Genomic DNA, 57,671 nt, shown 5'->3' on the forward strand with positions numbered 1-57,671 from the left:
GTCAACTTCATCAAACCGAACCGCCGGAGTTCCTGGCTGCTGCTTTCTTCTTACTTCCCGTTTTAGCGGGAGGCGAACTATAGCAAAGTACACCTCAATTAGGCAAGGGAAATTTGAAAATGATTTACATCATTAGATAAACGCTGCGCCGCCACAAACGCACGTTATGCGTGCCTGATGGGGGGCAACCTATTAATAGTGATTAAGAAAAATAGACAGAACTCATCCAATTCATAGTGTCGTGCGAATAGCAATCGCAGACTTGAAGATTAACCACACAAGTCAAACACACGTCATCAAATCCATATACCATGAGTATATAAAGATATATGCGATTCTGCTAACGGTTCTAGTCCGTTTATTTACATTGCTCTATCGCACCATACGTTGTTTTAACTGCTGTTGATGTTTCCTCTCAAAAAGGGTGGTTTATGTCTCTTGCAATCCCGAGTAAGCCCGCTAACAAACGAAGTGAGGCAAGCATCACACCGCCTTCTGTGCAACATGAATTAGAACGTAGTCTCTTAGCGGATAAGGCGTATACCTCCCCCAAATATCTCTATGATGCCGTGGGTTCAGTACTGTTCGATGCAATTTGTGAAATACCAGAATACTATCCAACCCGCACCGAGGCTGGCATCTTTCAGCAATATATGAGTGAAATCGCCCATGCAATTGGCCCTCACAGCACGCTTATTGATCTGGGTGCGGGAAACTGCCGCAAAGCAGCACGGCTGTTTCCGTTGCTACATCCCAATCAATATGTCCCTATCGATATTTCGATTAAGTATCTTGAAGATGCGGTGCAGCGTTTACAGCAGCGATTCCCCTATATAGAAATGACAGCGTTAGGTCTAGATTTTTCGCAGCCGTGGACCTTACCGAATGAGATCTGTAGTGATAAGCGTTTATTTTTCTATCCGGGCTCGTCCATTGGAAATTTTGAACCTAGCCAGGCAAAGACGTTTCTGCATCACTTACGTTCCGAATGCCACAGCGATGGCGGTCTTTTAATCGGTATTGACCTGATTAAAGACCATACCACGCTGGTTCATGCCTACGACGACGCATTAGGCGTGACCGCCGCCTTCAACCTCAACTTACTACGCCACATCAACCAGATACTTGGAGCGGACTTTAACGTACACCAATGGCGTCATCATGCCTTATTCAACACCACGCATTCGCGGATAGAAATGCATCTGGAAGCAAGAACGGCACACACTGTGACGTGGGACAACGCACACAGACATTTTCTGGCAGGTGAGAAGATACATACTGAAAATAGCTACAAATACAGTCTGGAGTCCTTTTTATCTCTGCTCGAGTCAGCTGGCTTCGGGCAGGCACAATATTGGACTGATAGCGAAAATTGGTTTGCTGTGGTTTACGCGAAGGCCTTGTAACGATAACTTGCCGAACAGGATTCAGACTATGCACACCTATCATTTAGCGGAACGTTGGAAGCAGGTCCGGCAGCGCACCATGAGCATCGCCGCCCTTGTCAGTGCGGAAGACGCGTGTGTGCAATCGATGGCGGATGCCAGTCCACTGAAATGGCACCTCGCTCACACCACATGGTTTTTTGAAACCTTTGTTCTCGAGCCCTTTGATAACGAATTTATTCCTTACCACCCTCAATTCAAGGTTCTTTTCAATTCTTACTACAATGACGTTGGTGAAAAACATCCCCGTGCACAGCGGGGATTGCTGACTCGTCCGACTTTGGCTGACATTCTAGACTACCGGCATGCAACGGATCTGCGCGTACAACGCCTATTCACTACGGCTTATACGGAAAAGTTTATTGAAAGAATAGAATTAGGACTACAACACGAACAACAACATCAAGAACTGATGCTAACGGATATCAAGCATCTGTTTTCATGCAATCCCTTACAACCGGCCTTACTGTCCGATTCTCTTACGGTCGAACAAATTGAATTCCGAGACCACTGCCTGAGTAACACGCCACTGGAGTGGCACCGTTTTGATGCGCACTTAGTTGAAATCGGGCACCACGGTAAGGGATTTTGTTTTGATAATGAGAAACCACGCCACAGGCAGTTTATCGAACCCTTTTCGCTGACCTCTCGCCTGATCAATAACGGTGAATATCTGCTCTTCATTCAAGACGGCGGTTATCAGAATCCAACATGGTGGCTGGCGGAGGGGTGGGATTGGTTGCGCCAGCATCAAATCGCGCATCCGCTTTACTGGCATCCAGATCCACAGTGGCAAGAATTCAGTCTTTATGGTTTACAGCCATTAGATATGCACCACAGCGTGAGCCACTTATCGTACTTTGAAGCAGCCGCGTATGCGAGTTGGGCTGGTGCGCGTCTACCCACCGAAGCCGAGTGGGAATGCACCGCACGGCATGATGATCAATTGCATCAGTTATTTGATAGTTGCTGGCAATGGACCAGCAGCAGTTACGCTGCCTATCCGGGGTTTGAAGTTCCGGCCGGTGCGATTGGTGAATACAACGGGAAGTTCATGGTGAACCAGTACGTACTACGCGGCTCCTCCATTTTCACACCGCCACATCACAGCAGAATCACTTACCGGAATTTTTTCCCAAGCCATGCGCGTTGGCAACGAACGGGCATACGACTTGCCCGTTCTGTCAACGACTCAGAGGATTAACGCCGTAGAATCACGCGCTACGTTTTGCAGCAATTGCGTTACCAGCACGACTCACTGCCTTGCGTCCGAGATGCTGCGAGATAAACTGACCTGCGTCGACGACGGCATTGAGGTCAATGCCGGTATGAATACCTAAGCCTTGCATCAGAAACAATACGTCTTCCGTGGAGACATTCCCCGTCGCTCCTTTGGCATAAGGACAACCACCAAGACCAGCAACGCTGGAATGGAAGATCGAAATGCCCACTTCCAGACTCGCGTAAATATTTGCCAGAGCCTGACCATAGGTGTCATGGAAGTGACCAGACAACCCGCCGATCGCAAATTCTTGCGCTGCGCTCTGCATCACCTGTTGCACCTGCCGTGCGGTACCAACACCGATAGTGTCAGCGATATCAATCTCGTCGCAGCCAAGATCGCGCATACGGCGAACGACATCGGTTACGCTACTTACCGGTACGTCCCCCTGATAAGGACAACCGAATGAACAACTGATGCTACCACGCAGGCGTAACTTATGTTGTTTAGCAGCGGCAGCCACGTCACGGAAACGTTCAATCGATTCTTCTATCGAGCAATTGATATTTTTATGTGCAAATGCTTCCGACGCGGAGCTGAATATCACGACTTCATCTGCACCTGCTGCCAGCGCTGCTTCAAAGCCTTTCATATTCGGCGTCAATACTGAATACACCACACCGGCTTTACGCTGAATGCCGGCCATCACTTCTGCAGACGTCGCCATCTGCGGCACCCACTTTGGCGACACAAACGATGCAGCCTCAATATTCTGAAAACCTGCTGCGGTCAGTTGATCCACCAACGCAATTTTGATCTCAGCTGGAATGCTTTCTTTTTCGTTTTGCAAACCATCACGTGGTCCGACTTCGACGATTTTGACTTGTTGTGGTAACGACATATTAATATCCCCTTGATGCATCGACGATGCCGCGAATTGGCAAACCCTGTTCGAGGGTCTGCATTTTTTCTGCAATTTGCGCGACGCTTTCTTTAAACAGACTCATGGCCGCCATGTGTGGCGTGATTTGTATGCGAGACTCTTGCCAGAACGGATGTTCGGCTGGCAAAGGTTCTTGTTGAAATACATCCAGTGTCGCGCCAGCGATGTGACCACTTTGTACCAGACGCAGTAAATCATCCTCATTCACGTGTGCACCTCGTGCCACATTAATGAGATACGCACCTTGCGGTAATTTCTGTAGATTGTCCTGATTCAGTAACCCACGCGTTTCGGCTGTCAAGGGCAAAATACAGACGAGCACTTTGGTCGCCCGCAAAAATCCATCCAGCCCCTCAGCACCGGCATAACTGGTGACGCCATCAATGTGCTTTGGTGTACGACTCCAACCCAGTACCGGAAAATCAAACTGTTTTACCGCATCAACGATACGCTGTCCCAGCACTCCGAGACCAAGCACACCCACCGTGAATTCGTTTTTTTCAAATGGCATCAGAAATTGCCATTGCCCTTGGTCGCGCTGCGCTTCGTATTGATCGAAGCGACGAAAATAACGTAGCAGGGCATGACACACATATTCAGCCATCTGCACACCCATCCCCGCGTCATCCAGACGAACGACAGATACACCCTGAGGGAGTGCATCACCGAGTTGGAGAATCGCATCGGCACCGGCACCTAATAAAAAAATTGCCTTTAAACTCGTGCGACCTGCCAGCATCTCTGCGGGTGGTTTCCAGACGATCGCATAGTCCGCAGCGTCATGGTCGCCTGGTGTCCAGGTACGCACAACATCGTGCATAAAAGCGTTACGCAAGGTGTGCAACCATTCCTGCTCGTGCTGACTATCGGCGTAAAAAAGAATACTGGCCATGTAATGAGTGGTTAAACTGGTTTGTGTGCAAGGTGCGACTGGCGAATGATCTCCAGATACTGCTTCACAACCGTATCCATCCCCATCTCCAGACTTTCCACAATCACAGCGTGGCCGATAGAGACTTCCAAAATGCCTGGGATCGTCAGAAATTGCCCGAGGTTAGTGAGATTTAAGTCATGCCCTGCATTCACCCCTAAACCCGCACTCTGCGCGAGAGCGGCTGCATCGGCAAAGCCCTTGAGAATTTCGTCACCAACAGGTGTGCCTATAAATTCAGCATAAGGTTCGGTGTAGAGTTCAACGCGGTCTGCACCTAATTCTTTCGCCAGAGGAATATCCGTATTATCGAAATCGACAAATAAACTGGTGCGAATGTTTAAGGCTTTGAATTCGTCAATAACGCTACGTAACATCGCGCCATCTTTCTTAAAATCCCAGCCATGATCCGACGTCAATTGATCCGGCGCATCCGGCACCAGCGTGCACTGTGCTGGACGATTACGTTTAACGACGTCAATAAATTCTCTCGACGGATAGCCTTCAACGTTTAATTCTGCACCACGTTGTTGGCATAAAGCACCCAGGCTCTCTACATCCGAGTAACGTGCATGTCGCTGATCCTGGCGTGGATGCAACGTGATCCCTGCAGCCCCCAGATCCAGAAAACGGGCTGCAAACGCATCAACGTCAGGATAGTTGCGTCCGCGCGAATTGCGGAGCAAAGCGATTTTGTTAATATTAATAGAAAGCAAGGTCATTTTGATTCCTTAAAGCACCTATTTTCAGGTGCAATTACTGCGCAAACGCCAATAACTGAGCGCCTTCGGTAACTTGATCACCGACTGCATACAAGACTTCATCAATCACACCATCATGTGGTGCAGAGATGGTGTGTTCCATCTTCATCGCTTCCATAATTAGCAACGCATCACCTTTTTTCACTTCTTGCGCTTTATTGACCAGCACTGCAACGATTTTGCCTGGCATTGGTGCCGTCAGGCGGCCGCCTTCGGCTTCACTCTCACCAGCATGGGCGAGGGCGTCGAGGTAATGTAAATCAGTATGTGCGTCTTGATTGAAGACATGGAAGTGTTCGCCGTCACGTACGACTGTACCAGTCACGGTTTGATCGCCAATCACCAACACAAAATCATGCCCAATTGTTGAGACTAATTTGACTTCAGCAACAACATCGGCGCCACTGATTCTCCAACCGTCCGCCAGATAAGTCACGACAACATCATGCGTGGCTGCTTCTTCAACAAATTGTAATCCACGTTGCATATTGCTGTTCATACGCCAACCGTGACTACTTTGCCATGGATCGCTACCCACTATTTTTTCAGACGTCAACAACGCAACAACCGCCAATGCTAAACGATGGATACCTGCTGGCTTCATCGCAGGAAATAGCTCAGATTGATTGCGCTCGATCAGACCCGTATCCAGATCTGCACTAGAAAATGCGGTACTGTTGATCAGACGTGATAAGAAGGCGATATTCGAATTTAAACCGACGATCTGATATTGCGACAACGCTTGCGCCATGCGTGCTAACGCTTCCTGACGGTCTTTGCCCCAAACGATCATCTTCGCGATCATTGGATCGTAAAACGGTGAAATCGTATCACCTTCACGTACGCCGCTATCGATACGGAACGCCGCCGGATCAGCATTACCTCCCAGTTCAAAATTGACCGCCGCTGGTGTACGTGCATGACGCAGGGTGCCGATCGAAGGCAGAAAGCCTTTTTCTGGATTTTCTGCATACACACGCGCTTCAATGGCGTGGCCATGAATACGCAATTCGGATTGTTGCAACGGCAACGGTTCACCAGCAGCAACACGCAATTGCCATTCAACCAAATCGGTACCCGTGATCATTTCTGTCACAGGATGTTCAACCTGCAAACGGGTATTCATTTCCATGAAATAGAAAGAGCCGTCTTGGTTAGCGATAAACTCGACGGTACCAGCGCCGACATAGCCCACTGCTTTTGCAGCGGCAACGGCCGCGTCACCCATCGCAGCACGACGCTCTGCAGTCATCCCCGGCGCAGGTGCTTCTTCGAGTACTTTTTGATGACGCCGTTGAACGGAGCAATCGCGTTCAAACAAATAAACGCAGTTACCATGGGTATCGGCAAACACCTGGATTTCGATGTGACGTGGACGTTGCAGATATTTTTCTGCCAGTACTTTATCGTCACCAAACGAATTGATCGCTTCGCGTTTGCATGAGGCCAGCGCATCTTTAAAGTCAGCAGATTTTTCAATCACCCGCATCCCTTTACCACCGCCGCCAGCACTGGCTTTCAACAATACCGGATAACCGATACGATCCGCTTCCGTATGCAAAAAATCGGCGTCCTGATTGTCGCCATGGTAGCCAGGTACCAGCGGTACGTTGGCTTTTTCCATTAAGGATTTAGCGGCAGATTTACTGCCCATGGCTTCAATCGCGGAGGCTGGTGGGCCAATAAAGGCGATCCCATTTTTTGCGCAGGCTTTCGCAAATTCACTATTTTCTGATAAAAAACCATAACCCGGATGAATCGCCTGCGCACCCATTGCTAATGCGACTTCGATGATTTTATCGGCGCGCAGATAACTTTCTTTTGCTGCTGCAGGTCCGATCAACACGGCCTCATCACAGACCGCCACGTGTTTCGCGTTGGCGTCGGCTTCGGAATACACAGCAACCGTTTTGATACCCATGCGACGTGCAGTAGCGGCAACCCGGCAGGCGATTTCGCCACGATTGGCGATCAGGATTTTGGTGAACATGTCTCTTCGCTCTTGGTGAATTTTTAGAATAAGTGAATTTTTTGCTTTGCTTTTTATTTCGTTAGCTGCAGCTACCCGCTTTAGCTTCTACTTTGCCACGGGTTTTCAGGCCAAGTTTTTCTAACAATACGCGGTCATCTTGCGCTTCAGGATTTTGTGTCGTCAGTAATTTATCGCCGTAGAAAATCGAATTAGCACCCGCCAAGAAACACATCGCTTGCACTGCTTCACCCATCTGGCGACGGCCAGCGGATAAACGCACACGTGCTTTCGGCATCGTGATACGCGCCACAGCAATCGTACGGACAAATTCTAATGGGTCGAGTGGATCCAGACCGTGCAATGGCGTACCTTCAACTTGCACCAGATGGTTCACGGGGACAGATTCTGGGTACGGATTTAAATTCGCTAATTGCGCAATTAAGCCAGCGCGTTGACGGCGTGATTCACCCATACCAACGATACCGCCACAGCATACTTTGAGACCAGCACTACGTACGTGACCCAAGGTATCGAGACGATCCTGATAATCGCGTGTTGAAATCACATTACTGTAAAACTCTGGCGCCGTATCGAGATTGTGGTTGTAGTAATCGAGACCCGCGTCAGCCAGACGTTGTGCTTGTTCTTCTTTGAGCATACCCAAGGTCGCGCAGGTTTCTAAGCCCATCGCTTTGACTTCGCGCACCATGGTTTCGACTTTTTCCATATCGCGGTCTTTTGGTGAACGCCATGCTGCGCCCATACAGAAACGTGTCGCGCCGTTTTCACGCGCAGCTTTGGCAGCGTCAAGCACTTCACGGACGTCCAGCATTTTTTTCGCTTCGACACCAGTGTCATAGCGTGCTGCTTGCGGACAATAACCGCAGTCTTCTTCGCAGCCGCCAGTTTTAATCGATAACAAGGTCGCCAACTCAACGTCGCCATCAGGGAAGTTAGCACGATGGGCACTTTGTGCCTTGAACATCAGGTCGTTAAATGGTAGATCAAACAATGCCAGCACGTCTTCAACTGGCCACGTTTCTGCTTCTATCTTTTTTACTGGTGCCTGAAACTGTACGGCTTGCGGGATGTCATTGGCTTGCATAAGTCTTCCTTCACTTCAAAATTACGTCTTAATTACTTGAGGATATCGACATTAAGGTATGTCGCTGCAGTCTTCATGTTGTCTGTTGTATTACCGTTAAGGCGTGGTATGTGTCCTAGCATTGGGGCCGCGATACGCTGTTGTATGGCGTCAATGTTATCTTGCAGATACAGCATCTGTGTATCGACTGTATTAGCAATCCAAGCTGCGACGTGCAAGCCGCGAGCGCGTATTGCTTGTGCTGTCAGCAGCGCATGATTGATGCAACCGAGTCGCAATCCCACCACCAGAATCACGGGAAGATTCAGCTGTTGTGCTAAATCTGCAGTGTCTACCTGATCGTTCAGTGGGACACAAAAGCCACCGACACCTTCAACAATAACTGCCTCAGCGGCGCTAGTCAGTTGTTGATAACTCGCCAAAATATGCGGCAAGGATATAGTTACGTTCTCCTGCTTAGCAACGATATGCGGGGCAGCCGGTGTTTGCATTAGATACGGGCAGACCAACGAAGGTGAAGCCTGCACACTCGATGCTGCCATCAGACTATCCACATCCTCGTTATGCCATTGCCCATCGCGTAGTTCTGCGCCAGACGCAATCGGCTTCATGCCAATCGTACTGAGTCCGCGTTGTCCGAACGCTTGTAACAGCGCACTGCTGCTGAAGGTTTTACCTATTTCGGTATCTGTACCAGTGATAAAAAAATCATGGGAGCGAGACGTGTTCATTATGCTACCTCGGCAAAACATTGCGCCACATAACTCATCTGATCAAGGCGATTAATTGCCTGCGTCAACTGATGCACTTGTAACTCAGTATGGGCCGCAGACAAGGTCACCCGCAGACGTGCTGTCCCCAGCGGCACTGTTGGTGGCCGAATCGCGCCTACCCAATATCCCTGCTCTAATAAATTGCCCGCAATATTGAGCATCGCGGCATTTTCCCCGATGACGACAGGCTGCACTGCCGTCACTGAAGGCATCAATTGCCACAGTTGCAGATTCAGGCCATGGCTGAACATGCGGATGAGTTTATTCAGATGCGCGCGGCGTTCCTGACCTTCAGCACCGGAAATAATATCGATACTGGTCAGCAACGCATGGGCCAGCGCAGGCGCGGCGGCGGTGGTGTAGATGTACGCGCGTGCTTTCTGGATTAACCACTCAATGACGGTTTCGTGTGCAGCGACAAACGCACCACCAACACCTGCAGCTTTGCCAAGTGTGCCCATGTACACCAAGTTCGGCGACTTCATATTAAAGTGCTCCAGGACGCCACGTCCGTGTTCACCCAACACTCCAAAGCCATGTGCATCATCGACAATCAGCCATGCATCGTATTTTTCGCACAAAGCAAGTAATGGTGGCAGATCGGCGATATTGCCATCCATACTAAACACGCTGTCAGTCACGACAACACGTTTTTTATGACTACAAACCTTAAGCATCTGCTCCAGCGCCGCATAATCTTTATGCGGAAATACCTGGGTGGCTGCACGTGATAAACGTACGCCGTCAATCAAGGATGCATGATTTAATTCTTCTGAAAAAACGGCGGCATCTTTACCTGCCAAGGCGGTGATGATGGCCTGATTTGCCATATAGCCGGTACAGAAATACAAAGCACGAGCCTGCTCCACATTGGGTGCCATAAACTCTGCCAGACGTTCTTCCAACGCCATGTGCGCGCGGCTATGACCGCTGATCAAGTGCGATGCACCACTACCAGCACCATACAAACTCGCGCCTTTTTGTAAGGCCTGAACGACCAAAGGATGGGTCGCCAGACCAAGATAGTCATTACTACAAAATGCCAGCAAATCCTTACCGTCCGCCTGCAAACTTGCACCTTGCACGCTATCAACCGTGCGACGACGACGGATCAGATGTTGTTGTTCCAGCTCAGCTAATTCATCCTGCAGGGACTGCAACAAAGGCATTCTGGCCGCTGCTACATGCAGGTTACTACTATTGCCGCTCATGCCATTACCTCTTCAAACACGTTCATGGTTTTCTGTGCCAGCGACGTAATTTCTTCTTCGTTCAGAATATACGGCGGCATCAGATACACACTGCGACCAATCGGACGCATTAATAATTCTTGTTCCAAAGCTGCGCTGAAAAAACGTCGCGAGAAGGTACTTGCCTTGGCTGGGTCATCGACCACCGCATCAAAGGCAAAGATCATTCCTTGCTGGCGTACGTGCTTCACACGCGTATCCTCTTTTAATCCGGCAAATGCACTGGCGATCATCTGTGACTTCTGGCGATTCGCCGCAATCACATTATCATCTTCAAAAATCGCTAAGGTCGCCAATGCAGCGCGACACGCCAGCGGATTGCCGGTATATGAGTGAGAGTGCAAAAATCCACGACGCACATCGGCGTCATAAAATGCCTGGTAGACAGCATCGGTCGTCATCACGAGGCTCAATGGCAAATAGCCACCGCTGATTCCTTTCGACAGACACAAAAAATCTGGCCAGATCTGTGCAGACTCACATGCAAAGAACGTCCCAGTACGACCACAACCCACCGCGATTTCATCCGCGATCAGATGGACCTGATACTGGTCACACAATTCACGCAAACGACGCAGATAAATCGGATCATGCATCGCCATACCAGTGGCACATTGCACCAATGGTTCAATAATCACTGCCGCTACCTTGCCTTCACGCTCTTGCAATACGCGCTCCAGATCGGCTGCTGCGCGCAAGGCCACATCGGCCGCTGTTTCACCATCCCGTGCGAGACGGGCATCAGGTGAAGCGACGACGTGCGCACGTTGCAACATCGGGCCATAGGCTTCGCGGAACAAGCTGACATCCGTCACTGCTAAGGCACCAACGGTTTCACCGTGATAGCTGCCCTGAATACAGATAAATTCTTGCTTATCAGTCTGACCACCATTACGCCACGCGTGAAAACTCATTTTTAATGCGATTTCAACGGCAGAGGCACCATCCGATGCGTAAAAGCTGTGGCCTAAAGCGTTACCCGTCAGTGCCGAGAGCTTTTCAGACAATTCAATCACTGGCGCGTGGGTAAATCCCGCGAGCATCGCATGTTCGAGTTTATCTAACTGATCTTTCAGTGCAGCATTAATGCGCGGATTGGCGTGACCGAACAAGTTCACCCACCAGGAGCTGATCGCATCCAGATAGCGCTTTCCATCCATGTCATACAGCCAGATACCGCGTCCATGGCTGACCGGAATCAGCGGTACGGTTTCATGATGCTGCATCTGGGTGCACGGGTGCCAGACGTGCTGCAAGCTGCGTGCGACCCAGTTATTTTGTGTTTCCAAAATGACTCCAGACTACAAGGCAAACCAGCTTCATGCATAAAAAACAATAGTGAAGACTGGTCTGGTTAAAGAAGACGCGTATTTTATGCGACTTTTCCTGTGACATCGGATTTCATGGCCGATTACATCATTAATTCAGGGTTTTCTCTTGATGAAGGTGCAGACTATGAACAAATTGATAAATCATTACTGCAAAGCATCACACTACCCAAGATGGCTTGCGCTTCTCTAAAAAAGAACGTACCCCTTCACGACCTTCATCGGAGGCGCGGATATGCGCAATGCCCTCTACCGTCGCAGCAACCAACTCCGGTGTCACCTCACGGCTAGCAACATCTTGTACCAGTTTTTTTGCTTGTCTCACTGCGTTTGGACTGTTGGTTACCAAGGCCTTAACGATCTCTGCGACTTTGCTATCGAGCGCGTCAGCAGCAACGACCTCATGGACAAAACCAATCCGCTGCGCTTCTGATGCAGAAAACCGTTCTGCCGTAATAAAGTAGCGACGCGCTGCACTCTCACCCATGGCTTTAATCACATACGGTGAGATCGTGGCTGGGATCAAACCCAATTTAACTTCACTCAGACAATAATTCGCGCTATCGACACTGATAGCGATATCACACGCCGCCACCAGACCCATGCCACCGGCGTAACAATCACCTTGCACTTTAGCCACCACGGGCTTACTGCAGTGATAAATCGCGGCTAACATCGCTGCGAGCTGGCCCGCATCCACCAGATTTTCGGCATGCGTGTAATCGGCCATTTTTTTCATCCAGTTCAGGTCGGCACCGGCACAAAACGCCAGACCATTCGCCGCTAACACCACCGCCCGTACCCTTGGTTCTGTATCGAGTTGACGAAATACCTGAGTGATTTCTGCAATGGTAGCTTCGTTGAAGGCATTGCGCACATCGGGACGGTTCAGAGTGACGGTAGCAACCGACTGTTGAATAGCGATACTGAGCGTTTCCATACTGCACTTCCTTACAATGAGTTAGTCATCATTTTTGTCTTCAGATGACACGTTTTATCACTTGGCATTTCCATTCGTAGCAAGAAAGTAGCTACGAGGCCTTATCTGTTTGAGCACTGATGGTCGGTTTCTTCCAGACCACCCTATCATCTACGGCATAAGGAGCACATTCTTGTTGAGCGCGCTTTTTACACAGCGCGAGTGCTTTTTCAAGCGCATCAGTTGTTCCACCGAAATAAGCGCCAAACTCGCCCGAGGCATCGACAACAAAAGCACGTGGAATATCGCTCTCAAGAAACTTCACATACTTGTCGCGCAATTCTGCGTTCTTCACCGGTACGCTTGCCAGTTCATTAATCTTCGCAAAACCGGTTTCCTCGGTATTGCCTGGTGTCTGCGGAATAAGAACACCTTGTCGCTGCAAAAAGTTATCAACAATCGGACGCCATGTCGAAAATGCCCGCGAGAAAAAGTAATGCCCGTTATCACCAAATGCAGGCATTGCCTGATATTCGGCAAGTTGACTCACGGACGATTGCTTCTGATATTCAGCAAACCATTGTTTAGGATAGGTAGGACCAAAATATTTATCGTTCTCTGTATAAATCCATAAGCTTGGAACTCGCGCCGTTTTACCGTACACCCCGAACATCCCTTTGAGTAAATCAGGACGACATGGCTCATAGGGTTGCGTGTCTGGATTTCCCCCACCACCACCTGCAAAATTAATCGCAGCAATCAATCCTGGAGGATTTTTAGCTGCGACCGTCATCGCTGTAGCGCCACCATAAGATTGCCCGAGTACGACGATGCGTGTTGGGTCGACATAGCTTTGCTGTTTTGCATACGCGATGACGGTGAGCGTTGCGGTCGCTGCAGCTTCATAGGCGGGTACATACATTTTTCCAGAACAAGTGCCTGAATATTCCGGATCAGGGTCGATCCCAGAATCGCCATAGCCGATACGAGTCGGCACCCACACAGCAAAGCCGCGGTTGACAAAATATCTTGATACTTGCAAAAAACGCTCGCGACCTGGCTTGGAGCGGTCTTTATAACTACGCCCATGCAGCAACACCACAATCGGGAATGGTCCGTCGCCGTTCGGCTTGAATTGCGTCACAACCATATCCTTACTGACTTCCTGATTGAATATGGTCTTCACGGTCGTAGGGATTTTAATGACCGACTCGTTTAACGTCGCAGAGAGTTGGTCCTCAGCATAAACAAGTTTCGAACCCATACCCAATAATAAGCTTAGCAGCGCGGTGTATTTCATATCGCTTACATCCTGAACACACCAAATTTCACGTCAGGAATTGGTGCATTCAACGCTGAAGATAAACCAAGTCCAAGCACCATGCGCGTGTCAGCCGGATCAATCACACCATCATCCCACAAGCGTGCGGAAGCGTAATACGGATGCCCCTGATGTTCGTATTGTTCTTTAATGGGTTGTTTAAATGCCGCTTCTTCTTCCGCACTCCAGCTGCCGCCTTTGCCTTCAATACCGTCACGTTTTACGGTTGCCAATACGCTGGCTGCTTGCTCGCCACCCATCACCGAGATACGAGCATTTGGCCACATCCACATAAAGCGTGGCGAATACGCACGACCACACATGCCGTAGTTACCCGCACCGAAGCTACCACCAATAATGACCGTCAACTTAGGGACGTTGGCCGTGGCAACGGCCGTTACCATCTTGGCGCCATTACGGGCAATGCCTTCGTTTTCGTATTTACGACCGACCATAAAGCCAGTGATATTCTGCAAAAATATCAGCGGAATTTTGCGTTGGCAGCACAGCTCAATAAAGTGCGCACCTTTTAATGCTGACTCTGAAAACAGAATGCCATTATTGGCGATAATACCGACTGGCATGCCGTAAATATGGGCAAAGCCACAGACCAACGTCGTACCGTAGCGCGCTTTGAATTCATCAAAATGACTCCCGTCAACCACGCGGGCGATCACTTCACGCACATCAAACGGTTTGCGCGTATCGACTGGAATTACACCATACAATTCGCTTGCCGGAAATTTTGGTTCTTCCACGTCTTTCATCACCACGGTTTGTGGTTTCTGACGGTTCAGATTGGATACGATGGTTCTTGCCAGAGACAACGCATGTGTGTCGTTCTGTGCGAGATGATCAACCACACCAGATAAACGGGTATGCACATCACCACCACCCAAATCTTCTGCTGTGACCACTTCGCCCGTTGCCGCTTTCACTAACGGTGGGCCACCCAAGAAAATCGTTCCCTGATTTTTAACGATAATCGATTCATCACTCATTGCAGGCACATACGCACCACCGGCAGTACAAGACCCCATGACGACCGCAATTTGTGGAATACCTTTTGCAGACATGTTTGCCTGGTTATAAAAGATACGGCCAAAGTGATCCCGATCTGGGAACACGTCATCCTGATTTGGTAAGTTTGCACCGCCACTGTCGACCAAATAAATACACGGCAAATTATTTTGCTCGGCGATTTCTTGTGCGCGTAAATGCTTTTTAACAGTCATCGGATAATACGTACCACCTTTGACTGTCGCATCATTACAAACGATCACACATTCCTGACCAGCAACACGGCCAATACCCGTAATGACACCCGCAGATGGTGCGGCATTGTCATACATGTCATACGCAGCCAGCTGTGAAAATTCCATGAACGGCGTACCCGCATCCAACAACATCTGTACCCGATCACGCGGCAACAGCTTCCCACGCGCGAGATGTTTTTTTCGTGCATCGTCTCCGCCACCCAGCGCGATCTTTTCAATCTTCGCTTTGAGGTCATCCACCACCAACTGCATCGCAGCGGCATTGGCTTTGAAATCTTCGGAGCGAGGATTCAGTTTGGAATCTAAAGTTGTCATATGATATTTATCCAAAAATCTGTTTTGTTATTGCTGACTGTTTTTCTCACCGTCTTACTCACTGATATCGCCGTTCACATAGACCCATTGACCGTCATAGCGAACAAAGCGACTGACTTCATGTAATTTGTGTGCCCTGCCGCCGATCTTGTACCGTGCCACAAACTCAACGGTTGCCGTGTCACCATCCGCGCTATGTGCCTTCACTTCCAGACCCAGCCATTTGGTGGGGTCATCGTGGGCAATACACTCCTGCGGGCAAGTTCTTTCATCCCATGTTGCGCGCAGATACGCTTCATCGTTGCGGGTGTAAGCGGTATAGCGTGAACGCATCAGTGCTTCTGCCGTTGGTGCCACCGCTGTACCGCTCATATAGGGGGCACAGCAGTCCTTCAAGGGTTTTCCTGAACCACAAGGGCAGGCATCACTATCATGCTGCATGCCCTTTTTTTTGCTGTCATTACTGCCTTTGCTACTTTTGCTTTGCATACTTACTTTTTACTTTCTTTCACTGCGACTGGTGCACCGGCAGCTTTCCATGCACCAAAACCACCTTCGATATGTGCCACGTTCTCGAGACCCATATCCTGTACGGTTTTAGTGGTGAGTGCGCTACGCCAGCCGGCGGCACAAAATAAAATAAATTCTTTAGACTCACCAAACACCGGTTTGAAATACGGCGAATCAGGATCCACCCAAAATTCGATCATTCCACGTGGCGCATGAAATGCACCAGGGACAATCCCTTCGCGTTCTAATTCACGGATATCGCGCACATCAACAAACTGCACCTGTGGGTCAGACAGTTTGGCCTGTGCTTGCGCCACACTGTAGGTTTTGATTTGTGCCGTCGCTTCATCAACTAATTGCTTGTAGCCTTTTTTCATTTTGTGCTCCTGTCAGTGAATCAATAAATCAAAATCCGCCAGTGGCTAACCACTTTTCGACTTGTGGCAGACGATCATTACCCCAGAAGGATTCACCATCCACAATAATCCACGGTGCGCCAAATACACCTTGCGCGACGGCATTGTCACCCGCTTGTTTCAGGCGTTCTTTGCGGTCGGCATCGTTACAGGCAGCAGCGACTTGTGATCCATCTAATCCCAAACCATCCACAAAACTAGCCAACCACGTCAAATCATTGATCGCCGCTGGGCCGGAGAAATAAGCTTTGGTCACACCGCGCACATAATCACCGACGTGTTCAGGTGCAGTGTCTTGTATCCACAGGCAAACACGGGCGGTATTGTGTGTGCCAATCGGAAACACCTCAGGCAAAACAAAGGGTACACCTGCATAACGCGCTGAACGTTCAAAATCATGTTTATAGTAGTTCGTCATGATCGGTGGCCGCATGGTCAGCGGTCCTGAACCTGTCGTTTTAAACACAGCGCCAAGCAAGATCGGTTTCCACTCAACAGTACGGCCATATTTTGCGGCAAGCGCCTCAATGGATTGACTTGCGATATATCCATACGGTGAAACAAAATCAAACCAAAATTCAATTGCCTTGCTCATTGCTGTCTCCTGATATTGACTACTTTTATAATGAACTTGCACCGACCATGAACCTTCACTGAACTACCCTACTTACCATGCTGATTTATCCTGCGGCGAGCGCACGACCAATCAGAATTTTCTGAATTTCAGACGTTCCTTCGTAGATCTGACAGACGCGAACATCGCGATAAATGCGCTCGACAGGGAAATCACTCACGTAGCCATAACCACCATGAATCTGGATCGCATCGGAGCAGACTTTTTCCGCCATTTCGGAGGCAAATAATTTCGCCATGGCCGCTTCTTTAAGACACGGTTTTCCTGCGTCTTTCATGCTGGCTGCATGCCAGATCAACTGACGCGCAGCTTCAATTTGCGTTGCCATATCTGCCAACTTAAATTGCACTGCCTGATGTTCATAAATCGATTTACCAAAGCTGCTGCGGTCTTTTGCATAAGCGAGCGCCGCTTCAAAAGCAGCACGTGCCATACCAACCGATTGCGAAGCAATCCCAATACGCCCGCCCTCTAAACCGGACAAGGCAATCTTGTATCCCATGCCTTCTTCACCGATCAGATTCTCGGCAGGAATGCGACAGTTTTCAAATAAAATCTGTGCGGTATCAGACGAGTGCTGACCCATTTTATGTTCGAGTCCGGCGACGATGTAACCCGGTGTTTTGGTGGAGACCCAGAATGCACTAATCCCTTTTTTACCAGCGGCTTTATCAGTCACCGCCATCACAATCGCGACGTCAGCATGCTTACCGCTGGTAATAAATTGTTTAACGCCGTTCAAGACGTAATCGTTGCCTTCGCGACGTGCGGTTGTTTTCAGGTCTGAGGCATCGCTACCAGCATGCGGCTCGGTGAGGCAAAATGCACCCAACATTTCGCCGCGCGCCAATGGGGTCAGCCATTGTTTTTTCTGTGACTCATTGGCGTACATCATGGCAATACTGCATACTGGACAATTGTTGACCGATACCACCGTAGAAGTACCACCATCACCCGCTGCAATTTCTTCTAACACCAGCGCCAGCGACAGATAATCCATACCCGCACCGCCATATTCCTCAGGTACAGCAACACCATATGCACCCATTTGCGCCAGCTCTTTCAATTCTTCGGCCGGAAAATGATGTTCTTTATCCCAACGCGCTGCGTTCGGTACTAAACGTTCTTGGGCAAAGCTGCGCATTGCATCGCGTATCATTTCGTGTTCTGGTGTGAGTAACATAGGTGTCTCTTTTCAATCTCTTGTCTATATTTCAGTGCTTACCAGCTAAGGCTGGAACCATCTTCGGCATTAAAAAAACTGCCGTTATTTTCTGTTTTGAGGCCGTCGAGCAGATGACGAATACGCTGTGCACTATCGCTTATTTCCAAATCAGCACCTGCACCACCCATCTCGGTTTTAACCCAACCTGGATGTAAAGCAACACAGATAGCTTTGCTGGTGTTGAGTGACACATCTTTTAATACCGAATTGAGTGCTGCTTTACTGGCACGGTATAACCAACCATGCGTTGTCGAGCGATGGGCAATCGCGCCCATCTGTGACGAAATCACCGCCAGCTTTCCGTTGGCATTTTCTACTAACGGAAGAACGATAGGCAAAATACGCATCGCCGCCAATACATTGGTATGCATCACCTCATCAAACTGCTCTTGCTGTGGCGATGTCAATCCGTTGGTATGCGGACCGTAGACGCCTGCATTTACAATCGCGACGTCAATTTTTTCGTCATCCAAGCGCCAGCCAAGACCGGCACAATCATTTAAGTTATTCACATCCAGCGGTAGCGCTTCACAACCGTCTGCCTGCAACGCAGCGAGATGATCCGCACTACGCGCCGTCGCAATCACGCGCCATCCGGCTGCTTTATATTGCAACGCCAATTCGTGACCAATTCCACGCGAGGCACCAATGATTAATGCGGTAGGCATCTTGCTTCCTTTAATACTTCAATTTGCACATTTTTTCGTGCACAAGTTCATTCAATTTCTCACCACTTGAAGGTACTTTTCACGCACGTTGCTGACAGTGGATAAACCAGCGAGCGACACACTATTGAGTTAAGAAGCGCAGTCGTAGATATGTACGACGAACATCGCAGACTCAATAGTGTGTCGCGCAGTAGCTTATACAGGGTTAGACGAGCTCGATGGCCATGGCTGTTCCTTCTCCACCACCAATACACAACGACGCCACACCACGTTTCTTACCTTGTTTTTTCAAGGCACCGATCAGTGTGATGATGATACGTGCACCGGATGCGCCGATTGGGTGACCTAATGCACATGCACCACCATGCACGTTCACTTTGTCATGAGAAATGCCGAGCTCTTTCATTGCGGCCATTGGTACTGTAGCGAAAGCTTCATTGATTTCAAACAAATCAACGGTATCCGTTGTCCAGCCTGTTTTTTTGTATAATTTTTCGATCGCGCCAACAGGTGCTGTTGTGAACCAGCCTGGTTCTTGTGCGTGCGATGCATGCGCGAGAATTTTAGCGATGGGTGTCAGGCCCAGTTCTTTGGCTTTCGATTCACGCATGAGAACAAGTGCCGCAGCACCATCATTGATCGAGGAAGAAGAGGCAGCAGTGATCGTGCCATCTTTTTTGAACGCTGGTTTTAATGATGGGATTTTGTCGAGCTTCGCTTTCAACGGGCCTTCATCTTTATCGATGACGATATCACCACCGCGGCCAGAGACCGTCACGGGCGCGATTTCCCATGCAAAAGAACCATCAGCCGTTGCGGCTTGTGCACGTTTCACAGAAGCGATTGCGAACGCATCCTGATCTTCACGTGTGAAGTGGTACTTGGCTGAACAGTCTTCCGCAAAGGTGCCCATGGAACGACCTTTGTCGTACGCATCTTCCAGACCATCGAGCATCATGTGATCAAAAATCTGACCATGTCCGATACGATAGCCACCGCGTGCTTTAGGAATCAGATATGGCGCATTGGTCATGGATTCCATACCACCAGTCACTAACACATCGTTGCTGCCCGCAGTGATCGAATCAAATGCCATCATCGTGGCTTTCATGGCCGAGCCACACATTTTAGACAGTGTCACTGCGCCAGTAGACATGGGCAAACCAGCTGCCAACAATGCCTGACGTGCAGGTGCCTGCCCCTGACCTGCCATTAAGCAGTTACCAAACAATACTTCTTCCACCAGTTCTGGTTTGACGCCAGCGCGTTCTACAGCTGCTTTAATTGCAACAGCACCAAGCTGGCTCGCTGTCAAAGAAGAAAAATCACTTTGAAATGCACCCATAGGAGTACGGGCTGCACCAACGATAACGATAGGGTCGTTCATTCTATTCTCCAAAATAAAAATCAGTCATTGACACGATTGACGCACTTCACATGCGAACAAGGTATTTCTGACAATTACATCACATATAACGATCATCAAAAAAAATTTACGTCTGATGGCAAAACCGTATCTCTTGTGGATACGGAAAAACGTCATCTACTTTGCCAGCAACAATGCGCTGTTTGCGTCCGTCCCAGTAACCGGCGGTTAGTAAGTCAGCGTGGTGCTTCATAAAGAATTCTCTTACTTTAGTGTTGCCTAATAAAAAGGTGCCAAATTGCTCCGGAAAGACATCATTTTTCGCTACGGGATACCACGGCTCGGCGGACATTTCATCTTCTTCGTTGCGTGGCGCCGGGATATTGCGAAACTTACAATCGGTGATGTATTCGATTTCATCGTAATCGTAAAAAACCACCCGACCATGTCGTGTCACTCCGAAATTTTTATACAACATATCACCAGGGAAAATATTTGCCGCGACCAGATCTTTAATCGCGTTACCGTATTCGATGACACCATGTTCCATCGCATCCATATCGCCACGTTGCTCTGCTTCAGTGAGGTAGATATTGAGTGGCGTCATGCGACGCTCTATGTATAGATGTTTTATGACGACTTCATCGTCGTTTTCTTCTAACGACGACGGCGCATATTGCTTAATTTCATGAAGCAAATCATCTGAAATACGGGAGCGCGGAAATGCCACATCAGAATACTCCAAGGTATCGGCCATGCGTCCCACACGGTCATGGTTTTTCACCAGTAAATACTTTTCTTTGATTAAAGCTTTAGTGGTTTCTTTTGGTGGTGGAAAACTGTCTTTAATGAGTTTGAAGACATATGGAAACGATGGTAATGCAAACACCAACATCACCAGTCCGCGAATACCTGGCGCGGTTGCAATCTGATCCGACGAATATTTGAGATGATGCAAAAAATCACGATAGAACAAGTTCTTACCGTGTTTCTGCAAGCCGATCATGGTGTAAATTTCGCTGCGTGGCTTCTTTGGCAAAATACTGCGAATAAACTGCACATACGCTGAGGGTACTTCCATGTCGACCATGAAGTAAGCGCGCGTAAAAGAAAATAGAACTGTGATTTGCATCGCGTCAAATAAAACCGTATCAAGCACCAACGATCTTTTGTGCTTATGCATAATCGGAATCACAAATGGATACTCACGATTACCATTGATGCCTTTGCCTATAATGTAGGCAGATTTATTCCGGTAAAAAAGGCTGGCGAGGACCTGTATCTGATGGTTAGGTTCCAGCTTTTCACCGCCAAAATTTTCACGCAGGCGGGCTTCTACCAAGGCCACATCGCGATCCAGATCTTCAAAATCTGTCTTTAGCTGAAAATTGGTGACAATGCGTTTGATCGTGAAATTGAGACCATCTGTGGCTGGATAATATACGCGGTAGGTCGGTGGTGTATCTTCGCGTTCGAGATACTCTGTGGACGTAGCAGGTCGGACGAAAATAAAGTCATTATGAAAATACGTGCGATGCAGCAACTTGGTGCAGACGGTATTGAAAAACGTTTCTGCTAACTCAGGGCGCAGATGATCTGTCAGCAAACCCATGTAGTGCAGCTTGACTTCGCGCCAGACGTCGTCAGTCAAATCGTCTTCTTCGTATTCATCTTCGAGCGCTTGTACACACTCGCGTACCCGCGTATCGTAAAACTGAATACGTTCCCTCGCGGCAAGTTGTGCTGCTTTCCAGTCGCCCTCTTCAAAATATTTTTTCGCGCCCTGACTACTGGCACTAAACAAACGGTAATGCTTGTCAAAGCCATCTAATATCATCCGTGCGATATCAAAGGCAATCTGGGAAGACAACAACTTAGGGAAGTGGGCGTTTGGCATAGTCTTTACTCAGGCAAGGTTAAACTGGTTTTTCCATGTTTCTAGTTTAACCAAATCCACGCCAATACCACCACAAATGACGAAAAGTGGTTGTTTAAATGAATGCAAGACAGGTAAGTTCTGATAAGCAACTGCCAGTGTTGCGCCACAGGCGGGTTCGACTAATGCCCTGGTGTCATCGGCAAAACGCAGACAGGCATCGACGGCCTGTGCGTCACGGACCAGCACGCTGCGGATGTCGTGTTCACGGGTCAGATCAAACGCTTTTTGCGCAACACGTCTTGCGCCCAACGACGTCGCTATACTTGAAATTGTCGGCAAGGTCACACACTGATTAGCCTGTATGGCAGCATGTAATGACGCCGCACCTTCGGTTTCAACAGCGATCACTGGGATATGTGCCAAGCCGTTGCGTTGCAGGCCCTGCACCACACCACTCATCAATCCGCCACCACCGACAGAACAAACGACGACGTCAAATTCAATCTGTCCTGCCACTTCATCGATCAGACTACCATTCCCGTCCCAGATGTCAGTATGGTCAAACGGCGGGATATACACCGCACCGGTTTCTTCACACAATGCCAGCGCTACTTGATTGGCTTCATCCCAGACATTCCCTTCAACAATCAGCGTCGCACCTATCGCCTCAATGGCTTTGCGGACGGAATCAGAGGTAGTGTGAGGAACGACAATCGTGGTTTTTAATCCCAGCGCAACGCCAGCGACGGCAGCAGCGAATCCGGCATTGCCACCTGACGGACAAACAAACTGCTGCGCACCGTTGGCTGCTGCACGTTGACACATCAGACCAATGCCACGCAATTTGAAGGAACCAGACGCTTGCAAATTGTCCATTTTGAGCCAGACCTGCTTGTCCAACGCCGATGACAACGCCCGGTGGGATAACAGAGGTGTATTCAGATGTAATGGCTTCATACCTGATGTTCCGGAAACGGGTGCAAACTACAGCGCGCCACGTCATCGTGACGAAGACGCGCCTATTGAGTCTTACTTTGGGTTCTTAGCGGGTTTCTGCAAACAATTCGCGACCAATCAGCATACGTCGAATTTCGCTCGTGCCTGCGCCGATTTCATACAGTTTCGCATCACGCCACAAACGACCAACCGGATATTCGTTGATGTAACCGTTGCCACCCAGTGTCTGAATCGCCTCGCCCGCCATCCAGGTCGCTTTTTCTGCGGAGTACAAAATTGCGCCAGCAGCGTCTTTACGCAGTGCACGCAATGCCTCAGGGGTCTTAGCGCGGTCACATGCCTGGCCAACCGCATAGACGTAGGCTTTGCATGCCATCATCGTCGAATACATATCGGCTAATTTACCTTGCATCAATTGGAATTCACCAATCGGCTGACCAAACTGCTTGCGATCATGCACGTACGGTACAACGGCATCCATACATGCTTGCATAATTCCCAAAGGCCCGCCCGACAACACCGAGCGCTCGAAATCCAGACCAGACATCAAGACGTTCACGCCTTTGCCCAACCCGCCCAGTACGTTTTCTGCAGGTACTTCGCAATCCTCGAACACCAATTCACCGGTGTGCGAACCACGCATACCCAGTTTGTCGAGTTTTTGCGCAATGCTGAACCCCTTAAAGCCTTTTTCGATCAAGAAAGCGGTCATTCCACGTGGACCGGCTTCGATATCATTTTTGGCATAAACCACTAGCGTGTCGGCATCAGGACCATTGGTAATCCACATTTTGGTACCGTTGAGCACCCAGCGGTCACCTTTAAAATCAGCACGTAATTTCATGCTGACCACATCCGAACCTGCGTTCGGTTCCGACATCGCCAGCGCACCAATATGCTCACCAGAGATCAGTTTTGGCAGGTATTTTTGTTTTTGTTCTTCAGTACCGTTACGTTTGATCTGGTTAACACACAGATTGGAGTGCGCACCATACGACAAGCCAACGGAGGCAGAGGCGCGGGAGATTTCTTCCATGGCAATAATATGCGCTAGATATCCCATATCAGCGCCACCGTACTCTTCACTCACGGTAATACCCAGAATACCGAGATCACCCATTTTGCGCCATAAATCCATTGGAAATTGATCGTTGCGATCGATTTCAGCGGCACGTGGTGCGATTTCAGCGGCTGCGAATTGCTGGATCGTTTCACGCAAGGCGGCGATATCTTCGCCGTGATCAAAAGTTAAACCTGGGAGATGAAGCATGTCGTCCTCACTAATTGTTGGAGTTAGTTATTTTGTACATCTTACAAACGGTATGTTGCTCGGCCGACGACACTTCGCCTCGGCTGCAACTTAAAACCATCATTGAAATAAGTATAAACAAAAATGATACTTCGAATTGACGTTTACGTAAACGTCAATTCATCCACTTTTTGTGCTTCGAATACATTTACACTACGGCATGCGTACCATTGCTATGCGCCAATAGATGACAACTTTCTTCTTCATGCGCGCTAATTTCTGCCAACATCACTTCAATGTCCTCGCGTTGTTGCTCTAGCGCAGCACGATGCCTTGCCAAAACAACCAGAAAACTTTGCAATTGTGCTTCGGTATCCTTTGGAGAACGGTACATATCGACTAAGCTTTTGATGTCCGATAAACTCAAGCCCAGACGCTTACCGCGCAAGGTCAGTTTCAGGTGGGTACGCTCACGCGCTGTATAGACACGGTTACGCCCGCTGGGTCCCTCGCGTGTGGGGTTCAGTAAGCCTTGGTCTTCGTAAAAACGGATCGCTCGTGGCGTGATGTCGAATTCGCGTGCTAATTCGGTAATGGTGTAGGTGGCCATAGTTTTAGATACAAAAATCAGTTTTCTGATTACAATCTCAAATTGACGTTAACGTCAATTAAACAAAACGCATTGTAGGCTATTCCGGCCGCAGTGTTACAGCAAGATAGTTTGGACTAAAAAAAATAATTCCCGCCATAGGAAAATCACATTAACATAGTGACAATAGTCCCAGCCAGGCAACAAACAAGAGACAAACATGAACCAGCTTGAACAGCAACTCCACTACCCCTTTGGCGATACATTGCCTGAATCCGGCAAAACCATGGAAATCGCCCCAGGCGTTCTGTGGATACGTATGGGCCTGCCATTTGCCTTAAACCACATTAATCTATGGTTACTGGAAGACGAGGTAGAAACAGAAACAGGCCGAATCCATGGCTGGACAGTTGTCGATTGTGGTATTTCCAGTGACGCGACGCGCGATAGCTGGGAAGTACTGTTGGGAGACAAGAACAACCATTTGCGTGGTCTGCCGATTGTGCGTGTGATTGTTACGCACTGTCATCCGGATCATGTCGGCCTCGCAGACTTCTTATGCAGCCGCTGGAAAGTGCCGCTGTGGATGACCGCTGGCGAATACGCGTTCGCACGGATGATGTCCGCCAGTCTGCCTGGCGCGGATGGTACAGCGATGTTCCCACATTTCCGCAAACATGGTCTGATCGACCCTACCATGCTGGAACAGATTCAGGAAAGAAAGAATCACTACACCCGCTTGGTACCAACAGTACCGGCCGCTTATCGCCGCTTACAAGAAGGCATCCCACTGAACATCCTCGGACGACGCTGGGATGTCATTACTGGCTTTGGTCATTCACCCGAACACGCCTCCCTGTATTGCGCGGAACTCAACCTGATGATCTCGGGTGATATGTTACTGCCACGGATTTCAACGAATGTGTCGGTGTTTGCGATTGAGCCGGAAGCCAATCCGGTACAGCAATATCTGGACTCGCTACAAAAGTACAGCCACTTCCCTGCTGACACGCTGATTTTGCCATCCCATGGAAAACCATTCCGCGGCATGCATACCCGTATTGAGCAATTACAGGATCACCACACCGACCGTCTGGAAGAAGTGCGGGTTGCCTGTACCACACCGCAGTCGGCGTGTGACATCGTCCCCATCATGTTCCGTCGTCCACTGGACTCGCATCAACTGACTTTTGCGATCGGCGAAGCACTCGCCCATTTGCACAAACTATGGTTCGATGGCACGCTGCAACGACAGTTAGGTGATGACGGTGTTATGCGTTTTGTAAATGTAGTCTCTAACAAATAAACACAGGTTGAGGCTGGATCTGCATGTGGATCAGCCTTCAGCCTTGTTTCGACGCAACCAATGCAACCCTGCTCGGATACTGGACACTATCCACATCAATAAGGTTAAAACAAGCAAGCACAGCGCAGCAAAACTGATGTGGTTAGCGATTCGCTGGCCCTCTGACACACCAAATGTGAACGGTTGATAGTGAATGAATTTTTTCGCTTCTTCGATCTGATCAGCCCGGAACAAATCCCCTGGCTGACAAGCATTTTCCTTAGGGAACACATAGCACGCTGGGTTTTTGAGATTTAAATATCCGTCGCGAACGATTAAGACACTCGCTTCAGACAAACCAGCCGCGGAAAACTTCTCTAAGCGGTAACCAAAAATAGGGTTATAGCAAAACACCTGCGATATCCCGGCAATCATTGTGTCATTGCCCCCTAATTTGGCTTGGTAACGCCCCGCATGAATTTCAGCACTGGTGCCAAGGCTCTGAATTTCTGGTTTAAATACACCCGCTTTAAAAAACTCGTCCGCCACCGATACCGGCCGTGCATCATAATTTTGTGCCAAGTAATACTCTCGTGATTCGCTGGCGAATTGTCCCACCGTTGCAATGACAGCCAAACTCACCACAGCAAATTGATATTGACGACTGACGACTTTCTCAAGCAACAAACCAAACCCAATAGCAAACAACGGAATATACACAATCACCCATCGCAGCGGCGTACTCGTTGAATTGATCACTGGAATACGTTTTAAGATCGCATTCCATGCTGGCGTATAAGTGTTAAAAGCGAGTGGCCAGAGAACCGCCAACAGCAACAATACAAACAGGATGAGCGATCTGGTGGAGAAAGCCCATTTCCATTCATGACGACGCCATTGCCAGAGTGCGGCCAGTAACAACGCTGGTGCGATCAACACCATGACACTGCTGAAGTTATATGCCCATTCATGCGGCTCAAGCGTCCATTCGACATTGGTCAACTTTGGTACGCCAAAACGATAGGCCGTTTGCGATGGGAAAAATAATCCACCGCCAATCAACAATACGGTATCAATCAATGACTTCCCTCCTGGCAGGGTATAAAATGTCCTAGAAAAACCAGCCAGAAAAGCCGAAGCAGCATAAAGCTTTGATATTGCTAAACAAGCCGCAAACAACCCGGTAAGCGATCCGCGCGCTAACACTGAACGAATCTCACCCCCGCGCAGCAATTGCAGCAAAACAATCATCAGAACAGCTAACGCCCCTGCCAGTAACAGACTCCCTAATCCTGAATGCACCCAGTACGCGACAAAAGCGCCTGCAACAATAGCAGCAACCCATTGCTGGAGCCGGTCTTTCAGAGGAAATAATAGTAGTAGTGCAATCCAGGGAACAAGCGCAAAGCCATGGAAAGTCACATGCCCTACCAGCATACGATGCGGCAAAAATCCATTCATCATCAACATCGTTGCCACTAATAATGCAACAGGAATAGTACTGACAAAGACGCTGCGCATCAATGCATAGCCACCCCAAAATATCACGCTTGCTGAAACCAGCGACATCGTGAATGCCACATTTAATGGACTCATGACCAGACTCAATAGCTGGGGTAAAGAATAATAAGTCGACTGTGGGTCAGCGAAATATGGTTGTCCGGCGCAAAATGATGGGGTGAACCACGGAATATCCATACCGTTATTTTTAAACCAAATTTCACCGTCAAGCCACGCCGGAAACAAATAAGAATAATCGTGACCGACAGCCAATCGCAGATTAGGAAAAAAGGGAGTCATCACATGGGCGAAGACTAATAAAAACATGAAAAAATACAGCACAACACCGACCCGGGTCTTCAATTGTGTACCCGATTCGGATGACAAAATTACTTTACTCATGATGCAATGGATCCCGGCTAACAGCTCTGAACGAAAAACGGTTGTGGACGACGTAGCCGATAACGACAGTCAGAATCACTAAGGGCGGTTGCGAAAATACAGGATGAAAACCGCAAAAATCAACCAACACCCATAGACCAGATAGTTGAATCCCCAACACAAATAAAGACGACACATTAAACCTAAGGTATTCATTGAGCATCGGGGCATGGCTATTGAATACGAAACGACGATACATAAGCCAAGACTGGAAAACGGCAATCATGTGACTCAGGATGGCGATCAGCAAATAATGTACCTGCTTACCAAGTAAATAGTATATCCCGGAAAAAATAGCACATCCTGCACACGTGTTCCATGCACCAATCACCAAATACCTGATTTTCTTTGACTCTCCGCTCTTAAATTTATTCAGCAAAGACATTATTTGATCGCAATAACCGTATAGCCAAGCGGATCTTCACTGCTACCAAGTTGCCAGAAAGAAGATGCATGACCCCAGATCGCCAATATCGGAATCATTGGACTACATAAAACGGAACAAAGAAAACTCAACACATTAAACCGACCTTTGATTGGAGCAATATTTCTGAACCAGATCACGAGGAGCTTTGCAATGATGCTCGTGATATCAGTTCCTCTGGGTGTTATCCTCAGACACTGAAATTGCTTAAACATGTGCGCTAAGCTACTAGGCGTGTACCTGAAAAAATCGTAAGGAATATAATGGAAACGGGCACTCCATGGAACCGTGACAATCAGATGTCCACCAGGCTTCAATACACGATGTATCTCGTCAACCAGTGTCTGATAGTGTTGAACATGTTCCAGCACCTCGGTACACAACACAGCGTCAAAACTAGCATCAGGAAAAGGAATGTGGGTCCCGTCAAAAGCAACGATGTCGCTGTTACGGTAATCAAATTTTTCCGCATCAACGATATCAAGCCCAGTGTAACTTGTATGCTGTGCAGAGAACAAAAAACGGTACGGCGAAGAGCCACAACCAACATCGAGTACCGCGCCTGCAGCCTGTTTCAGTTCCTCGCGGATACTTTGATATACCGTTGCGACTTGTAAATCCAAAAACAGACGCGCGCAGAACTTGAGCTTGCCTGCCAAGCTCACAGGAGCACTTAATGCTAAAGGCCGGAATTTTTCTGATGCCATATTAACTTCGCTTAATTCCTACCGCTAACAAATTGCCGACTTTGGCAGAGATCAACCTATTCCCAAATGACGATGACGTGATTGTTGATAACAGTCGATATTTGATGATTTTAGGTAAAGGCATTAATCTCAGCCAATAAGACAAAGGATAAGCGTTCCGCAAGCTTTGTACACTGACGTCTGAAAAACCGACTTTTTGGTAGAGCGACGTCATGCTTTTTGGCGAAAATAATTGCAAGTGCTCGATATCGTAAATGGGACTTTTCTTACCAAGAAAACGAGCGAGTGGTGCGCGGAAATCATGAACCACCGTCACAAACATACCACCTGGTCGCAACAAGTCATAAACAGCGTTACAAAGTTCAAGCGGGCTATCTAAGTGTTCTAAAGTTTGAAAACACGTAATCAGATCAAAGGTATTCTCTTCAAAATCTTCTTTTCTGAAGAAGTCATTTTTCAGAAAATGTTTTACTTTCGGTGCCGCGCGCTTCACTGGCTCTACAGAAGGCTCAACGCCGATGACGTTAGCAAATCCGGCGTCAAGTAACGAGGCCACAAAAGCACCGTCACCCGCGCCGATATCCAATGCAGATTGCCGGTGACTGAGTATCGGTAATAATTTTTTTATTTCATTTGCATACGTCTGCGCAGCATATTTTGATTCATTTTCTGCATCAAACTGCGCATCCCGATAACTGCTCTGAAACCACGCCGTGTCAGGCACTGCATTCGCAAATACCAGATCACATTCTGGGCATAAAGCCAAATCAAAATGCATGTACTCCGGTAGCTTGCGGGATGCAAATGCAAAACCGTCGAGAGCAGCAAAATCGACTTCCGCTTTCATCCAAGATTGATGTGCTTTTACACCGCAAATAGCGCATCCTCTTTCATACATCGCTGGTGGTGACACCGCACTCATTTCGCCCCCTGGTTCTGCTCCGTTGCATCTCTGACTTCACCATCGCGCACAATACTTCTGCGTAAAAAATGCGGCCGCTGTTTGACTTCTTCAAAAATTTTCGCGATGTATTCACCAACCAAGCTGATCGATAACAAGGTACTGGCGCCAAAAAATAACTGAATCAGTAAAATAGTGGTCACGCCTTTCGGCACCATTTCCGGGAACAATAATCGGGATGCAATTTGCAGCACAATCAGACAAGACACCACCAAAAATATCAGCACACTAAACGCCGATAACACGTTCAGTGGGGTATTACTGAAAGACAGAATACCCTTCTTCGCCCAACCGATATTTTTTAAGAAATTATTGGTGCTGCGGCCAAACATGCGCTCTGGGCGGACGTAATCGACACCTGTCTGGCGAAAGCCTGAAAAGGCTCTAACGCCACGCAAAAACAGATCGCGCTCAGGGAACTGCAACATACAACGCACAACCCGTTTATCAATCAGCGAAAAATCTCCCGCATCGCGCGGGATGTGTAAATACGAAAACGCATCAAATACCTGATAAAACGCTTTATACGCAAACCGCATATACCACGAGGCTTCGCGCTTCACACGGCGGCCGTAGACCACTTCACTACCCGCACGCCATTTTTCAACAAACTGTTCAATCAGCTCGGGTGGGTCCTGCAAATCCCCATCGAGTAATACGCAAGCATTTTTGGTCGCCAGTTCCATCCCGCTTCTGAACGCTGCCTGCGATCCGAAGTTACGTGAATGCGATATACCAATCACGCGATGATCCTGACGGCTGATCTCACGAATCACTTCTTCCGAATTATCGGGACTACAGTCATTGACAAAAATAATTTCGTAATCGATACCGATTTTTAAAAAGGTATCTGTTAAACGCCGATACATATACGGAATCGCCTGCCCATCTTTATAGCAGGCAATGACTGCGGTCACGCTATAGCGGCGGTCTAAACCATCTTGTTTGCTCGACGAAAGGTAAGCTTGACGGTCTTGTAATCCAACATACCAGTCACGCATTTTTTGCAAACCGTCTTCGATCGGAATGCGTGCAGTCCAGTGCAGAACACGGACGGTTTTTTCTGGATTGGCGTACCAGTCAGCCACATCCCAATCGCGCTGTGGCATGGTAAATTGTGGCTCTCCTGGAATAGCGAACAGTTGCTTAGACAAATTTGCTAAAGCACCGATGGTCGTGCATCTGCCACTACCCACATTAAAGGACTCGCCATAAAAGTCTGGCGCTAGATGCAATGCGGCATCAATAAAGGCTTCACAAGCATCATCGACATACACAAAATCGCGTGAGATATTCGGATTAACAAAGGGCGGGAACGTTCCTTCTGTGGCTTTGCTAATCAATGTCGGAATCAGGCGTGCAGGATCTTCGTAAGGGCCGTAAATGGAATAGAGACGCAGATTCAGACAAGGCAGGCGTCCGACTTTTCCTTTGTACAGAATCAGATTAGCAACGGCACATTTAGAGACCGAGTAATGGCTGTTGGGTGCCATTGGGGCATCCTCAGCCGGGCCTTCAGCCAGATTACCGTATTCGGACGAGGATCCGGCATGAATATAGGCATGCACGCCACGATGTGACAGCTCTTCCAGCAAATTGACTGCAACACCAACGTTGGTGCGGTAGATCAGATCTGCTTCATTCTGAAATGAATACGCGCCATAAGAAACGCAATCGAAAATAGTTAAAGGCCGCGTCTGATCCAATAAGACGCCAACATTGGAGGGCACCAATAAATCAGCTAGGACGATGTTCTCTTCCGGTACTCCTTCCAGCCGCCAGGCAGGCAAACGGGATGCCGTTCCAAAGACGTCATTGCGATACTGTAGCAACATCCGCAATAGGTTGGCGCCAACAAATCCACTGGCACCCAACACGAGGATTGGTCCTTGTAGTGCGGTTATTTTTAATTTTAAATCGGCATTCATAGACACATACTTTCTTGTTGCCAGCGTCGTAAGACGTTATCGGCATCCATCTGACTCTCAAGTCGGTGAAATACTTGTGACCCATAGGTACCAGATGGGTAGCCCTGCGCACAGCAATGTAGGAGCTTTGGCGTCACACCTTGCTGCGCCAGCGTGGAGAGTAAGGCATGTCCGGCACTGCCATGAGCGACATGCTCTTCAACCACCGTCAGCAATCCATTATTTTTGATTGTTTGCAACAACTGATCAGGCACGTTGGTGAATCCTTCTGGCATGACACCGAGCGCCCATAGCGCAGGGCGATTGTCTTGCGGCAGATCACGCATTCTTTGCATCAGACTTCCCGCTACAGGCCCCACCACAATCATCACCCCTTGGTCACCTTCTGACAGACAGCGCCATGCTGAAAACGGCGGGACAGCCATATCAGCCGGTTTTTCGCAACGCCCAAGACGTAAATAACCTGGTTGACCGGAGGCAGACATCTGACATACGGCGGGTTCGACGTCTTCAGCGAAGGCCGGCACAAATACCTGCATCCCCTGCAATCCCAACAACACACCATAGTCTTCAATAGCGTGGTGAGATGAGCCCATAGAACCGTAAGCATAGCCGCCGCCGTTACCGACGATTTTTACTGGCAAGCGGTTGAGGCAGACATCGTTACGGATTTGTTCAAAAGGGCGGGCATAAATGAACGGGGCGATACTATAGACCCAAGCCTCCGTACCCATTTTGCACATCCCTGCGGCGGCAGAAACCATATTTTGCTCAGCCACGCCGGCATTAATGAACCAGGGGCCCATCAGATCTCGTAAGGGTTCGAGCGCCATAAAACCAAGATCACCGGTCAAAAAGGCAAATTTGTGCTCGTTAAATAGATTACGCCAGGCGCTACAGGCGGCGTTTCTCATGGCGCCTCCACTTCTTGGCGGGCTTGCTCATACTGTGCAGAATTCAATGGCAGATAATGCCATTCGAGGCGATTTTCCATAAAGGAGACGCCTTTGCCTTTGATGGTATTCATAAAAACCACATGCGGTCCCTGTTCGGCAGGTTCGTGCATGACTGCCAGTTGTTCTGGATCATGACCGTCAATCACAGAAATTTTCACATCAAACGCACTAAGACGCTTGTGCAGATCGCCCATGGAGGCCACTTCAGTCGTTGTGCCAAAACCTTGCAGGCCGTTCACGTCAATGAGGATGGTCAGATTATTTAGTTGCTGGTGTCGTGAGAAAATCAGTGCTTCCCAGTTGGAGCCTTCTTGCCATTCGCCGTCGGACATCAGGCAAAAAACCCGTCCCGTGTTACATTGCAGACGCTTCGCTAAGGCCATCCCAGTCGATACCGGAAAACCATGTCCCAGGCTACCGGTAGCCACAGCTATCTCTGGCAGCCAACCTGCTACCGGGTGACCGGCAAGCAGGGTTGCATCACGATGAAATTGCGCTAGATCGCCGTCAGTGAGGCGGCCAATAGACCATAACGCAATATACAGCGCCCCTGCAGCATGTCCTTTGGCAAGAACAAACGTATCTTCTTTTTGCAAGACATGGTGATGGAGATAGAGTAGCGCATCCAGACAGGACAAATTTCCGCCCAGATGACCCACTTTGCTATCGTAATGCATACGCAACAAACGTAGCCGGGCCTCCTGGCACAATTGCTTAAAGCTCATATAGCGGCTCAGTGAAATCTAATTTTTGATTAGACCACCTTTTTTTAGCGACTGTCAATTTTCAATAAGCAACAAATTTTCGGATAGTTGGTCATCGTGCGGACATTTGTGGCCCTATTCACCTATTTCGAGAATGAAGACGTTACGCACCGAACTGCAAACAGCGCATGCTGATGGTGCCGGCCTGAAAACTTTGATACGTTTGTTGCACTTGCTCATTCGGATCTGCGGCACCAAGTATATAAAGCAGTGGCCAGTAATGATCCGGCGTCGGTACCGCCATCTTGGCTGCAGGACCGAGCGACAGATAGTCAATCAAAGCGGCATCGTTGCGGTTGCTGATAGCGTGCCAGACGGCATCGTCAAACTCTCGCGCCCAGGCACGGCTAGCTTGCGGGCTTTCTACTGCCTGAAAGTCAAGTGCTCGCAAGTTATGGGTGATGTTGCCACTGGCAAAGATCAACACCCCCTGATCCCGCAAGGCAGCTAATTGCCTGCCGATTGCGTAATGATAAGCACCAGCCTCCGCATAATTGATCGAGAGCTGAAATACGGGGATATCCGCATCAGGATACATGTGCGTTAAGACACTCCAGCTTCCGTGATCCAGTCCCCAATCATGGCTCAGACTTACCTGCGGCAACTGCGCCTGCAACAGAGACAGCGTGGTATGCGCCATGGTCTCATCGCCAGCAGCTGGGTATTGAACGGCGAATAAAGCATCCGGAAAACCACCAAAATCATGAATCGTTGGCGGAGTAGGCTGCGCATCAATCTGCGTACTACCCGGCGTCAGCCAGTGTGCCGAGACGGCAAGTATTGCTTTCGGCTTTGGCAGGCGCTTTGCCCACGCCGCCAGATGACGAGTATAAGTGTTGTCTTCAATGGCGTTCATCGGACTGCCATGGCCGACAAAAATAACAGGCATGCGCGAAGCAGCGTGTTTTGGCAGTGTTTCAGGCGTGTTCATTCTTGCTTCCCAACTGGTCATTGATCGGTGCAGGTGTGCAGGATGGAGATCACAGCACATCTCTGTTCATGACAATAACAGTTTCAGCAAAAATGTGTTGGCATCGACGGTATTTTGATCAAGGTCGGTGATGTCATTCATCATCTGAAACGACTACACCTTGTTCTCAGACAGCGCCAGCGATGCGGCGGCTATTGCATGTAACGCCGTCGTGTCAAAGAGAGGCAGACAAGAATCGGCGGTTCCGATTAACAGTGCGATTTCAGTACAACCCAATATCACTGCTTCGGCACCGTTGCTGGCTAAATATTCAAGTACGCGCTGGAAGGCGCTGCGGGATTCGGATGAAACAATGCCCTGACACAACTCTTCATAAATCACGCGATGAATCATGTCGCGATCTGCCAGCTCCGGCACAATGACTTGTAACCCATGACGATCGGTTAAGCGATCGCGATAAAAATCCTGTTCCATCGTGAATCGTGTCCCTAACAAACCTATCTTCTTATACCCCGCCTGTTGAATAGCTTGCGCCGTTGGATCTGCAATATGTAGTAATGGGATATCAACAGCGGCTTCGATATGGTGTGCCACTTTATGCATGGTATTGGTACACAACACGATAAAGTCAGCATCTGCTTTTGCAAGCCGCTTCGCCGCCTGCGCCATGGCATTGCCTGCAGCAATCCAGTCGCCCTGGTGTTGTAGTTGTTCAATTTCGTGAAAATCGACACTCAGTAACACGATCTTTGCTGAATGCAGACCACCTAACTTTTCTTTGATCTGTTGATTGATCGTGCGGTAATAAGGAATCGTCGATTCCCAACTCATGCCACCAATTAAGCCTATTGTTTTCAAACACAACCTCTCTTTTTCATTGACTCGTCCATGACTGACGCATGCCCTTATGCCCCGTCAGCTATCACAAGTTTTAGCTGACACAATCTGATGTTACTACTGGCTTCTAGGTAAAAAAACAGATAACGCCATCAGAAAGAATACGCCTTGGCATGGTGACTATGGCAGTACGGTTAACATCTTGGTTGCCACGATAAAGTCGTATTTATTTGTCAAAATTTATTATTATTTTTTTATGTATCATTTTATGATGATTGCATTCATTTAGTTCAACACGATGCGTCAACCAAAGTGAAATTATCGTTTCTTTTTAAGATTACCCAATACGCAATGTGGTCACTTCTTGAATGGGATGTGTAGGATGTTCTTCGTGAATCGTGGTGGGGTCGTGGATGCAAGCCAGTGCGTATTTCTCAACAGTCGATGTTTGGTTGATTGCACGCTCCTGATCTGAATATCCTGGCACTGACAATAGTTAACCGTGACCAGATGTGACATCATAACCACAGCCTGAGGATAAAAAGTTGCCTCAAAAGCATTGTCAATATATTATTATCCCGCATCACCTCACCTTGCCGTTTCTCATTGACATCGTTTTTGGGAGCTTGTGTATGTCGAATATCGCTGGCAAAGCTTATGCCATGAATGTCATCACACCAGTGCGCTGGTACACGGCCTGGGTGAATAAACTATTTTTCTGGGTTGCCTTAAAGCGCCCCAGCACACTGAGTGGCTTGATCACACTCTCCCTGATTCATTATGCGCGTTGGGTCATCATCGGCAGAAATCAGTTCCCCCATCTCTCTCCCGAGCAGCCCAAAGAGAAGCTGAAATATTCCTACATGCTGTTCTTGAGCAACTTTAACGGCAGTTGGGATCAATACGTCGACTCATTCACTTTTGCCATTCCGGGTGGTCTTGATCTGTTCTGGAAGTGGAACCTACGGTATTCCAAGTCCGTCGCGCTGACGCCGTTTCATAACTATATCCAATACAACCAACTCGAAACTATCCATTACTACAACGCCTATCCCCTAGCGACATCAAATGACGTGAAGTCGGCAAAGAACGTCTCGGAGATGCTCGCCGACTTTAACAAAACTATAGACGCTGGTGGTGACGACGAGTTCTTAAAGCGGTATCAGACATTGCTACGGGGATTGCAACATGATCTGGGTGCAATGCATCCGACACCCATTATCAGTATGTCTGCCTATCAGGTCGAAAAACGCGAACGCTGGCACGCAGGCAAATTAGATCAGTACGAGGAGCAACAACATGGCTAACGTCAGCGGAAACGCCTATGGCTTATCGATTCTGTCGCCCATCAAAAATGGTCGCGTGCCGGGTGCAGAGATTGCCTTTGCCGATCTGGTACGCAACCGATTACAGGCATGGAATAACGAAATCAATAGCCCCATGGCTCTGGTACCACAAACCTATTTGTGCCGGCTTTATGTACTCGATGATGTCGTTACAGAATCATTGCCTAGTGGTAGTCTGCCAGACACTTGGTCGGATCTTTTGCCCGTGGTGCCAGATAGCTTACGCCGTGATGTCATGCCAGTGCAAGACAAGCTGCAATCGCGTTATCTGGTCTTCTGCTGTAATTTTTATGCGGGTCCCTCAGGTACACCCGACGCCTATTTACGCGGCATGTGGGAAGCAATCAATGGTCGTATTCATGAGATCTGGGACAACTGCTATGGATTTGATCAGGTTCACAACGCAGACAATTTCATTACTTACATGAAAAAATGTCAGCTGACCACATCGCTGTTTTTTAATGGTTCTACTGACCAGCCTTTAGAAGAACAATTAAAAGCGCTGTACATGAAGCAGGAATTCACCCAATTCGCGATAGACAATCAGGGGTTAAGTGCGGCCACGATACGCGCTAATTATCGCGAATTCATGCAAAAGACGCAGATCAATGATCTGCAGCATCGAACGTGGCAGCCCGGAAAATATCGGCTCTGATTAAGCGATGATCACACTTCCCAGTCCAGCTAAAGAAAGTCATATATGACGAAAGAACTTGATCTCTTAGATATCCAAGGACACGTGTTACGGGCCTATGGCCGCTTTGGTTATCCCAAGGCTCGGTATATTTTTCTCACTATCCATCATGGCGAAAGGGCGCGGGAGTTTATTGCTGCGGTGACGTCTAAAGTAACCACAGCGGTGAGCTGGGGTAACGGTCCGGATGATTTACCACCACCAGCTTGGACGGTGAATATTGCTTTCACGTATCAAGGTCTTAAAGAGCTAGGGTTACCACGGGCGTCGCTGATCGGCTTCTCACCTGAATTTGTTGAAGGTATGAAACACCGTAAAGATATCCTCGGTGACGATGGTCCGAGTGCGCCAGAGAACTGGGACCCAATCTGGCGCGAGAACCGCGAAACCCGTGAAAAAGACGTACATATTTTTATCGCACTCAACGCCGCAGCGCCACCTCCTACCGAAACTGGCTTGGTCGGTATTCAAAAATCATTGGTCCAATGCGACGCTTTTCTCGAACAGGCGCATGCATGGCTACGCGATGAGGTCACAAAAAGTCATGGAGGTATCGTTATCTTAGGTGGTCATCGCGGCGACGATGGTGTCTTACTCGATTACCAAGATGTAAAAGTCGTGATGGAAAATGGTCTACCGACTGCTAAAGAGCATTTTGGCTATACCGATGGGATTGGCGATCCAGTATTCGACGGTGTTCCTTATGATGAGGCAAGAGTACGAGGCCGCGGTAAACAAATGGCTGACGGCAGCTGGGCTCCGCTGGCAACAGGTGAATTTTTACTCGGCCACATCGATGAAGCCCATGAATATCCCCCTGCTCCACGTCCCATTTTATTGGCCCGCAATGGGACCTACATGGTGTACAGAAAACTACATGAAAATGTCGCTAGTTTTGACAACTATCTAAAACTGGAGGGGAAAAAATATCCGGGTGGCGAAGAACTATTAGCAGCCAAATTCGTGGGACGCTGGCGCGATAACGGTGCACCACTCGTCCGCGCACCAGACCTCGCCAGCAAACAGCAATTTGATCAGCAATTTGCGGTGGCGACACCGGAAGAACAAGATCGTATGCTCAGCGACTTCACTTATGACGATGACATGAGTGGCGCAAAATGTCCATTCAGTGCGCATCTGCGCCGGATAAATCCGCGTGCGTCTTTACAAATGGGACGGGAGCCTGGCGATCTTCCCGGCTCCCTAAAAACGATCAAAGGCGCTTTCGACACCCCAGGCGCATTATCTAACCGCCGTCGAATTTTACGCCGTGGATTGCCTTACGGCGACGTCAAAGATCGCACTAAAGATAATGGCAATCACGGGATTATTATCATGATGCTCAATGCGGACATCAACCGTCAGTTTGAATTTGTCCAGCAACAATGGATCAACTACGGCAACGACTTCAAGGCTGGGAACGACAAAGAAATCATGCTTGGCAACCATAGTGCCGACCCGCGTTTTGCCAGTAAGGCAGTGTTACAGGTCGACACAGCCAGCGAAGATGTACCTTATATTCTTTCTAAAATTCCCCGCTTTGTCGAAACACGAGGTGGCGAATACTTTTTTATGCCAAGTCTAACTGCGCTACGCATGATAGCGCGTGGCGTAGTTGATCCAACCTGAGTTGTGAACTCGCCACTGCATTGACTATTCTTTGACCTGGAATGTGGTCGTATTTCCCCATTGGAACCGACTATTCTGGTTCTGTTGCTCACTGAGGTCCATGCCCGGGATTTCCCAACTAGTTGGTTCTTCTCTGGGTACATGATTATGCGCATGGCGAAATTTGGAGATGGCGTCGTAGACTACTTTCCGGGCACGATTGATACCACCCAGTGGTCGGTGCTGAGGCAGTGCACGCCAAGGAGAAAATGACATATTTTCACCATATTCACGCTGAAGTTCGCTGTGGAAATTCTGACGCGGAATCCGGATCGTCGCGACCTTTTTGAATGGCGACATCGATTCAGGCCACACCTTACCCGGGTCTTCAATCGGCATTTGTACTGCATCCGTCTGAATCTGAATACAAAAATCGAATACCGCATCTTCATGCGATAACTGGGCAACCATTGCGTCGCGCAAAAAGTTTACCTTCGGTTGAGCAGGCAGGGTGTCAATCGTTTGCGTACTTGGGAAAACGCCATATTTAACGGCTTTGTCTCCGAATAAATACGGTGTCGTGCTGAAATAGTTGATGTGCAAAGGATTTGCAAATTTCAGCATTGAATGCCATAAATTATAAGCCACCCGCCAGTGGGTCAAAAAGAAGCCCACGATCGAGAACACATTCGACGTCAACGCCTTGATCATCTCCGCAAATTCTTTGACATTCGCGGTCACAAAGACATCCGTACTGATGAGGATGAAATCGTGCGTTTGCACACCCGGCTCATCTTCCAATAATTTTTCTCCTGGAATACCCAGGACCTTGATGGACATCCCTCGAATATCGTTTTTGATATCTGGCTGAATTGTTCCACTTTGATTTGAGAACCGTATCCACGCTTTATAGCGACGGTTATCTCTGAAAACGCCCACACGTAAGTCAGGTGGTAAATCAGGCTCAATGATAAAGTAAGCACGTACTAAGCCATGCATCTTAGGATGTGCATCCCGACGCATGATTCCTTTCGGATATTCCTTCTCAATTTTTTCTTGCAGACGCTGACGTAAGTCACGAATATATTTTTCCTCTTCGGGAGGAATTTTTTCGGTTGCAAGTGGTGGTGGTAACGCCATAGATTCCCTTTTCTCGCTCAACATCAACCGCGGGTTTCAATCTTAGAATGACGTAACAAGGTTTCTGCAAAGCAGGACAAATACCCTGATCAGATACACCCTCTCGCTTTTACAATACTTTATTGCCTATTAAACAGGTTTTACGGGCAATGAATTTTGATAAATATCAAAAAAGTATGTTGCATACTACACACTTAAATACTGACAAGCAATTAACTAAAGATATACCTATACGTTAGCGTAAGGGTAACCGTAAAAAAGGAGGTTTCCTAACGTTGATTGCGTTTCGTAGCAATTTGAAACAATTTAAAGAGGAATTAACACTACAACACACCGAAGTCTGAGTCGCTTTTTCATCAGACTTTTAACAACCCACAACCAAAATTGCAGCGATCAATGTTGTAAGATCAGCGAGCGTTTCAAGTCCGCCTAACCCGAAGTAACCATGCAACAATCAAGACGCAGCCAGCACCGGCAAAACCGAACCAAGCTAACTTCGCCGTCACAAGGAAACCTGCCGATATCGCAGTCCAGGATATGGCATTTAAGGTCTCGAGCAAAACGGGAATGATGTTTCCCTGCCCCCTACGTTTAAACCGGTCTCGTGTCGCTGACTTACCAAGCCAATGGTAGATCAACACCGTCCCTAACACGCCACACAGGCTACTAAAGGATAAGGCAAAAGCAACGCTGAGATCGTGCCAGCAGAGCCAGCCAATAACGGGCGCGAGTAACAGGTAGACAGGGGCAATTGCAGCGACCAACTTAGCATAGCGAAGTTGGCGGGCAGGCACGGGTGAGCAATGCAAAAGATCAGGCATATCCTCTGCTGAAACGATCACCCAGATCAGTGAACCAGCCAATGAAATAGCCAGATAGGTCAACCCAGATGCGACACTTGACAGTTGTACGCCCTGTTTAAAAATGACAAAAAAGAGTGGCAGCATATATAGCAACTGCAAACAAATTTGGGCTAAGAGTTCGATGTCGCGAAATAGTAAACGCCATTCTTTGATCAACATGACTAGCCATATATTCTGGTAAAACCGTCGCTGAACTCGTGTTGATGATTGGGTGGTCACCACGCCACCCGTGCTGTTCTTATGATCCGTACTGCCGGCTTGTTGCACCCCACGCACAAAAAAATGATGTGTATACCGCGTCGTCAGCCAACAACAAATCAGCCCAACAAAAAAAATCGCGGCAGCACCTGAAACCTCACCAAACACCGCACGGGCTGGCATCCACAACCAACTATTGGCCGTCAATAAATGATATTGATCCAGAAACGATAATACTGTCGACAGTATTTTCTGACGCAATTGCGTGTCAATATGCGAAAACGTCTGTGACACCAGAAAAATAATGGCACCAGTCAATGCGCCCAGCAAATGCGCCACCGTATGCGTGCGCTTGACACCAATGAGTTTCACCAGACCCAGCGTCAGTAGCATGGCAACTGACGAACTCAGCATCGCTATCCCAAACAGGACAGGATAAGCGGCAAGCCAAGCCACATGCCCGCTCACGACACCGACATTAATCAGCGGCGAAAAAAAAAGTGCATACAATGCACTGATACCAACGACGATGGCAGCGAGTCTGACAGTAAAAATAGTTTGCGTTGCGAGCGGGGATGATAAAAGCAGATCAAGGTCACCGCGCTCAAATAGCGCTTTGACGCTGCGGTTGAGTGCTGATGACAACATGAACGTCGTTAACATGACTAAGACAAAGCTCGTAATCCATAACATCGGAATCGTCACGGCAGAGGCAATAGCAGGTGCTTCCGAGAGGAGTTTCCACGCCAGATAATGCATCGCAAGCCAAATAACAGCAAAAAACGCACAGACTTTACGTGACAGGCCACGCACTATTTTTTTTGTATTGTTTGTATTGTTTGTACTATTTGTGCTCTTGGTACTTATTGCCTTCTTACCGCCATCACCCATTTCATAAAAAAATAGGCGGTATTCGTGCATGAAAAGCCATAAAACGCTGCCGGGCTGGAATTTAAAAAGACGCATATCAGACTGATTCCGTTAATTGCAAAAAGACCTGTTCGAGCGTTGCTACGCCCTGCCCCTGATCGTTCTGATAAGCCATGCCGCGCAACTGATCCAGACTGCCCTCGGCAATGAGCTTACCTCCCTGAATAATACCGATGCGTTGCGCCATCCTTTCGGCCACTTCCAGAATGTGAGTGGTAAGAATAACGGTTCCACCCTTATCCACATGCGCGAGCAATAAGTCTTTTACCTGCCGAGATGCCGCAGCATCCAGACCCGTCAATGGTTCATCAAGAATGATGAGTTCAGGCTCATGAATTAAAGCGCCAGCCAAGGCGAGCTTTTGCTTCATTCCGCGCGAAAACCCTTCTGTCAACTCGTCGGCATGTTTGGCAAGATCCAACCAGTCAAGTAATTCGACGGCTTTTTGTTGCGCGGCATACGGCGCCATCCGCCATAAGCCGGCCACAAATTCGAGATATTCAAACGGTTTGAGTTTGTTATATAGCAGCGGATCATCTGGTAAATACGCCAGTTTTTGCTTTGCCGCGGCGGGTTGAGTTAATAAATCATGCCCCAGAATCCTAATGCTTCCGCTATCGGGTAACAATAATCCAGCGACCATCCGCAATGTCGTCGTCTTACCTGCACCGTTGGGCCCCAATAGCGCATACAGCTCGCCTTTATTGACCGTCAGATTCAGATGCTCCACTGCGGGACGACCAAAATTTTTGTTCAAATCGACTAACTGTAACGCAGCCTCTGACATAAGGTTTCTTTCGCCCATAAGTTGTAGCCCCCCGACCATCGTCAACATCGCGTCGTTCAAGACCAACAGGGGCTATTTTTTGTCTTGTTTTTCGGATTTGCTCAAACCCCAAAGGGTTCCATGAACGATGTGCTTCGACATGCACTGATGCATAGACAGGTTACCCATTGCGCAGTAACGACATACGTAACATACGGATGACATAACTCACCTTTACAATCCTGCCAATAAGAACGCCAACATCATTGACAGCAATTTGAACAGTGTTTATCTCTCAGTAGAATATTACCAATAAAATAACTTCACGACGTATATTATTCACTGCTTGCCGGCAATTTGTTGTTCGAATATTCATGTATGCGCGCACAAATTGCGCTCGCATCGGATGCTAAATGCAAATTTCGGCTATCCTTGCTTCAAATTTGCGCCTTGTGTCCGCGCAACGACATCATATCCTGAAGGAAATTCTGTGAGTAATTTGTTAAACCAACGTCTTGCACTACTCGATAGCGCTGCATATCGTCCCTTGCTTGAACAAGGCTTACGAGGCATAGAACGTGAAACTTTGCGGGTAGATTCGCAGGGGCAGCTTTCCAGACACGCCCATCCGGAATCGCTGGGGGCGACCTTAACGCATCCTCAAATCACAACGGATTATGCGGAGGCATTGCTAGAATTTATTACTCCCGCGGAAACTGATATCGCCGATGCATTAGAGAAATTAGATAAGATCCACCGCTTTTCTTATAGCAAATTAGGCGAAGAAATGCTGTGGAGCCAGTCCATGCCATGTCCGCTGCCTGACGAGAAAGATATAGAAATCGCGTGGTATGGTCAGTCTCATATCGGTATGATCAAACACGTCTACCGCCGCGGTCTGGCACTGCGTTACGGCAAAAGTATGCAATGTATCGCCGGTATTCATTACAACTATTCTTTATCCGAAGAGATCTGGAAAGTATTACAACGAGCTGAAAATACCCCTGGTACAGCGATGGATCTGCAGTCAGAAAACTATATCGCTCTGATCCGTAACTTCAAGCGCTACAGTTGGCTCTTGATGTATTTATTCGGCGCATCGCCGGCGCTGACCACTTCCTTCTTGCGTGGTCGTTCACATCAATTAGAAACCTTATCAGCTGATACGCTCTATCTTCCTTATGCAACAAGTTTGCGTATGAGTGACCTTGGCTATCAGAACAATGCGCAGGACGGTTTAGTGCCGCCATATAACAACCTCATGGAATACATGCGTAGTTTGTCCATCGCGGTACGTAAGCCCTATCCCGAATACGAAAAAATCGGTACCAAAATTGACGGAGAATGGGTCCAGATCAATACCAATGTGTTGCAGATCGAGAATGAGTTTTACGCAACAATTCGTCCAAAACGCGTCATCCATAGTGGAGAACGTCCGATTGAGGCCTTGTGCGCACGTGGCGTACAGTACGTCGAGGTACGTTGCATGGACGTTAATCCCTTTGATCCATTGGGTATCAACGTGGAAACCTCGCGCTTTCTGGATGCTTTCTTGCTGTTCTGCGCATTAGAGGAAAGTCCATTAACGAACGAGGCTGAAGGGGTAGAAAGTTCTGCTAATTTTGCGCTCACCGTGAAAGAAGGTCGCCGTCCTAGACTCCTGCTTCACAAAAATGGTGAAGCGATTTCTTTACAGGCTTGGGGCCTTGCCTTGCTGGAAAAAATCATTCCCGTCGCAGCGCTGCTCGACAAGCAACGTGGCGGTGACGACTATGCCAAGTCAATGCAGGTTCAAAAAGACAAACTACTCAATAGCGAACTGACGCCATCGGCGCAAGTGCTCAAAGCAATTCAGGCCGAAAATGGTTCTTTTACCCAATTCGCTCTTAAGCAAAGTAGTCTCCTTGCTGCACAGTTCCGCGCGCGACCGCTCGATGCTCAAGATCAAGCTTACTTTGAGCAACTGGCACAGGTGTCCATCGCCGAACAGGCAGAGATGGAAGCATCACAAAGCGGCACGTTTGAAGAATTTATTACCGATTATCGTTCACGTACCTCGAGTCAAATCTGCTGCGATAACTAGGACCTAGTGAATCCATTTAATCGCTGCCAGAGAGTCTCGGGCAGCGATTTTTTTTAGATAACTCGCTATAACTCGAGACCGCTATAGCGCAAAAACAGTCATACAAACATATCAATCTCAACCTTAGAGTCACGCCGACCTGTTGCGTGTTAAATCTGTACCGATCTTCTTGCTTTCTGAGACCACCTCCAATAGCATGGGTAAGTTAAATTTCTAGCCTAAGTTCCCATGCCTGCATTGCCTGAATTACGAGAGTTAGAGCGCATCATTAAGCTTGGTCATCCTCAGTTGGAAGTCGATGTCATGTGTGAGGTGGATGTCAAACATAAACGCTTTCCGGTCTATAAGCTGGCTTTGGGCAATCCCGATCCGAATTTGCCAGCTATTGGTTTTTTTGGCGGGATTCACGGCCTAGAACGGATAGGAACGCAGGTGCTCTTGTCGTTTTTACGTGGCCTGATGTCGCGTTTAAGCTGGGATAAGAGCTTGCAGCATATGTTACAAGAGGTGCGATTGGTGTTTATGCCACTGATTAATCCAGGCGGCATGTGGCAGACGACACGCAGCAATCCGAACGGGATTGACCTAATGCGCAATGCGCCCGTCCAAGCGACTGAAAAAGTACCATTTTTACTGGGCGGACATCGTATCAGTAAGCATTTGCCGTGGTATCGTGGACCTGAAGGCAGCGGCATGGAGGTGGAAAATATTGCATTATGTCGGACGGTAAGAGATGAATTACTATCCCGTCAATTTAGTATCGCCATCGATTGTCATTCGGGTTTTGGATTGCGTGACCGTGTCTGGTTTCCCCATGCACATAGCGTGCACCCAATCCCGCATTTGGCAGATATCCTCGCACTGGAAGAGTTATTCCAGCAGACCCATCCCAATCATCACTACCTGTTTGAACCACAGAGTCTGCAATATCAGACGCATGGTGATGTCTGGGACTACTTGTACTTACAGGCACAGGAAACACCTGAAAAGACGTTTTTACCACTGACCTTAGAAATGGGTTCGTGGATCTGGGTGAAAAAAAATCCGCGTCAGTTGTTTTCTCGCCATGGCATGTTCAATCCTGTCGCTGAACATCGCCTGCACCGAGTGCTCAGACGCCATACTTCGTGGCTGGATTTCCTCATGCGTGCAACGTGTGGGCATAGAGAATGGCTTGCCCAGGGTCCAACCCGTTTGCGTCTTCAGGAACGTGCAGTAGCTAGGTGGTATCGGCCATGACCTGGGTGTTATTACGAGGTCTGATGCGAGAACAGAGGCATTGGGGCGCGTTCTTGACAAGTTTTCAGACCGCCTTTGCTGATGAGTCAGTCATCACTATTGATTTTCCGGGAAACGGTGAACAGCACCTGCTCCGCAGCGCCAGCAGTATTCAAGCAATGGTAGAGGCGGCACGTCAGCAAGTGCATGCCACAGGCGCAACAAGAGATATCAAGGTACTTGCCATTTCTTTAGGCGCCATGGTGGCAGTCGCTTGGGCACGGGCGCATCCACAAGAAATCCATGGTCTGGTCCTCATTAATACGAGTCTGGCACCACACAACCACTTCTACCAACGCTTGCGACCGCAAAATTATCCACGTTTGCTTGCGACCATGTTATTCGGCACCGTCAGACAGCGTGAACAATTGGTTTTCGATCTGACCTGTAACCAATGCGACACCCATCTTGCCTCAACAGCGGTACAGGCGTGGATCAGCTACGCACAGCAATACCCGATCAGTCGCGGCAATATCATCCGTCAACTCATCGCCGCCATGCGCTATCACGCACCACAAGAACAACCGCACCCTTCGCTGTTACTGCTGGCTGGTAAAGGGGACCGTCTGGTCAACCCTGTTTGTTCACGCATCCTCGCTAAAAAATGGCGTTGTACGCTTCTTATGCACCCGCTGGCAGGACATGACTTGCCATTGGATGACGGCGCATGGATCATCGCGCAGGTAAAACATTGGATAAGTGAGTGAATGACGGTGTCAATAGCCGCGACACAAAGTTCAACATCAGGTTCTTGCCCTCTAACCAACTTTGCCACTGCGCATTGAGTGTTATAGCGGATTGAAACGTCTTCTAAAAATAATAAAACAGAGATACTTTACAATAATTTTTGCACAATAATTTGATGGCTTTTGTTCGTTAACAATGATATTTTTACCAATAAATTGTTTTTTCTTCTTTCAGATAAACTGAGATAAAAGTTGCGAAAATGCAATAAAATGGTGCGCTTTCATCACAAAAGTATTGCAATTAATCACAATGCGTCCACAATGGGAGTTGTGTATTAATTTCAACTTATAACGGCGTTGTTATCAGTTTAGAAGTCCATGCTGCAATTCATTTAGGATATGTAACATGCAGAATTTTTCTCTTCGTACACACAGCGATCTGCTACTTTCTTTTCTGTTGTTGTTCTTCAGCATCATTGCGATTGTGTGGAACGATTTCAGCGCCACGACTGTAATCTCAGCGCTTGTCATTGTTGCAGTTGGGATGCATCTTCTTTGGACACTGATGCGTGACCGTATCAGTCAGGTCGCAGCCATGGATAAGGCTCAACAGATCGATAACCCAGCAATCGCCACCGAATTACCAAATCTGCTGCATCACGTCCTCCCGCTATGGAGTGCCCACGTCTCCTCTGTCAAAGAACAAACTGAACAAGCCACGGGCGAGTTAATCCGCAGTTTTTCATCGATGGTGAACGAATTTGATGCCGCTGGTTTTGGTAACGTCGGCAATCTCAATCAATCCAAAGAGGCAGATGCAACGATCACCTTGTTACAGTTGTGTAAGAAAGAGCTGACGCCGGTCATTGATTCACTCGGAAAAATGATTCAGAGTAAAGACGAATTACTGAACTGCATCCGCGATTTAGCGGCATCAACCAACGAGCTCAACTCCATGGCGCAAGAGGTCAGTCAGATTGCTGCGCAAACCAATTTATTGGCAATCAATGCAGCGATTGAAGCAGCAAGAGTCGGTGAACATGGCCGCGGATTTGCTGTCGTTGCAGGGGAAGTCCGTAAGCTATCTCATATGTCGGCTGAAACGGGCAAACGCATGGGCGAGCGGGTCAAAAATGTATCGAGCGTCATGAAAACTGCACTAGCAACAGCCGATCGTGCTTCCGTGCAAGACAGCAAAGTATTAGAGATTTCCGGTGCGGTGGTAAGGGATGTATTGTCTCACGTAGAAACCATGGGCGATTCAGCACAACAGATGCGGGTACATGGCAACATCATCCGCGGAAACATTGAAGAATTACTCGTCAGTTTGCAATTTCAGGACCGTATCGCGCAGATGCTCGATGTGGTCCGCAGTGATATCAGCAAACTACAAGAAAACATCGCGCTTGCAGCAGGCCAGACCGAGTTACCGCTGACCCGGCAATGGCTGGAAGAACTGCAAAAAACCTACACCATGCACGATGAATACCAAAATCATGGCGGCGATAATAACGTCAGCGAACATCAGGAGTCGGAAATCACGTTTTTCTGACGAATAAACACCACACCAGTCGAACACCGATTGCTGTCAATGCGTTGCCTTAATCAAAACCGATAGCTGAATTGTGCAATGTCGCGTCCATCCTTAGCAAGGAGACTGGGGATGGATTGCTTGCTCATGCTATTGGTGTAGTGGAGTAAAAAATGCTTTCACCTCAACAAAAATCTAAGATACTTGTGGTTGAAGATGATGAGTTAGTATCGCTGCAGATCCAGATCAGACTGGAGATACTCGGCTATCAAGCAGTGGCAGCCACCGCCTACGGCGAAGAGGCGATTCAACTTGCACGTGAATTAAGCCCTGATATCGTATTAATGGACATCATGCTTTCCGGAGAAATGGACGGCATTTCTACCGCACATCGAATCCACACAGAATTTGGACTACCGGTTGTTTTTTTAACCTCACAGTCTGAAGATGAAATTCTTAACCGGGTCAAAGAGTCAGAAGCTTTTGGATACATCATTAAGCCATTCACTGACCGTGAATTACGTGCAGGTATTGAACTTGCTCTATACAAACACGGCGCTGAAGAAAAGCTTCGCCTGAGCGAGCAACGCCTGCGAGCGATCTTTGATGCAGAACCAGAGTGTATCAAGGTCATCGACCACGTTGGCGATTTGGTAGAAATGAACTTAGCAGGCCTGAGCGTATTAGAAGCGAGAAATATTGACGAAGTGCGGCGACATGGTCTGAATTCATTCATCCACCCAAAGTATCGAGAAGGATTTCACAGCCTGTTTAAATCGGTCATTTCCGGTAATAGCGGCTCGATGGAATTTGAAATCACCGGCTTACTGGGCACCCGTCGCTGGCTAGAAACACGTGCAGTCCCGATCCGAGACAGTGCCAATGTCCACGTTATGATGCTAGCCGTTACCAGGGATATTTCAGAACGACGGCATGCAGAAGAAGCGTTACGGCAGAGTGAACTCGATTTCCGTGAAGCGGAAAACTTGGCTCAGGTTGGGCATTGGGTCTGGGAGCCTGATCTCAATAAGGTCACTTGGTCAGATGAGATGCAAAGAATCTGGCAACGAGATCTGACAAAGTACGGAAGCAATATTGCGCAAATGATTTTCGATACAGTCCATCCGGACGATCAACAAATCATTTTCAGTCGCCAAGAAGATACATTTAAAAAACACAGTCTGGCATCCGCCTTTGAATACAGGATTATATTGCCCGATTTAAGCATACGATACATCTGGGCCAGACCAGGAAACCGTATCGTCAATCCAAGCGGGAGAGTTGTTCGCCTCACTGGTATCGTTCAGGATATTACGGAACGTAAATTAGCAGAAGCAGTCCGTCACGAAAGCGAAGAACGCCTTGAGCAAACCTTTGTCGCATCACCTATCGGCATGGCGCTAGTTGCGCTGGATCTTTCATTTCTCAAAGTGAATCACGCCTTTTGTGACATGCTTGGCTGGTCAGAAAAAGAAATTCTCCAACAGGGATTTGACTTATTTACACCCATTGAAGATTTACGCGTTGATCAGCAACTCATTACAGCCATTGTGAATGGTCAGAATCAAAGTTCTCAACTCGAAAAACGGTATTTACACCGTCTACAGCACGATGTATGGGCGCAACTTAATGTCAGTGTTGTCAGAGATAAGGCGGGTAAAGCCTTACATTTTGTCTTCCAGATTCAAGACATTACCGAGCGCAAGATCACTGAAACACAGCTGCATAAACTATCGCTCGCCGTCGAGCAAAGTCCTGAAACCATCATCATCACCGATGTGAATCGTCATATTGAATATGTCAATGAGTCGTTTTTAAAAACCTTCGGCTATACCCGCGATGAAATTTTGGGGAAAGACCCCGGAATTATTCGTGATGACAGCAAAAGCAACGAACATCTGGCATCACTGGTGCCAGTGATTTCACAAGGGAACATCTGGAAAGGCGAATTCTATAATAAACGTAAAAATGGTACTCCGATCATTCAGTACGCCATCATTACTCCACTACGTAAACCCGATGGAACGATCAGCCATTACGTTGCGGTACAAGAAGATGTCACTGATAAAAAACGTCTTGGCGAAGAACTCGATCGACACCGCCATCATTTAGAAGAACTCGTTGCCAGTCGCACCACACAGCTCATTGAAGCACAGCGTCAAGCGGAAGCTGCCAATGACGCAAAAAGTAGTTTCATCGCCAATATGAGTCATGAAATCCGTACACCAATGAATGGGGTACTAGGCATGACCTATCTGGCAATGGCCTCAACGAGCGACCCCAAACAACGTGATTATCTGAAAAAAATTCAGCTCTCTGGTCAACATTTGCTACACATCGTGAATGATATTTTGGATTTTTCAAAGATCGAAGCCGGAAAAATGACGTTGGAGGCGATAGATTTTTGGTTAGAAGAAATATTAAATAACCTCTCTAGCATGATGAGTAACAAACTCATCGGTCGCCATATTGCACTGAATTTTGATGTTGATCCTGATCTGCAAAATCATCTCCACGGTGATCCTCATCGTCTGAGCCAAATTCTGATCAACTACACAAACAATGCGATCAAGTTTACTGAGCAAGGCGAAATTATTGTCCGGATTCGTAAGGTACATGATGCAGCAGACGGTTGGTTAGTACGCTTTGAAGTGCAGGATTCTGGGATTGGGATGACGCAAGCCCAACAAAGTAAATTATTCTATTCATTTCAGCAGGCAGATAACTCAACCACACGAAAGTATGGAGGGACTGGCCTCGGACTGGCGATCAGTAAACAACTTGCGAAGCTCATGGGTGGCGATGTTGGCGTCAGCAGTGAATTGGGGAAAGGAAGTACGTTTTGGTTCACGGTACACCTATCCGCAGCGAAAGAAGCAGCGATACTTCCTAAAGCCAAAGTAGAGACGCTCAACAATACACGTCTGCAGTTACTTTCCAAAGAGCGCGGTGGCATCACTGTCTTGGTAGTTGACGATAACCAGTTCAACCAACAAATTGCGACAGAGTTATTAGAAGCAGCCGATATCACCGTCTTAGTAGCTGATAACGGCAAACAAGCGATTGATATATTAAATGAGAAAACTGTCGACTGCGTGTTGATGGATATTCAGATGCCGATCATGGACGGTCTGGAAGCGACACGTCAACTACGGAGTACGGAAAAATTTGCACACTTGCCAGTCATCGCGATGACTGCCAATGCGATGAACGAGGATAGGCTGCAATGCTTGGGGGTCGGCATGAACGATTTTATGGCAAAGCCTTTCGTTCCTGAAGTCCTCTATAACACACTCATACGCTGGCTATCCAACACGTACGACCATCATGAATCAGAGACATCCGATGCACCTGCACAATACGTAACCACTGACAAAAGCGATTGTATCGATCTGCACGTGCTGGAAAAACAATTAGGTGCTGTTCCGGAAAAAATCGCTAAATTTGCCTCTAAATTTGTTGATTCAGCACGCAAAGGGTTACAAGAACTAGATGATGCTTGCACAGCGCAAGATCAGTTGATGTTGTCTGCACTCGGGCATCGCTTGAAGTCCAGTGCGCGGACCGTCGGCGCCAACCCGTTTGCAGATCTGTGCCACGAGTTAGAACAATTAAAAAATTCACCGGATATATACCGCTCGATAGAAATCGTCGCTGAAATGCATGACTGGTTTGGCAAAATCGAAGCCTTTGTTGCGGGCTATCTTGACGTGATCGGTAGTCAGAAAGCGTCGTCACAAGTACTCAGCGCTGCACCTCAGCAAGCGGTAGATCACTCTGATCTGCATGTCTTGGTACTAGAAGATGATCCAAACCATATTGAAATTGCCAATATCGCCTTACGTCAACTTGGTGTTACTCGGATCATGTCATGTATGGACGGCAATCAGGCATTAACAATGATCCGTACCTACAATCCAGACCTGTTGCTATGTGATTTGCATCTGCACGGAATGGATGGCATTACCTTTTTACGATTAGTGGCGGAGCATGGTTATGCTGGCTCTGTGATACTCGTCAGTAGTGTCGATCATAACTTGTTAAAGGCAGCAGAAAGTCTGGTCAAGGCGTATGGACTTCATTTATTAGCAGCGATCAAAAAACCGTTGCTGCCTGACGTACTGCAACTGGCGCTTGCCCACCAACGCCATTCACAACCAGAACGTGTACAGTACAAAAAAGAAGCTATGCTAACACTGGCAGAATTACAGCAGGGGATCGCTGACGACTGCATTGAGGTCTATTACCAGCCAAAAGTATCCGTATTCAATAAGCAGGTAGTGGGTGCAGAGTGCTTGGCACGTTGGCGTCATCATGAGCGTGGCATCATCGGTCCAGGATCCTTCGTGCCTGTTATGGAAGCACATGGGATGATTGATGTGCTGACGCATGAAATTCTCAAAAAAGGGTCAACGCAATTAGGTCAATGGTTACGAGAAGGTCATCATTTCAAGCTTTCGGTTAACCTGTCGATGGATGATCTTGATCAGTTAGACTTACCAGAAGAGTTTGAGCGTATCGTCTGTAATGCCGGAGTTGCTCCCAATCAGATTACACTTGAATTAACCGAAAGCCGGCTAATGGAAAATTTGACAGTCAGTCTGGAAATCTTAACTCGCTTGCGTTTAAAAGGATTTGGATTATCGATTGATGACTTTGGCACAGGCTTCTCAACGATGGAGAATCTTAAACAACTACCAGTGACTGAGCTCAAAGTAGACCGTGCATTTGTCAACGGTGCGACCAAAGATGAAGCAGCCAGAGCGATCCTCGGTTCGAGTATTCAATTAGGAAAAATTTTCCGTCTGAATCTGGTTGCGGAAGGCGTTGAGAAACAACAGGATTGGGATTTGATAGCCAGTTCGGGTTGCGATGAAGTACAAGGTTATTTTATTGCTCGCCCCATGACTGCCCAAGAGTTTATCGATTGGAAAATTGCTTGGGATAGGAAACTCAAGCAAGACACACAACAATCAACTTAGTTTCACTTGTCATTTGATAGGAAAAAGTTATGGATACCGCGTTACCAACGACTGAGATAAAAGAGCTGCATGTCATGATTGTCGATGATGATGATTTTCAGCTTGAATTCGTCTCCGATTTACTCACAGATTTGGGCATCAGCAACATCACCACCGCATTAGGGGGGCAGCTAGGTCTGTCCATGTTTGATAGCAGTAAGGTCAAACCTGATTTATTATTGTGCGATATTCAGATGCCAGATATCGACGGCTTTGAGTTTATGAAAAGACTAGGAGACCGCAACTTTACTGGCGGCGTCATCCTGATGTCAGGACAAGGGGCAAAAGTTCTTTATTCGGCCTCTCTGGTCGCCCAATTAGCACGTCAGAATTTTTTGGGCACGATAGAGAAACCCTTACAGAAAGAAGCGTTACTGGTTGCGATTCAGAAAATGACCGCGAATACCTAAACTTTTTCACTGATCGTTTTGTTGCAATCAGACGCCACATCTTCCCTTATCCCTTCGGATTTTTTAAGGAGGGATATTGTTTACTGATCGTGCGAGTAAGTCTAACTCAGAGCAAGTGACTTCAAGTAATGTAAGCCTGCAATGGCTCTACTGCCATACCAAGACACCATTTCTCCATCCACCAATTGGACTAGCTTGCCAGTTTGACGTTCTAAAGCATCCACGTGAACCTCACTAAAATGATAAGGCTCGGTCGAGAGTAAAATGCGATCAATCTGATCGAGCAATTGTTGGTTCCAGTCAAACACCGGGTAGCGCTTCTCTGAGTCAGGAGAACACCAAACTTCCCAACCAATCAAACTGAGCATCTGAGCGATATAGGTGTCTCTGGAAACCGTCATCCAGGGATCTTGCCAAATGCAATACATGACGCGCTCCATAGGATGAATCACCGATCGCGTGAGTGCAGCGCTTGCTGTTTCGAAAGCATATACTAACTTTTCTGCCTTTTCTTCCGCCTGAAATATCGTCCCCAGCAAACGATATAAGCCAATATTGTCAGCGGGTGTCATGGGGTGCGTGACAATCACATGAGGAATGAATTCGGACAGCAGATCAACCGTTGGTTTTTCGTTTTCATCGATATTCACAATCAGATGTGTGGGTGCGAGTCGGCGAATTTTTTCAATATTGACGTCCTTAGTCCCGCCAATTTTAGGAATCGTTTTCACCACGTCGGCAGGATGAATACAAAATCCCGTGCGCCCCACCATCAGCGAGGATAAGCCGAGGTCACACAGTAATTCTGTGATCGAAGGTACTAGACTCACGAGACGGACGCTTGCCTGATCAGCGATCTGATGTGGCTTCCCCATCGCATCGACTAAAGGACCTGTCATCGTTATTGATCCAAGGTGTGTGCTCGTGCTTTATGGGGCGCGTGCGAAAAAAGCAGATCGTAAAGTGAGTTAGGCAACAGCCGCAAAAGCTTAGCAACCACACCCATCTGCCAAGGGATGACACGGTACGAATTCCCGGAGGCAATTGTCGCGAGCGCTTTAGCAGCAAATTTCTCGACCGGCATCAGGAAGGGCATTCGGTAAGTATTCACCTGTGTCATGGGGGTATCGATGTATCCGGGGGCAATTGTCACGACACGTATACCCGTTTTTTTCAACTCGACGCGTAAGGATTCACAGTAACTGATCACTGCTGCTTTTGACGCGCTATACGCTTCCGCTCCTGGTAAGCCGCGGATACCAGCGACACTACCAATACCGACCAGACGGCAATCTTCTATCTCTGCATATGCCTTCATTGCTGCGATAAATGGCGCGAAAGTGGCAACCGTTGCCGTTACGTTGGTATTGAGCACGCGTTCGAACATCGGTAAATCATCGAGATGCTCGGTCAGCGTACCCACCGAAATACCTGCGTTAGCGATCACAACGTGGACTTTGGAACACCGCTCCAAAAAATCAGCCGCCGCCGCAGATAACGCCTGATGGTCCGTCACGTCGACCACATAAATATGATGTCGCTCAGGATGTGGAAGACTGGCACGCAGCTGTTCCAGATGTTCTTTACGTCTGGCGACCAGACCCAGACTTGCTCCCTGCTGTGCATAGGCTTTTGCCAGTGCGGCACCGATTCCTGACGATGCGCCGGTAATGAATACGTTTTTCATCATGTCCCATAAAAAAATCCGCCGTGACATTGGACGGCGGATTTAGTCAGTTATTACTATTGTTTATTTCTTTTTAGATGAATCAGCAGATGGGGTAATGCCTTTTTCTTTTTGTGCTTTAGCAACTAAGAAATCCAATACCTGTATAACAGCAGCATTTTGCGCATCTTCTGAAGTACGACCCAGCGCACTAACTGCCTGTGAAGGCGAAGTCACGAAACGACCGTCAACCGCAATCGTTGGCACGCCGTCAATCTGATAAGCCTCCATCAATTGTTTCGCACGGGTCAACTTACTCTGTGTAAAAAATACCGAATTATAAATTTCAGAAAACTTTTGTTTATCCAAACCGGATTTGGCCACAAAACGCATGACGTCATCATCTGTACGCAGACTGTTACGTTCGACGTGGTAAGCAGCGAACACTTTCGACTGAAATTCATCCACTTTACCCATTGCTTCTAAGGTAAAGAATAGTTTTTGCTGTGTCGCGAGATCATGGAAATCAACGTGAACACGTTTAAAAACAATGTTGTCACCTTGTTTCTTTGCCCACGCCTCGATAACTGGCTCTAGTGCGTTGCAATGAGGGCAAAAATAGCCAAAGAACTCGAGCACTTCGATCTTTTTGCCGCTGTCTGTTCCCTGTGGACGGGTCAATACTCGGTATTCGGTTCCATTTTGCGGCGCCGCTGGCGATGCACCAACACCTGTTGCCATCAAGCCTAAGCCAAGCAACATCACACTACGTACGATATGACTTAATAAACGCATTATTTTTCCTTTTCAATTACTTAACGGTGCGAACCACCGCAACATCAACGCCATTGTCAGACAATTTTGAACGAGTTCGGTTCATACTTTCTGCATTATTAAATGGGCCAACACGTACACGGTACATTGTTCCGGTATCCGAATTCTTTTCGGTGACCTTCGCCTCAAAGCCGATCAACGCGAGTTTGGCACGGGCACTATCAGCATCCGCCTGATCTTTGAAGGCGCCGGCTTGTAAGAAATAAATATACTTTTCATCAGGAGCGTCACTCTTCGCGGCATCCGCAGTTTTATCGGACTTGTCTGCTGCTTTTTCCTGAGCCGATTTGCTTTCCGCTTTGACCTCTGCTGTTTTTGTTGCCTGTGCAACTGGAGCTATTGCCTGCACTGGCGCAGGAGCCGGTGATACAGCGACTGTATCAGCGGATTTTGCTGGTGCGCTCTGATCTTTGGCAAATTCTTTGGCAGCCTCTTTCGTCGCATCCTTATTACCGTACAGGGGCTTATTAGGGTCCTGCAATTGCGTCACCGGCTGATCAGACTTATCTGACTTCGCACCTTTATTTGTAAAAGGTGTCGACGACTTGGTAATTAAGAGTGCAACAGCAACGGCGATCGCCAAACCAATGACCAAGCCAACAATTAAGCCCGTTAAAGTGTTTCCATGTTGGCGCTGCAGCCGAGAATAATGTGATTTCATGCGTCTCCGGATAAGAAATATTTACGCTCTGGTCATTGCTTAAGTAATAAATTTTGTCGTCAATACGTGCATACCGGTTCTTGCGCTAAGACACAGGTATGCATGTGCATTGAAAATTACATTTTATTTGGCGCTGACACACCGATCAATGCCAAACCATTGCGAAT

50 protein-coding genes (1 of these 50 running past the window's edge) are annotated in these 57,671 nt (G+C 48.0%); 12 read left to right on the top strand and 38 right to left on the bottom strand.

The window, feature by feature from the left end; genetic code table 11:
* Positions 1–431: 431 nt before the first annotated feature.
* The gene (egtD, locus tag ACO0KV_RS13170) at positions 432–1,406 is read left to right on the top strand and encodes an L-histidine N(alpha)-methyltransferase (protein WP_423042992.1); all 975 of its coding nucleotides are present in this window, start codon (positions 432–434) and stop codon (positions 1,404–1,406) included.
* A gap of 28 nt (positions 1,407–1,434) precedes the next feature.
* Entirely contained in the window at positions 1,435–2,649 is a 1,215-nt protein-coding gene (gene egtB, locus ACO0KV_RS13175; RefSeq protein ID WP_423042993.1) for an ergothioneine biosynthesis protein EgtB, read from the top strand.
* A 10-nt stretch (positions 2,650–2,659) separates the two neighbouring features.
* Here the strand turns inward: egtB and ACO0KV_RS13180 are convergent, their stop codons facing one another.
* From ACO0KV_RS13180 to ACO0KV_RS13280, 21 genes are all read right to left on the bottom strand, one after another.
* Positions 2,660–3,568: a hydroxymethylglutaryl-CoA lyase gene (locus ACO0KV_RS13180; protein WP_423042994.1), complete on the bottom strand. Its 909-nt coding sequence runs from the start codon at positions 3,566–3,568 to the stop codon at positions 2,660–2,662.
* Position 3,569: 1 nt separating this feature from the next.
* Positions 3,570–4,502 carry a 2-hydroxyacid dehydrogenase gene (locus tag ACO0KV_RS13185; RefSeq protein ID WP_423042995.1) on the bottom strand — a complete coding sequence of 311 codons (933 nt, stop codon included), beginning with the start codon at positions 4,500–4,502 and terminating at the stop codon, positions 3,570–3,572.
* Between the two features lie 11 nt (positions 4,503–4,513).
* Positions 4,514–5,263 carry a pyridoxine 5'-phosphate synthase gene (locus tag ACO0KV_RS13190; RefSeq protein ID WP_423042996.1) on the bottom strand — a complete coding sequence of 250 codons (750 nt, stop codon included), beginning with the start codon at positions 5,261–5,263 and terminating at the stop codon, positions 4,514–4,516.
* Between the two features lie 34 nt (positions 5,264–5,297).
* Complete coding sequence (locus tag ACO0KV_RS13195; protein WP_423042997.1) at positions 5,298–7,292, bottom strand: acetyl/propionyl/methylcrotonyl-CoA carboxylase subunit alpha; 1,995 nt, start codon at positions 7,290–7,292, stop codon at positions 5,298–5,300.
* 61 nt (positions 7,293–7,353) lie between these two features.
* Positions 7,354–8,379, bottom strand: coding sequence for a biotin synthase BioB (gene bioB / locus ACO0KV_RS13200; protein WP_423042998.1), 1,026 nt, complete (start codon positions 8,377–8,379; stop codon positions 7,354–7,356).
* Between the two features lie 32 nt (positions 8,380–8,411).
* Complete coding sequence (gene bioD, locus ACO0KV_RS13205; RefSeq protein ID WP_423042999.1) at positions 8,412–9,110, bottom strand: dethiobiotin synthase; 699 nt, start codon at positions 9,108–9,110, stop codon at positions 8,412–8,414.
* The gene (gene bioF, locus ACO0KV_RS13210; RefSeq protein ID WP_423043040.1) at positions 9,110–10,321 is read right to left on the bottom strand and encodes an 8-amino-7-oxononanoate synthase; all 1,212 of its coding nucleotides are present in this window, start codon (positions 10,319–10,321) and stop codon (positions 9,110–9,112) included. The genes bioD and bioF overlap by 1 nt, the downstream gene beginning before the upstream one ends.
* 38 nt (positions 10,322–10,359) lie before the next feature.
* Positions 10,360–11,691 (bottom strand): adenosylmethionine--8-amino-7-oxononanoate transaminase, encoded by a 1,332-nt coding sequence (bioA, locus tag ACO0KV_RS13215; protein WP_423043000.1) that lies wholly within the window; start codon positions 11,689–11,691, stop codon positions 10,360–10,362.
* A 199-nt stretch (positions 11,692–11,890) separates the two neighbouring features.
* A complete protein-coding gene (locus tag ACO0KV_RS13220; protein WP_423043001.1) occupies positions 11,891–12,670 on the bottom strand; it encodes an enoyl-CoA hydratase/isomerase family protein in 780 nt (259 codons plus the stop codon).
* Between the two features lie 91 nt (positions 12,671–12,761).
* Positions 12,762–13,949 (bottom strand): dienelactone hydrolase family protein, encoded by a 1,188-nt coding sequence (locus tag ACO0KV_RS13225; protein ID WP_423043002.1) that lies wholly within the window; start codon positions 13,947–13,949, stop codon positions 12,762–12,764.
* Between the two features lie 5 nt (positions 13,950–13,954).
* On the bottom strand, positions 13,955–15,562 hold the full coding sequence (locus ACO0KV_RS13230) for a carboxyl transferase domain-containing protein (RefSeq protein ID WP_423043003.1): 1,608 nt from the start codon (positions 15,560–15,562) through the stop codon (positions 13,955–13,957).
* A gap of 54 nt (positions 15,563–15,616) precedes the next feature.
* Positions 15,617–16,003 (bottom strand): YchJ family protein, encoded by a 387-nt coding sequence (locus tag ACO0KV_RS13235; RefSeq protein WP_423043041.1) that lies wholly within the window; start codon positions 16,001–16,003, stop codon positions 15,617–15,619.
* Between the two features lie 50 nt (positions 16,004–16,053).
* Positions 16,054–16,449, bottom strand: a complete 396-nt coding sequence (locus tag ACO0KV_RS13240; protein WP_423043004.1) for a rhodanese-like domain-containing protein — start codon at positions 16,447–16,449, stop codon at positions 16,054–16,056.
* A 28-nt stretch (positions 16,450–16,477) separates the two neighbouring features.
* On the bottom strand, positions 16,478–17,083 hold the full coding sequence (locus tag ACO0KV_RS13245) for a 2-hydroxychromene-2-carboxylate isomerase (protein ID WP_423043005.1): 606 nt from the start codon (positions 17,081–17,083) through the stop codon (positions 16,478–16,480).
* A gap of 85 nt (positions 17,084–17,168) precedes the next feature.
* A complete protein-coding gene (locus tag ACO0KV_RS13250) occupies positions 17,169–18,305 on the bottom strand; it encodes an acyl-CoA dehydrogenase family protein (RefSeq protein ID WP_423043006.1) in 1,137 nt (378 codons plus the stop codon).
* 38 nt (positions 18,306–18,343) lie between these two features.
* A complete protein-coding gene (locus ACO0KV_RS13255) occupies positions 18,344–19,015 on the bottom strand; it encodes an SDR family oxidoreductase (RefSeq protein WP_423043007.1) in 672 nt (223 codons plus the stop codon).
* Positions 19,016–19,220: 205 nt separating this feature from the next.
* Entirely contained in the window at positions 19,221–20,402 is a 1,182-nt protein-coding gene (locus ACO0KV_RS13260) for an acetyl-CoA C-acetyltransferase (protein WP_423043008.1), read from the bottom strand.
* A 106-nt stretch (positions 20,403–20,508) separates the two neighbouring features.
* A complete protein-coding gene (gene aceK / locus ACO0KV_RS13265) occupies positions 20,509–22,278 on the bottom strand; it encodes a bifunctional isocitrate dehydrogenase kinase/phosphatase (protein ID WP_423043009.1) in 1,770 nt (589 codons plus the stop codon).
* A 9-nt stretch (positions 22,279–22,287) separates the two neighbouring features.
* The gene (locus ACO0KV_RS13270; RefSeq protein WP_423043010.1) at positions 22,288–23,217 is read right to left on the bottom strand and encodes a pyridoxal-phosphate dependent enzyme; all 930 of its coding nucleotides are present in this window, start codon (positions 23,215–23,217) and stop codon (positions 22,288–22,290) included.
* Positions 23,218–23,302: 85 nt separating this feature from the next.
* Entirely contained in the window at positions 23,303–24,487 is a 1,185-nt protein-coding gene (locus ACO0KV_RS13275) for an isovaleryl-CoA dehydrogenase (RefSeq protein WP_423043011.1), read from the bottom strand.
* A gap of 187 nt (positions 24,488–24,674) precedes the next feature.
* On the bottom strand, positions 24,675–25,076 hold the full coding sequence (locus ACO0KV_RS13280; RefSeq protein WP_423043012.1) for a MerR family transcriptional regulator: 402 nt from the start codon (positions 25,074–25,076) through the stop codon (positions 24,675–24,677).
* 199 nt (positions 25,077–25,275) lie between these two features.
* Between ACO0KV_RS13280 and ACO0KV_RS13285 the strand changes: the two genes are divergently transcribed.
* A complete protein-coding gene (locus tag ACO0KV_RS13285; RefSeq protein ID WP_423043013.1) occupies positions 25,276–26,361 on the top strand; it encodes an MBL fold metallo-hydrolase in 1,086 nt (361 codons plus the stop codon).
* Between the two features lie 30 nt (positions 26,362–26,391).
* Here the strand turns inward: ACO0KV_RS13285 and ACO0KV_RS13290 are convergent, their stop codons facing one another.
* The 9 genes from ACO0KV_RS13290 to ACO0KV_RS13330 all read right to left on the bottom strand — a co-directional run bounded on the left by ACO0KV_RS13290 (position 26,392) and on the right by ACO0KV_RS13330 (position 35,810).
* Complete coding sequence (locus tag ACO0KV_RS13290; RefSeq protein ID WP_423043014.1) at positions 26,392–28,242, bottom strand: hypothetical protein; 1,851 nt, start codon at positions 28,240–28,242, stop codon at positions 26,392–26,394.
* On the bottom strand, positions 28,235–28,666 hold the full coding sequence (locus ACO0KV_RS13295) for a GtrA family protein (RefSeq protein ID WP_423043015.1): 432 nt from the start codon (positions 28,664–28,666) through the stop codon (positions 28,235–28,237). The genes ACO0KV_RS13290 and ACO0KV_RS13295 overlap by 8 nt, the downstream gene beginning before the upstream one ends.
* Positions 28,666–29,412 carry a class I SAM-dependent methyltransferase gene (locus tag ACO0KV_RS13300; protein WP_423043016.1) on the bottom strand — a complete coding sequence of 249 codons (747 nt, stop codon included), beginning with the start codon at positions 29,410–29,412 and terminating at the stop codon, positions 28,666–28,668. The genes ACO0KV_RS13295 and ACO0KV_RS13300 overlap by 1 nt, the downstream gene beginning before the upstream one ends.
* A gap of 1 nt (position 29,413) precedes the next feature.
* Positions 29,414–30,334, bottom strand: coding sequence for a class I SAM-dependent methyltransferase (locus tag ACO0KV_RS13305; protein ID WP_423043017.1), 921 nt, complete (start codon positions 30,332–30,334; stop codon positions 29,414–29,416).
* The gene (locus ACO0KV_RS13310; protein ID WP_423043018.1) at positions 30,331–32,301 is read right to left on the bottom strand and encodes an NAD-dependent epimerase/dehydratase family protein; all 1,971 of its coding nucleotides are present in this window, start codon (positions 32,299–32,301) and stop codon (positions 30,331–30,333) included. The genes ACO0KV_RS13305 and ACO0KV_RS13310 overlap by 4 nt, the downstream gene beginning before the upstream one ends.
* Positions 32,298–33,215: a transketolase gene (locus ACO0KV_RS13315; RefSeq protein ID WP_423043019.1), complete on the bottom strand. Its 918-nt coding sequence runs from the start codon at positions 33,213–33,215 to the stop codon at positions 32,298–32,300. Before ACO0KV_RS13315 ends, ACO0KV_RS13310 begins: the two co-directional genes overlap by 4 nt.
* Complete coding sequence (locus ACO0KV_RS13320; protein ID WP_423043020.1) at positions 33,212–33,982, bottom strand: transketolase; 771 nt, start codon at positions 33,980–33,982, stop codon at positions 33,212–33,214. Before ACO0KV_RS13320 ends, ACO0KV_RS13315 begins: the two co-directional genes overlap by 4 nt.
* Positions 33,983–34,124: 142 nt before the next feature.
* Entirely contained in the window at positions 34,125–34,952 is an 828-nt protein-coding gene (ygiD, locus tag ACO0KV_RS13325) for a 4,5-DOPA dioxygenase extradiol (RefSeq protein WP_423043021.1), read from the bottom strand.
* Positions 34,953–35,105: 153 nt separating this feature from the next.
* Positions 35,106–35,810: an aspartate/glutamate racemase family protein gene (locus ACO0KV_RS13330; protein ID WP_423043022.1), complete on the bottom strand. Its 705-nt coding sequence runs from the start codon at positions 35,808–35,810 to the stop codon at positions 35,106–35,108.
* Positions 35,811–36,421: 611 nt separating this feature from the next.
* On the opposite strand from ACO0KV_RS13330, the gene ACO0KV_RS13335 reads away from it, so the two are divergent.
* From ACO0KV_RS13335 to ACO0KV_RS13345, 3 genes are read left to right on the top strand one after another with little or no spacing between them, the layout of a single operon-like run.
* Positions 36,422–37,096: a hypothetical protein gene (locus ACO0KV_RS13335; RefSeq protein ID WP_423043023.1), complete on the top strand. Its 675-nt coding sequence runs from the start codon at positions 36,422–36,424 to the stop codon at positions 37,094–37,096.
* Complete coding sequence (locus ACO0KV_RS13340) at positions 37,089–37,790, top strand: hypothetical protein (protein ID WP_423043024.1); 702 nt, start codon at positions 37,089–37,091, stop codon at positions 37,788–37,790. Before ACO0KV_RS13335 ends, ACO0KV_RS13340 begins: the two co-directional genes overlap by 8 nt.
* A 45-nt stretch (positions 37,791–37,835) precedes the next feature.
* Complete coding sequence (locus ACO0KV_RS13345; RefSeq protein WP_423043025.1) at positions 37,836–39,458, top strand: Dyp-type peroxidase; 1,623 nt, start codon at positions 37,836–37,838, stop codon at positions 39,456–39,458.
* Positions 39,459–39,482: 24 nt separating this feature from the next.
* Here ACO0KV_RS13345 and ACO0KV_RS13350 read toward each other — a convergent pair whose 3' ends face one another.
* From ACO0KV_RS13350 to ACO0KV_RS13360, 3 genes are all read right to left on the bottom strand, one after another.
* Positions 39,483–40,577, bottom strand: coding sequence for a catalase family protein (locus ACO0KV_RS13350; RefSeq protein WP_423043026.1), 1,095 nt, complete (start codon positions 40,575–40,577; stop codon positions 39,483–39,485).
* A gap of 419 nt (positions 40,578–40,996) precedes the next feature.
* Positions 40,997–42,604 (bottom strand): hypothetical protein, encoded by a 1,608-nt coding sequence (locus ACO0KV_RS13355; RefSeq protein ID WP_423043027.1) that lies wholly within the window; start codon positions 42,602–42,604, stop codon positions 40,997–40,999.
* A gap of 1 nt (position 42,605) precedes the next feature.
* A complete protein-coding gene (locus ACO0KV_RS13360) occupies positions 42,606–43,355 on the bottom strand; it encodes an ABC transporter ATP-binding protein (protein ID WP_423043028.1) in 750 nt (249 codons plus the stop codon).
* Positions 43,356–43,824: 469 nt separating this feature from the next.
* On the opposite strand from ACO0KV_RS13360, the gene gshA reads away from it, so the two are divergent.
* The 6 genes from gshA (at position 43,825) to ACO0KV_RS13390 (ending at position 54,343) form a co-directional block, all read left to right on the top strand.
* Positions 43,825–45,417, top strand: coding sequence for a glutamate--cysteine ligase (gshA, locus tag ACO0KV_RS13365; protein WP_423043029.1), 1,593 nt, complete (start codon positions 43,825–43,827; stop codon positions 45,415–45,417).
* A 228-nt stretch (positions 45,418–45,645) separates the two neighbouring features.
* Complete coding sequence (locus ACO0KV_RS13370; protein ID WP_423043030.1) at positions 45,646–46,656, top strand: M14 family zinc carboxypeptidase; 1,011 nt, start codon at positions 45,646–45,648, stop codon at positions 46,654–46,656.
* On the top strand, positions 46,653–47,402 hold the full coding sequence (locus tag ACO0KV_RS13375) for an alpha/beta fold hydrolase (protein WP_423043031.1): 750 nt from the start codon (positions 46,653–46,655) through the stop codon (positions 47,400–47,402). The genes ACO0KV_RS13370 and ACO0KV_RS13375 overlap by 4 nt, the downstream gene beginning before the upstream one ends.
* A 385-nt stretch (positions 47,403–47,787) precedes the next feature.
* Complete coding sequence (locus ACO0KV_RS13380; protein ID WP_423043032.1) at positions 47,788–48,933, top strand: methyl-accepting chemotaxis protein; 1,146 nt, start codon at positions 47,788–47,790, stop codon at positions 48,931–48,933.
* A 152-nt stretch (positions 48,934–49,085) separates the two neighbouring features.
* Entirely contained in the window at positions 49,086–53,894 is a 4,809-nt protein-coding gene (locus tag ACO0KV_RS13385) for a response regulator (RefSeq protein ID WP_423043033.1), read from the top strand.
* Between the two features lie 29 nt (positions 53,895–53,923).
* A complete protein-coding gene (locus tag ACO0KV_RS13390; RefSeq protein WP_423043034.1) occupies positions 53,924–54,343 on the top strand; it encodes a response regulator in 420 nt (139 codons plus the stop codon).
* 101 nt (positions 54,344–54,444) lie between these two features.
* Here ACO0KV_RS13390 and ACO0KV_RS13395 read toward each other — a convergent pair whose 3' ends face one another.
* The 5 genes from ACO0KV_RS13395 to argS form a co-directional block, all read right to left on the bottom strand.
* A complete protein-coding gene (locus ACO0KV_RS13395; protein WP_423043035.1) occupies positions 54,445–55,242 on the bottom strand; it encodes a helical backbone metal receptor in 798 nt (265 codons plus the stop codon).
* A 2-nt stretch (positions 55,243–55,244) separates the two neighbouring features.
* Positions 55,245–56,030 (bottom strand): SDR family oxidoreductase, encoded by a 786-nt coding sequence (locus tag ACO0KV_RS13400; RefSeq protein WP_423043042.1) that lies wholly within the window; start codon positions 56,028–56,030, stop codon positions 55,245–55,247.
* A gap of 63 nt (positions 56,031–56,093) precedes the next feature.
* Entirely contained in the window at positions 56,094–56,804 is a 711-nt protein-coding gene (locus ACO0KV_RS13405; protein ID WP_423043036.1) for a thiol:disulfide interchange protein DsbA/DsbL, read from the bottom strand.
* Between the two features lie 16 nt (positions 56,805–56,820).
* Positions 56,821–57,504 carry an SPOR domain-containing protein gene (locus tag ACO0KV_RS13410; protein WP_423043037.1) on the bottom strand — a complete coding sequence of 228 codons (684 nt, stop codon included), beginning with the start codon at positions 57,502–57,504 and terminating at the stop codon, positions 56,821–56,823.
* A 116-nt stretch (positions 57,505–57,620) separates the two neighbouring features.
* A protein-coding gene (argS, locus tag ACO0KV_RS13415) for an arginine--tRNA ligase (RefSeq protein WP_423043038.1) crosses the window boundary here: on the bottom strand, positions 57,621–57,671 show its final stretch. It continues 1,662 nt past the right edge of the window; the window shows 51 of its 1,713 coding nt (coding positions 1,663–1,713); the start codon falls outside the window, past its right edge; the stop codon is at positions 57,621–57,623.

This window comes from Undibacterium sp. RuRC25W, assembly GCF_049339825.1.
Classification (GTDB): Bacteria; Pseudomonadota; Gammaproteobacteria; order Burkholderiales; family Burkholderiaceae_D; genus Undibacterium.

Bases quoted from the DNA above. Each gene is read 5' to 3' on its own strand.
- ACO0KV_RS13350 (WP_423043026.1), bottom strand. From the start codon at position 40,577: ATGGCGTTACCACCACCACTTGCAACCGAAAAAATTCCTCCCGAAGAG.
- ACO0KV_RS13280 (WP_423043012.1), bottom strand. From the start codon at position 25,076: ATGGCCACCTACACCATTACCGAATTAGCACGCGAATTCGACATCACG.
- ygiD (WP_423043021.1), bottom strand. From the start codon at position 34,952: ATGAACACGCCTGAAACACTGCCAAAACACGCTGCTTCGCGCATGCCT.
- bioF (WP_423043040.1), bottom strand. From the start codon at position 10,321: ATGCCTTTGTTGCAGTCCCTGCAGGATGAATTAGCTGAGCTGGAACAA.
- ACO0KV_RS13370 (WP_423043030.1), top strand. From the start codon at position 45,646: ATGCCTGCATTGCCTGAATTACGAGAGTTAGAGCGCATCATTAAGCTT.
- ACO0KV_RS13360 (WP_423043028.1), bottom strand. From the start codon at position 43,355: ATGTCAGAGGCTGCGTTACAGTTAGTCGATTTGAACAAAAATTTTGGT.
- ACO0KV_RS13320 (WP_423043020.1), bottom strand. From the start codon at position 33,982: ATGAGCTTTAAGCAATTGTGCCAGGAGGCCCGGCTACGTTTGTTGCGT.
- bioB (WP_423042998.1), bottom strand. From the start codon at position 8,379: ATGCAAGCCAATGACATCCCGCAAGCCGTACAGTTTCAGGCACCAGTA.
- ACO0KV_RS13250 (WP_423043006.1), bottom strand. From the start codon at position 18,305: ATGTTACTCACACCAGAACACGAAATGATACGCGATGCAATGCGCAGC.
- egtB (WP_423042993.1), top strand. From the start codon at position 1,435: ATGCACACCTATCATTTAGCGGAACGTTGGAAGCAGGTCCGGCAGCGC.
- ACO0KV_RS13335 (WP_423043023.1), top strand. From the start codon at position 36,422: ATGTCGAATATCGCTGGCAAAGCTTATGCCATGAATGTCATCACACCA.
- ACO0KV_RS13315 (WP_423043019.1), bottom strand. From the start codon at position 33,215: ATGAGAAACGCCGCCTGTAGCGCCTGGCGTAATCTATTTAACGAGCAC.
- ACO0KV_RS13270 (WP_423043010.1), bottom strand. From the start codon at position 23,217: ATGAAGCCATTACATCTGAATACACCTCTGTTATCCCACCGGGCGTTG.
- ACO0KV_RS13190 (WP_423042996.1), bottom strand. From the start codon at position 5,263: ATGACCTTGCTTTCTATTAATATTAACAAAATCGCTTTGCTCCGCAAT.
- ACO0KV_RS13240 (WP_423043004.1), bottom strand. From the start codon at position 16,449: ATGAAAAAAGGCTACAAGCAATTAGTTGATGAAGCGACGGCACAAATC.
- ACO0KV_RS13410 (WP_423043037.1), bottom strand. From the start codon at position 57,504: ATGAAATCACATTATTCTCGGCTGCAGCGCCAACATGGAAACACTTTA.
- ACO0KV_RS13285 (WP_423043013.1), top strand. From the start codon at position 25,276: ATGAACCAGCTTGAACAGCAACTCCACTACCCCTTTGGCGATACATTG.
- aceK (WP_423043009.1), bottom strand. From the start codon at position 22,278: ATGCCAAACGCCCACTTCCCTAAGTTGTTGTCTTCCCAGATTGCCTTT.
- ACO0KV_RS13375 (WP_423043031.1), top strand. From the start codon at position 46,653: ATGACCTGGGTGTTATTACGAGGTCTGATGCGAGAACAGAGGCATTGG.
- ACO0KV_RS13220 (WP_423043001.1), bottom strand. From the start codon at position 12,670: ATGGAAACGCTCAGTATCGCTATTCAACAGTCGGTTGCTACCGTCACT.
- ACO0KV_RS13260 (WP_423043008.1), bottom strand. From the start codon at position 20,402: ATGAACGACCCTATCGTTATCGTTGGTGCAGCCCGTACTCCTATGGGT.
- ACO0KV_RS13400 (WP_423043042.1), bottom strand. From the start codon at position 56,030: ATGAAAAACGTATTCATTACCGGCGCATCGTCAGGAATCGGTGCCGCA.
- ACO0KV_RS13340 (WP_423043024.1), top strand. From the start codon at position 37,089: ATGGCTAACGTCAGCGGAAACGCCTATGGCTTATCGATTCTGTCGCCC.
- ACO0KV_RS13405 (WP_423043036.1), bottom strand. From the start codon at position 56,804: ATGCGTTTATTAAGTCATATCGTACGTAGTGTGATGTTGCTTGGCTTA.
- ACO0KV_RS13225 (WP_423043002.1), bottom strand. From the start codon at position 13,949: ATGAAATACACCGCGCTGCTAAGCTTATTATTGGGTATGGGTTCGAAA.
- ACO0KV_RS13385 (WP_423043033.1), top strand. From the start codon at position 49,086: ATGCTTTCACCTCAACAAAAATCTAAGATACTTGTGGTTGAAGATGAT.
- ACO0KV_RS13305 (WP_423043017.1), bottom strand. From the start codon at position 30,334: ATGAGTGCGGTGTCACCACCAGCGATGTATGAAAGAGGATGCGCTATT.
- ACO0KV_RS13245 (WP_423043005.1), bottom strand. From the start codon at position 17,083: ATGAGCAAGGCAATTGAATTTTGGTTTGATTTTGTTTCACCGTATGGA.
- ACO0KV_RS13195 (WP_423042997.1), bottom strand. From the start codon at position 7,292: ATGTTCACCAAAATCCTGATCGCCAATCGTGGCGAAATCGCCTGCCGG.
- ACO0KV_RS13355 (WP_423043027.1), bottom strand. From the start codon at position 42,604: ATGCGTCTTTTTAAATTCCAGCCCGGCAGCGTTTTATGGCTTTTCATG.
- ACO0KV_RS13345 (WP_423043025.1), top strand. From the start codon at position 37,836: ATGACGAAAGAACTTGATCTCTTAGATATCCAAGGACACGTGTTACGG.
- ACO0KV_RS13255 (WP_423043007.1), bottom strand. From the start codon at position 19,015: ATGCCTACCGCATTAATCATTGGTGCCTCGCGTGGAATTGGTCACGAA.
- ACO0KV_RS13295 (WP_423043015.1), bottom strand. From the start codon at position 28,666: ATGTCTTTGCTGAATAAATTTAAGAGCGGAGAGTCAAAGAAAATCAGG.
- ACO0KV_RS13235 (WP_423043041.1), bottom strand. From the start codon at position 16,003: ATGCAGCATGATAGTGATGCCTGCCCTTGTGGTTCAGGAAAACCCTTG.
- ACO0KV_RS13290 (WP_423043014.1), bottom strand. From the start codon at position 28,242: ATGAGTAAAGTAATTTTGTCATCCGAATCGGGTACACAATTGAAGACC.
- ACO0KV_RS13310 (WP_423043018.1), bottom strand. From the start codon at position 32,301: ATGAATGCCGATTTAAAATTAAAAATAACCGCACTACAAGGACCAATC.
- ACO0KV_RS13230 (WP_423043003.1), bottom strand. From the start codon at position 15,562: ATGACAACTTTAGATTCCAAACTGAATCCTCGCTCCGAAGATTTCAAA.
- egtD (WP_423042992.1), top strand. From the start codon at position 432: ATGTCTCTTGCAATCCCGAGTAAGCCCGCTAACAAACGAAGTGAGGCA.
- ACO0KV_RS13380 (WP_423043032.1), top strand. From the start codon at position 47,788: ATGCAGAATTTTTCTCTTCGTACACACAGCGATCTGCTACTTTCTTTT.
- ACO0KV_RS13390 (WP_423043034.1), top strand. From the start codon at position 53,924: ATGGATACCGCGTTACCAACGACTGAGATAAAAGAGCTGCATGTCATG.
- ACO0KV_RS13180 (WP_423042994.1), bottom strand. From the start codon at position 3,568: ATGTCGTTACCACAACAAGTCAAAATCGTCGAAGTCGGACCACGTGAT.
- bioD (WP_423042999.1), bottom strand. From the start codon at position 9,110: ATGAACACGTCTCGCTCCCATGATTTTTTTATCACTGGTACAGATACC.
- ACO0KV_RS13275 (WP_423043011.1), bottom strand. From the start codon at position 24,487: ATGCTTCATCTCCCAGGTTTAACTTTTGATCACGGCGAAGATATCGCC.
- ACO0KV_RS13300 (WP_423043016.1), bottom strand. From the start codon at position 29,412: ATGGCATCAGAAAAATTCCGGCCTTTAGCATTAAGTGCTCCTGTGAGC.
- ACO0KV_RS13185 (WP_423042995.1), bottom strand. From the start codon at position 4,502: ATGGCCAGTATTCTTTTTTACGCCGATAGTCAGCACGAGCAGGAATGG.
- ACO0KV_RS13395 (WP_423043035.1), bottom strand. From the start codon at position 55,242: ATGACAGGTCCTTTAGTCGATGCGATGGGGAAGCCACATCAGATCGCT.